We start from the raw sequence: 51,350 nt of genomic DNA, 5'->3' as shown, positions 1-51,350 counted from the left end.
TCTCCCGCTACCTCTGCCCCACCGACCGGCGCGGCATCTACACCGACGTCACCGACGCCGGACTCCGCCTCCTCGACCAGGCCCGCCCCACCCACGACAAAGCCCTCCGCGAAGCACTCGACGACGCCGCCCGCAACCCCGAACTCGCCCCCCTCGTCCGCGTGGTGGAGTCGCTTCCGCCCCCCGCATAGGGTGCGGGCATGGGAGATCTTGAGATACGCCCCGCGGTCGCCGACGACGTCCCGGCCATCGTCGGCATGCTCGCCGACGATCCGCTGGGCGCTCAGCGCGAGTCACCGGACGATCTGACCCCCTATCTGGCTGCCCTGGAGCGCCTCCAGGGCGATCCTCACCAGCATGTGGTCGTCGCCGTGCGCGAAGGCCGCGTCGTCGGCACACTCCAGCTCACGATCGTTCCGGGACTGTCGCGTCGCGGTGCGACGAGGTCGATCATCGAGGGTGTCCGCATCCACGCCGACGAACGCGGGAGCGGTCTCGGAAGCCGGCTCATCGAGTGGGCGGTGGACGAGTCCCGGTGTCAGGACTGCCAACTGGTGCAACTGACGTCCGACAAGACCCGAACGGACGCACACCGCTTCTATGAGCGTCTGGGTTTCACCCCTTCGCACACAGGCTTCAAGCTCCCGCTCTGACGGCTCGTACTCGTATCCGTGCGGTGGACCGCACAGCGAAAAGCGCCTGTTTCACGTGAAACAGGCGCTTCGCTCGTCCGTCAGACGGTCCCGATCCCCCGCCAGCCCTCGGGGTCCACACCACCCGGCACGGCCGCCCCCTCCTCGTACGGCTGCCGCGTGAAGACGAAGGACCCGAGGTCCAGGTGGTCCACGGTGCCGTCCGGTCGCCGTACGGCCTTCAGGCGCTCGCCCGCGTAGTAACCCTCCAGCCCCATCCAGGTGCCGTCCCCCTTGGACCGGAACCGCGAGCCGCGCCCCTTCCCCGACAGCGGCTCCAGCACCACCATCCCGTCCGAGATGAGACGCAGGGCGAAGGCATGGGTTCCCCAGTACCAGGGCCCCGCCAGCTCCAGCACCGCCGGATCGACATCGGGCATCGGGCGCCAGGGCTCGGGAATGCGCGGCTCGGCCTCGGCGACGATACGGACGAGGTCGGCGGCGACCGTGAACGGCAGCGGGCCGGACGTGCAGTTGGCGAGGACCACCGCCGCCACATCGTCGTCCACGCTCATGGTGAGACAGGCGAGAAAGCCCGGCAGGGACCCCGTGTGCCCGACGAGCGTCCTGCCGTCCTGGTACCGGGTCTCCAGGCCGAGGCAATACGCGTAACCGCTCGCCACGTCCGCCGTCTCCTGCGGGGCCGCGGGTGTTCTCATCTCCCGGAGAGTGTCGGCGCTGAGCACCCGTTCGTCCTCGCGGGCCAGGAAGACGGCGAACCGTGCCAGATCGGCGGTCGTCGACCACAGCTGACCTGCGGGAGCCATACTGCCCAAATCCTCCACCGGTTCGGGCAGCATCACATCGGCCCAGGGGTGCACGGCCCAGCCGCCGGCGTGCGGGGCCTGTGGCCGGGTGGTGGTGCGCGAGAGGCCCAGGGGTTCGAGCACTTCCCTGCGGAGCACGTCCTCCCAGGGTGCCCCGCGCAGCCTCTCGACCAGCGCCCCCAGGAGGGTGTAGCCGGGGTTCGAGTAATGGAACCGGCGACCCGACGGATGCAGGAACGGCTGCTCACCCAGGACGTCCGCGAGCTCGGGCCGCAGCGCCCCGGAGGTCCGCTCCCACCAGGGCCCGGGCGACTCGGCCGCCAGCCCGCTGCTGTGCGCGAGCAGTTGGGCGATCGTGGCCTCCCCCGCGCCGGTACCCGGCAGATGCTTCTCCAGCGGGTCACTCAGGTCGAGCAGGCCCTCGTCCCGCAGGCGCAGCACGAGCACCGCCGTGAACGTCTTGGTGATCGAGCCGATCCGGTACTGCACGTTCTCGTCCGGGCCGTGGCCGTCGACGGAGGTGCGCGAGCCGTGCCACACCGCCCGGCCACCCCGGACGACCGCCGCGACCAACGAGGGCGCCCGCCCTTCGGCCTGGCCCACGGCAATCCGGTGCAACAGCGCACGCCGCGTGGCGGGCAGGAGCTCTTCCTGGGATGTCGTCATGCCCCCAGTCCACCCCGCCGCCTGGGCGCAGGTCGAGCGCATTCGCTCCGCCCGGTCCTCCACCGCCCCTTCTGCCGGCGTCGGAGGCCACGGCGGGCGTCCCGTCAGGTCTGTGCCATGTCCACGAAGCGTGAGTAGTGGCCCTGGAACGCCACGGTGATCGTCGCCGTCGGGCCGTTACGGTGCTTGCCCACGATGATGTCGGCCTCGCCGGCGCGGGGCGACTCCTTCTCGTAGGCGTCCTCGCGGTGCAGCAGGATGACCATGTCGGCGTCCTGCTCGATGGAGCCGGACTCACGCAGGTCGGACACCATCGGCTTCTTGTCGGTGCGCTGCTCGGGACCACGGTTGAGCTGCGAGAGGGCGATGACCGGGACCTCGAGCTCCTTGGCGAGCAGCTTGAGGTTACGGGACATGTCCGAGACCTCCTGCTGACGGCTCTCGGAGCGCTTGGAGCCGCCGGACTGCATGAGCTGGAGGTAGTCGATGATCACGAGCTTGATGTCGTTGCGCTGTTTCAGGCGACGGCACTTCGCGCGGATCTCCATCATCGAGAGGTTCGGGGAGTCGTCGATGTAGAGCGGGGCCGCCGAGACCTCGGGCATCCGGCGGGCCAGCCGCGTCCAGTCCTCGTCCGTCATCGTGCCGGAGCGCATGTGGTGCAGGGCCACGCGAGCCTCGGCCGAGAGCAGACGCATCGCGATCTCGTTGCGCCCCATCTCCAGGGAGAAGATGACGCTCGCCAGGTTGTGCTTGATCGACGCCGCACGGGCGAAGTCGAGCGCGAGCGTGGACTTGCCCATGGCGGGGCGGGCCGCGATGACGACCATCTGACCTGGGTGGAGTCCGTTGGTGAGCGAGTCGAGGTCGGTGAATCCCGTCGGGACGCCGGTCATCTCACCGGTGCGGGAGCCGATCGCCTCGATCTCGTCGAGGGCGCCCTCCATGATGTCGCCGAGCGGCAGGTAGTCCTCGCTGGTGCGCTGCTCGGTGACCGCGTAGATCTCCGCCTGGGCGCGGTTGACGATCTCATCGACGTCGTCGTCGGCCGCGTATCCCATCTGCGTGATGCGGGTCCCGGCCTCGACCAGGCGGCGCAGGACGGCCCGCTCGTGGACGATCTCCGCGTAGTACTCGGCGTTCGCCGCCGTCGGCACCGTCTGCACGAGGGTGTGCAGATAGGCCGCACCGCCGACCTTGTTGATCTCGCCGCGCTTGGTGAGCTCCGCGGCGATGGTGATCGGGTCGGCCGGCTCGCCCTTCGCATAGACGTCGAGGATCGCCTGGAAGATCGTCTCGTGTGCGGGCTTGTAGAAGTCGTGACCCTTGATGACCTCGACGACGTCGGCGATGGCGTCCTTCGACAGCAGCATGCCGCCGAGAACGGACTGCTCGGCGTCGAGATCCTGGGGCGGGACACGCTCGAAGGTGGCTCCTCCGCCGTCCCACTCCCCGCTGTCTCTGCCTCGGTCATGCTGCTCGTCACGGCCGCGGATGCTGTCACCGCGGCGCCGGGAGGCGGGAAGACGATCACTGGGACCGCTGTCGGCCCACGGGTCGTCCAAGGGCTCGGAAATACTCACCGAGCCACCTCCTCCCGTCCGCCGAGCGGACCTCGCATGCCCTCAGTTCTACGGCACGCCTCTGACAATCGAGAGCCCCACCTCCGGTTGTGTCACGTCGGGATTGCGGCGGTTTTCCAGCCGTCGGACGGAGTGGGCGCCGGACCACGGTAGAGGTGCGGAGGGCGTCAGCCAATCTGGTTATCCACAGGCCATGTGGACGACGGCCCAGATGCTGTGGAGAACTCCGCGAAACCTGTGCACGACACGGTGGACAGCCCTGTGAACAAGCCTGCGACCTTGCCCACACCACGGCGCTGACCTGGTCATTTGCCGTCCACCGGCTGTGCAGAAGAAAAAGTTTGCCGGTCTGGCCAAGTTCCCTTCGAACGGTGCGCGACGACTCACAGCACCAGACGGTCAGTAAGGGTCGCAACGAGATTGCATCACTTACCTGTGGACGATTACATTGATGGCCATGACACAGGCCCCCGCGTCTCCCAAGGCTGCCCGTCGACAGCACGATCGAGAGATCGTCGCCCTGGCCGTCCCAGCCTTCGGCGCACTGGTCGCCGAGCCCCTCTTCGTCATGGCCGACAGTGCGATCGTCGGCCATCTCGGCACCGCGCAGCTCGCCGGACTCGGTGTCGCGTCAGCCCTCCTGGTGACAGCCGTCAGCGTGTTCGTCTTCCTCGCCTATGCCACCACGGCGGCCGTCGCCCGACGCGTCGGCGCCGGTGATCTGCCGTCGGCCATCCGCCAGGGCATGGACGGCATCTGGCTGGCACTTCTTCTGGGCGCCGCCGTCGTGACGGTCGTCCTGCCCACGGCACCGTTCCTCATCGAACTCTTCGGTGCCTCCGACACAGCCACCCCGTACGCGACCACCTATCTGCGCATCTCGGCGCTCGGCATCCCCGCGATGCTGGTCGTCCTCGCTGCCACCGGAGTGCTGCGCGGGCTTCAGAACACTCGCACCCCCCTCTATGTGGCCGTCGGTGGCTTCATCGCCAACGCTCTGCTCAACGTCGGCCTGGTCTACGGCGCCGACCTCGGCATCGCCGGTTCGGCCTGGGGAACCGTCCTGGCGCAGTGCGGGATGGCAGCCGTCTACCTCCTGGTCGTCATCCGCGGAGCCCGCGCACACGGGGCCTCCCTGCGCCCGGACGCGGCAGGCATACGTGCCTCCGCCCACGCCGGTGTGCCGCTCCTCGTCCGCACGCTGTCACTACGGGCCATCCTGATGATCGCCACGGCCGTCGCCGCCCGGCTGGGAGACGCCGATGTCGCGGCCCACCAGATCATCCTGTCGCTGTGGAGCCTGCTCGCCTTCGCGCTCGACGCCATCGCCATTGCGGGACAGGCGATCATCGGGCGGTATCTGGGCGCCGGTGACGGTGAAGGAGCCCGGGCCGTATGCCGCCGCATGGTCGAGTGGGGCATCGCCTCCGGCATCGGCCTCGGACTGCTCGTGGTGGCCGCCCGCCCGCTGTTCCTGCCCCTGTTCACCAGTGACGGCGCCGTCCAGGACACCGCGCTACCCGCACTGCTCGTGGTGGCGCTCTCCCAGCCGATCTGCGGCGTGGTCTTCGTCCTGGACGGTGTCCTGATGGGGGCCGGCGATGGCCCCTATCTCGCCTGGGCGATGGTGGCCACGCTGGCCGTGTTCGCCCCCGTGGCTCTGCTGATCCCCGTCATCGGCGGCGGCCTGACCGGGATCTGGGCAGCCATGACGCTGATGATGACGGTCCGCATGCTGACGCTCTGGCTCCGGGCGCGCTCCGGCCGCTGGATCGTCACGGGAGCGACCCGCTGACGGTTTCACGTGGAACAGCGTGTTTCACGTGAAACGAACCCGCGGCATATGAGCTGCGCTCGCGATGCCGGCCCACGAAGAAGGGGGCCGCACCCGTCCGGGTGCGGCCCCCTTCTTTCAGCTCATCAAGCCGAGTGCGGTGATCAGGCCGCGACGACCTCGATGTTGACCTTGGCGGCCACCTCGGGGTGCAGACGCACGGACGTCTCGTGGGCGCCCAGGGTCTTGATCGGCGTGCCAAGCTCGATGCGGCGCTTGTCGACCTCGGGGCCACCGGCAGCCTTGATCGCCGAAGCGACGTCGGCCGGGGTGACGGAGCCGAAGAGCCGACCGGCGTCGCCGGAGCGGACGGCCAGGCGGACCTTGACACCCTCGAGCTGGGCCTTCACAGCGTTGGCCTGCTCGATGGTCTGGATCTCGTGGATCTTGCGAGCGCGACGGATCTGCTCGACGTCCTTCTCGCCACCCTTGGTCCAGCGGATAGCGAGCTTCCGCGGGATCAGGTAGTTGCGAGCGTAACCGTCCTTGACGTCGACGACGTCGCCCGCGGCACCGAGGCCGGAGACCTCGTGGGTGAGGATGATCTTCATGTGTCGGTCACCCTTCCCTTATCGCGCGGTGGACGTGTAGGGCAGCAGCGCCATCTCACGGCTGTTCTTCACGGCCGTGGCGACGTCACGCTGGTGCTGCGTGCAGTTGCCGGTCACGCGGCGGGCACGGATCTTGCCGCGGTCGGAAATGAACTTCCGCAGCATGTTCGTGTCCTTGTAGTCCACGTACGTGACCTTGTCCTTGCAGAAAGCGCAGACCTTCTTCTTCGGCTTGCGCACAGGCGGCTTCGCCATGGTGTATCTCCTGTGTGATCAAGAAGTGTGGGGTACGGCCCACCCCTGGACCCGAAGGTCTAGAAGGGGGGCTCGTCCGAGTAGCCGCCGCCACCGCCGCCGCCGGAGTTTCCACCCCAGCCGCCGCCGCCCTGGTTGCCACCAGCGGGAGCGCCGGTCGCCCACGGGTCGTCGGCGGGAGCGCCGCCGCCCTGCTGACCGCCGCCGGAGCCACCGCCCCAGCCGCCGCCGGCCTGGCCGCCGCCACCGCCGCCGCCGTAACCGCCCTGGCCACCGCGAGCGCCACCGGAGGTCTTGGTGACCTTGGCCGTGGCGTTGCGCAGGCTGGCGCCGACTTCCTCGACGTCCAGCTCGTAGACCGTGCGCTTGACACCCTCACGGTCCTCATAGGACCGCTGCTTCAGCCGGCCCTGCACGATGACGCGCATGCCTCGCTGGAGCGACTCGGCGACGTTCTCCGCCGCCTGACGCCAGACCGAGCAGGTGAGGAAGAGGCTCTCGCCGTCCTTCCACTCGTTCGTCTGACGGTCGAAGGTGCGGGGAGTGGACGCGACACGGAACTTCGCGACCGCCGCACCGGACGGGGTGAAGCGCAGCTCGGGGTCGTCGACAAGATTGCCGACCACCGTGATGACGGTCTCGCCTGCCATGGGGGAACCTCTCGGCGGGTTTGCTCTGGCTGCTTGCTACTCGAATCCCGAAATCAGCTGAGCGGAGCTCAGTGAGTCTCGGGACGGAGGACCTTGGTCCGGAGGACCGACTCGTTCAGGTTCATCTGGCGGTCGAGCTCCTTGACGACCGCAGGCTCGGCCTGCAGGTCGATGACCGAGTAGATGCCCTCGGGCTTCTTCTTGATCTCGTACGAGAGACGACGACGGCCCCAGGTGTCGACCTTCTCGACCTTGCCGTTGCCCTCACGGACGACGGAGAGGAAGTTCTCGATCAGGGGGGCGACAGCGCGCTCCTCCAGATCGGGGTCGAGGATGACCATCACCTCGTAGTGACGCATGTGGAACCCACCTCCTTTGGACTCAGCGGCCACGGTCGTTCCGTGGCAGGAGGGTCGTGATGCGTACGCAACGGTATCGGCCGCCACTGACAATCGGGGGTGACCTTGCGGTTCTCCCGAAGCCGGGCAGACACCGGTGCAGACGGTACACAGTACCTGCACACCGGCTTCCGGTTGAAATCCGGCCGCCGTCGGCCACAATCTGTACACATCGGGTGTGTATGGCGCTACGATGCGCCGCTTTTCGCAGGAGGTGCCCTATGGCACAGGCATTGCGACCCAACACCGCCGGAGGCCTCTTCGCCACGGACGGAAAGGCCCATCCCCTCCAGGACACCCTGCTCGTGGTGACCCTGGTGCTCGGCATCACGTCCTTCATCACGGCCCAGTTCCACAGCCTGCACCTGCTCAGCTCCTGGACCGGTCTGATCGGCATCGCCACCGGTGCCTACGGCCACTGGATCTCGGTGACGACCCGTGAGCGCTTCGGCCTGATCGTGGGCCTCGGCGCATCGGGAGTCGGCTTCTTCCTCGGCATGGCACACGGCGGGCTCTTCGGCGGCATCTGACACGCCCACGACAGCCCTCCTCGAACCGGTGGCCGGGAGGCCGGCCACCGGACATCGCCACAACACCGCATAGAACACCCACGAACGCCCCGGAGGCGCCCGGCGCCGGGGCGGAGCTTTCGTACGCCCGGTCGAGGCGCTCCCCGGGCGCAGTAGGCTTCGGCGCTAGAGCCGGAGCCCCTGTTCCCATGGGGACACACCAGCCCGAGGAGCGCCCCGAATGAGCCTGACCCTGAGGACGATCAGTCGCGAGCAGCATCTGGCGTACATCCAGAGCCTGCCGTCGGCGAGCCACATGCAGGTCCCGGCCTGGGCTGACGTCAAGGCGGAGTGGCGCTCGGAGAGCCTCGGCTGGTTCGACGGCAGCGGCCAGTTGGTCGGCGCGGGTCTCGTCCTCTACCGCCAGCTGCCCAAGATCAAGCGCTACCTCGCCTATCTGCCCGAGGGCCCGGTCATCAACTGGTTCTCCCCGAACCTGACCGAGTGGCTGGAGCCGATGCTCGCGCACCTGAAGCAGCAGGGCGCCTTCTCCGTGAAGATGGGCCCGCCGGTGATCATCCGACGCTGGGACGCGGGCTCCATCAAGCAGGGCATCCAGAACCCGGACGTGAAGCGGCTGCGCGACATCGAGGCCGACTTCATCGAGCCGCGCGCCTTCGAGGTCGCCGACAAGCTGCGCCGTATGGGCTGGCAGCAGGGCGAGGACGGCGGGGCCGGCTTCGGCGACGTACAGCCCCGCTATGTCTTCCAGGTGCCGCTGGCCAACCGCTCGCTGGAAGAGGTCCACAAGAACTTCAACCAGCTGTGGCGCCGCAACATCAAGAAGGCCGAGAAGGCCGGCGTCGAGGTCGTCCAGGGCGGTTACCAGGACCTGGAGGAGTGGCAGCGTCTGTACGAGATCACGGCCGTGCGCGACCACTTCCGGCCGCGCCCCCTGTCGTACTTCCAGCGCATGTGGACGGCCCTCAACACTGAGGACCCCAACCGCATGCGGCTGTACTTCGCGCGGCACAACGGTGTGAACCTGTCGGCGGCGACGATGCTCATCGTCGGCGGCCACGTCTGGTACTCCTACGGCGCCTCCGACAACATCGGCCGCGAGGTCCGGCCCTCGAACGCGATGCAGTGGCGGATGCTGCGCGACGCCTACGCGCTCGGCGCCACGGTCTACGACCTGCGCGGCATCTCCGACTCGCTGGACGAGACCGACCACCTCTTCGGTCTGATCCAGTTCAAGGTCGGCACCGGCGGTCAGGCCGCCGAGTACCTCGGCGAGTGGGACTTCCCGCTGAACAAGCTGCTGCACAAGGCACTCGACATCTACATGTCGCGTCGCTGACCCCGCGCGCCCTGCTTCGATACCGTCAATAGCTGCACCGTCGATAGCTTCCACACCTCTGATACACCGCAGCCACGAGAAAGGTTCCAGGTCCGGCCATGGCGCTCACGCTCTACGTCGACACCGCGCGCTGGCGGGCGCACCACAAGCACGTGCAGGAGCAGTTCCCGGGCCTCGTACCGGTCTGCAAGGGCAACGGCTACGGGTTCGGGCACGAGCGGCTGGCGGAGGAGGCCACCCGGCTGGGCTCCGACGTCCTCGCGGTCGGCACGACGTACGAGGCCGCGCGCATCAAGGACTGGTTCGGCGGCGACCTGCTGGTGCTGACCCCGTACCGCCGCGGTGAGGAGCCGGTTCCGCTGCCGGACCGGGTCATCCGCTCGGTGTCGTCGGTGGACGGCGTGTACGGCCTCGTGGGTGCCCGCGTCGTCATCGAGGTGATGTCCTCGATGAAGCGGCACGGAGTGGGCGAGCACGAGCTGTCCCAGTTGCACGCCGCCATAGAGAACGTCCGGCTGGAGGGCTTCGCCATCCACCTGCCGCTCGACCGCACGGACGGCTCGGACGCCGTCGAGGAGGTCATCGGCTGGATGGACCGGCTGCGGGCGGCCCGGCTGCCGTTGCACACCATGTTCGTGAGCCACCTCAAGGCCGAGGAACTGGCGCGCCTGCAGCAGCAGTTCCCGCAGACCCGCTTCCGCGCCCGGATCGGGACGCGGCTGTGGCTGGGGGACCACGACGCCACCGAGTACCGCGGCGCGGTCCTCGACGTCACGCGCGTGTCCAAGGGCGACCGTTTCGGTTACCGCCAGCAGAAGACGGCCTCCGACGGCTTCCTGGTGGTCGTGGCGGGCGGCACGTCGCACGGTGTGGGCCTGGAGGCGCCGAAGGCGCTGCACGGCGTCATGCCGCGCGCCAAGGGAGTCGCCCGCGCCGGCCTCGCCACGGTGAACCGGAACCTCTCGCCCTTCGTGTGGGGCGGTAAACAGCGCTGGTTCGCGGAGCCCCCGCACATGCAGGTGTCGATCCTCTTCGTGCCGGCGGACGCGCCCGAGCCGAAGGTCGGTGACGAGCTGGTCGCCCATCTGCGGCACACCACCACGCAGTTCGACCGCATCGTGGACCGCTGAGCCGAGCCGTTCAGCGCGGAAGCTGCGGAAGCTGCGGAAGCTGCGGAAGCTGCGTAAGGCCGTACATGGAATCCACCGTGTACGGCCTTCTGCATACCGCTCTCCGGCCTCTGTTCGCTCAGAGCGAACCGTCGACGGCCTCCCGGTCGCCCCAAGCCACCTGCCGGCCTTCCTCGTCATGGGCGGCATGACGCGGTGGGTGGGCTGCCGCTCCGTACACGTACACGTCCTCCGCCCCGTCGAGGACACCGCCCGAGGGGTCGTCCTCGCCGCCCTGGCGCACCGGGTCGCGCTCCGGCATCAGGATGTCCCGCACGACGACGGCGACCAGGTACAGCGTGCCCAGCAGATGCAGGCCGATGGCCCAGTGGTAGCCGTCGGGCGGCAGGCCCTTGTGGGCGTCTCCGCTGGTCGTGTAGGCGAGGTACATCCAGATGCCGAGGAAGTACGCCACCTCGCAGGCCTGCCAGATGAGGATGTCCCGCCACCTGGGCCGGGCCAGCGCGGCCAGGGGCACCAGCCACAGGACGTACTGCGGCGAGTAGACCTTGTTGGTGAGGATGAACGCCGCGACGATCAGGAAGGCCAGCTGGGCGAAGCGAGGCCGACGCGGCGCGGTGAGCGTCAGCACCGCGATCCCGGCGCAGCACAGCAGCATCAGCAGCGTGGCGAAGGTGTTGACGGTCTCGGTGCTCAGCGGGTCCGTGGAGTTCTGGACCAGGATCAGCCAGAAGGAGCCGAAGTCGACGCCCCTCTCCTGACTGAACCGGTAGAACTGCGACCACCCGTCCCACGCGAGCAGCATGACCGGGAGATTGACCACCGCCCAGGCGAGCGCGGTCCCGCCCAGCGCCCGCCCGAAGTCCCGCCATCGGGCCGCGCGCCAGCACAGCACGAACAGCGCCCCGAGCAGGAAGACGGGGTACAGCTTGGCGGCCGTGGCCAGGCCCAGCAGGATCCCGAAGGCGAGCGACCGGCCACGTGACCACATCAGCATCGCCGCGGCCGTCAGGGCCACGGCCAGCAGATCCCAGTTGATGGTCGCGGTCAGCGCGAAGGCGGGGGCCAGAGCGACGAGCAGGCCGTCCCAGGGACGCCGGCGGTGGGTCCGGGTCACGCAGACGGCGATGACCGCGGCGCAGACCATCAGCATCCCGGCGTTGACCATCCAGTACCACTGCTCCTGGTCCTGGATGCTGCCGCTGTCCGAAGTGAGCCAGGACGCGACCTCCATGAAGACGCCGGTCAGCACCGGGTACTCGAGGTACTGCATGTCGCCGGGCAGCTTGTCGAAGTACGGCACCAAGCCGTCGGCGAAGCCCCGCCCCTGGTACAGGTGCGGGATGTCCGAGTAGCAGGCGTGCGTGTACTGGGAGCTGGCACCGAAGAACCAGGCCCCGTTGTAGCAGGGCGCCTTCTGGACCAGGCCGAGAGCGAACATGCCGATGGCCACTAGCGCGATGATCCGTACCGGCGTCCACCAGGACGTCCCGAGCAGGGCGCGCCGCCCGATCGGGCCACCGATCAGCTCACTGCCACGCGCGGCGACCTTGTCCTCCCTGGTCGGCCGCACCTGATCCGGCTCATGCGCGCTCATGGGCGTCGTCTCTGCACTGGGCATGGGGCACATCCTGCCGCACGTATCGGAGAGCAGCGTCGGGAAGCCATACCGCGGCCAGTGACTGTTTCACGTGAAACCCGACGTTTCACGTGAAACAGGGATCGCAGAAGGCTGCTCAGACTCGATGCGGCAGCACGGCGCACCCGCCTGGGTTCCAGGACCTGTCCCTGCGGCCTCTGTACGGACGCCAGAGGGCCAAAAGCCGGTGGCCGGCACCCCAACCTCGGGTGCCGGCCACCGGCCTTCTCGTCGCGGTAGAGCCCTTCGGCTCTCGGTCAGCCGGATGGTCGACCGAAAATGCCTCCGGCGCCGTTGCCGCCGCCGTTGTTGTTGCCCCCGCCGCTGTCATCGGTCGCGGTCGCGGTGGCTGTCGGCGAGGAGGTCGGACCCCCGTTGGCACCACCGTTCTGTCCACCGTTGTCGTTCTCACACCGCAAGTCGAACGGGTCGCACGTATCCGTCGGGGTCGGCGTCAGCGTGGGCGTCTCGGACGGGGTCGGCGTCTCGGAGGGAGTCGCCTCCTCCGTCTCCGTGGGGGTGGGCACCACGGACGGCGTGGGCGTGTCGTTGATGATCTCGCCGATGGGCTCGGGCTCGGGGAAGGGCTCCGGCGTGCCGTAGCTCTTCATGGCCTCGGCCATGTAGTCCCTCCAGACCTGCGCGGGGATGTCACCACCGTGGATGGAGGAGACGCCACCGGTGCCGTTCATGGAGAGCAGCTTGCCCTTGTCCGGATCCGTACGGAACAGCGTCACGGCCGTCGACAGCTCGCGGGTGTAGCCGACGAACCACGCCGACTTGTTCTCGTCGGTCGTACCGGTCTTGCCGGCCACCGGGAACCCGATGTCCGCGACCTTCTTACCGGTGCCGTTCTGGACCACGTTCTCGAGGACGTCCGTCACGTTGTTCGCGACGTTGGCGTCCATGGCCGTTTCCTTCTCCGGGGGTGCGAAGCCCGGGAGCGGCTCGCCGTCCTTGATCACCTTGGTGACGGAGTACGGCTCGTAGTGCGCCCCGGAGTTGGCGAAGCTTCCGTACGCGTCCGCCATCCGGATCGCGCTCGGGGTCGAGGTACCGAGCGAGAACGACACGTTCTTGATGTTCGCCTTGTCGAAGAAGGCCGACGAGATGCCCATGTCCTGGGCGAGCTCCTGCGTATTGGCCAGACCGACATCGATGCCCAGCTGGGCGAACGGGCTGTTGATCGACTGCTCCATGGCCTTGCGGAGCGTGACCATGCCCCAGGCCTTGGTGCCCTCGTTCTTCTGACGGAACGGCTTTCCGTTGTCACCCATGATCGGGTCGCCGTTCCTGTCCTTGATGACGAGGAGGTCGTCGCCGTTGTACCGGGCCATCGGAGAGAGCGGCTCGCCGTCGGTCTCGTAGGTCCCGTACTTCATCGCGGCCGCCAGCACGATGGGCTTCCAGGTCGATCCGACCGGCACGCCCAGAGTGTTGGCGTTGTTGGAGTAGTGACCCTTGTTGTAGCCGGCGCCGCCGTAGATCGCGACGATCGCACCCGTCTTGGGGTCGACCGACGCGCCACCGAACTGGACGTGCTTGTCCTTCTCGCGCCTCTTGGGGTCGAGGAAGCTCTTCTCCGTCTTCCCGACGGCCGCCGCCAGCTCGTTGACCTTGTCCTTGTCGAAGGTCGTGTAGATGCGGTAGCCGCCCTTCTCCAGATCCTCGGGGGACAGATTCGCCTTCTTGGCCACGTACTCCTTGGCGATGTCGATCAGGTAACCCGTCTGACCGGAGAGGTTGGAGGTCTGCTTCTTCAGCTTCGGGAACTCACCGACCTTGGCCCGCTCGGCCTGGGTCATGCGCCCCACCTCGACCATGCGGCCCTGGATCCACGACCAGCGTTCCTTGACGCGCGCGGTGTTCAGCTCCTTCGTGGCGTTGGCGCCCACACCGCCGTCGGGGTTGTAGAAGTTCGGGCCCTTCAGCACCGAGGCAAGGAAGATGCACTGCGACGGCGTGAGCTTCCTCGCGTCGACCCCGAAGTACGCCTGGGCCGCCGCCTGAATGCCGTAAGCGTTGCGGCCGTAGTAGGCGGTGTTGAGGTAACCAGCGAGGATCTCGTCCTTCGACATCTTCTGGTTGACCTTGATGGAGATGAACAGCTCCTTGAACTTCCGGGAGAGTGTCTGCTCCTGGCTCAGGTAGGTGTTCTTCACGTACTGCTGGGTGATGGTCGAACCACCCTGCGTCTCCCCGCCCCTGGCCATGTTGAAGAGCGCGCGGCCGATACCGGCCGGGTCGATGCCCTTGTCGTCGTAGAAAGACGCGTTCTCGGCGGAGACCACCGCGTTCTTGATCTCCGGTGGGATCTCCGCGTCGCTCACCAGCTGGCGGTTCGTCTGGCCACCGGTAGCAGCCATCTGCTTGCCGTTGGACCAGTAGAAGACGTTGTTCTGGGCCATGGCCGTGTCCTGGGCCTTCGGGATGCCCACCATGGCGTATCCGATGCCCGCGGCCGCGATCAGGCCTCCCATGAAGGTGAGGAAGAGTCCCGTCACGAGCTTCCAGGACGGCAGCCAGCGCGCAGCGCCGTACTTGCCGGCGCGCGGATAGTCGATGAACCGCTTCTCCGCGGGCGGTGCCGAACGTCCTCTGCCTGGAGCCGCGCGGCGGCCCCCCCTCGTCGGTTCGGGCGCCCTGCGGCGGCTGCCACTGCTTCTTTGTGCCGCGCGTCGCGCCTCGGCGCGGCCGCCGTACAGTCGGTCCTCGCCTCCTGATCCGGTGGCACCCGACCCGTACGGGTCGGAAGGAGATCCGGTGGCGCCTCGCGGTGCCGCACGGCGGCCGGTGGACGAGCCGGACTGGCCGCGTCGGGCCGCGGCACGTCCGCCTCCCTGCGGCGGCGGCGGTTTGCGACGGTGCTCGCTCATCGAACGACTACTCCTCGGACAGGCGCACCCCTGGGCGCCTGGCAACGGCGGCTGTTTTCCGGTCCCCCCGACATACGGATGTGAGCGGTTTCGCATTCACCCGTACTGCACCAAGGACGACGACGTCCTCTGGCGTCACTTGGTTCCCGGTGCTGTGCATGGCGCACAGACTACGCACCGTCAAAGTACTCGCGACCCCGAACTTCACCCCAAATCAGGCAAGTCAGTCGACACGAGACGGTGATGTGATCCCGTTCACTCTCTTCCCACTTGTCGCTTCCGGGAGGCCGTTCTATCGTGCTGATGTATCGAGTCGATACATCAGCGAGAGATAAGGCGAGGAGGCGAGCGGATGAGCCGGCGTTCCGGGATCCTCGAGTTCGCCGTTCTCGGACTGCTCCGTGAGTCCCCTATGCACGGCTATGAGCTGCGCAAACGACTCAATACGTCACTGGGTGTGTTCCGTGCCTTCAGTTACGGCACGCTCTACCCCTGCCTCAAGACGCTGGTCACCAACGGCTGGTTGATCGAGGAACCGGGGAACACCACCGAGGACGCCCTTGCCGCACCCCTCGCGGGGCGTCGCGCCAAAATCGTCTACCGGTTGACGGCAGAAGGTAAGGAGCACTTCGAGGAACTGCTCTCGCAGACCGGCCCCGACGCGTACGAGGACGAGCATTTCGCTGCCCGATTCGCCTTCTTCGGACGCACCCCGCAGGACGTACGCATGCGCGTACTGGAGGGCCGCCGCAGCCGGCTGGAGGAGCGTCTGGAGAAGATGCGCGCCTCCTTGGCACGCACCCGGGAGCGCCTCGACGACTACACGCTTGAGCTGCAGCGCCACGGGATGGAGTCCGTGGAGCGCGAAGTGCGCTGGCTGAACGAGCTCATCGAGAGCGAGCGGGCCGGGCGGGACCTGAAGGGTCCCGCTTCCGGGGAGCCCGACTCGCCGGACACCACTCATGGAACGCCGGGCGGCCTGCCCCGGGCGGGAGACACCTCCCGACCGGATACGCCCGACGACACCGCCACGTGAGATCCACTCAGGACCTCACTCGTACACACAGGGAGCAACCGGAATGGGTTCGGTTCGCGTAGCCGTCGTCGGCGTGGGCAACTGCGCCGCGTCGCTGGTTCAGGGAGTCGAGTACTACAAGGACGCCGACCCGGCGTCCAGGGTCCCCGGCCTGATGCACGTGCAGTTCGGCGACTACCACGTGAGCGACATCGAGTTCGTCGCCGCGTTCGACGTCGACGCGAAGAAGGTCGGACTCGACCTCGCGGACGCCATCGGCGCCAGCGAGAACAACACGATCAAGATCTGCGACGTGCCGCGCTCCGGTGTGACCGTCCAGCGCGGCCACACCCTCGACGGCCTGGGCAAGTACTACCGCGAGACCATCGAGGAGTCCGCCGAGGCCCCGGTCGACATCGTCCAGGTCCTCAAGGACAAGCAGGTCGACGTCCTGGTCTGCTACCTGCCCGTGGGTTCCGAGGACGCGGCGAAGTTCTACGCCCAGTGCGCCATCGACGCCAAGGTCGCCTTCGTCAACGCCCTCCCGGTCTTCATCGCCGGCACCAAGGAGTGGGCGGACAAGTTCACCGAGGCGGGCGTCCCGATCGTCGGTGACGACATCAAGTCCCAGGTCGGCGCCACCATCACGCACCGCGTCATGGCGAAGCTGTTCGAGGACCGCGGTGTCGTCCTGGACCGCACGATGCAGCTGAACGTCGGCGGCAACATGGACTTCAAGAACATGCTCGAGCGTGACCGCCTCGAGTCGAAGAAGATCTCGAAGACCCAGGCCGTCACCTCGCAGATCCCCGACCGCGATCTCGGCGAGAAGAACGTCCACATCGGCCCGTCCGACTACGTGGCCTGGCTCGACGACCGCAAGTGGGCCTACGTCCGCCTCGAGGGCCGTGCCTTCGGTGACGTCCCGCTGAACCTGGAGTACAAGCTCGAGGTCTGGGACTCCCCGAACTCCGCCGGTGTCATCATCGACGCCCTGCGCGCCGCGAAGATCGCCAAGGACCGCGGTATCGGCGGCCCGATCCTGTCGGCGTCGAGCTACTTCATGAAGTCCCCGCCGGTCCAGTACTTCGACGACCAGGCCCGGGAGAACGTCGAGAAGTTCATCAAGGGCGAGGTCGAGCGCTAAGCACGACGGCACCCCCGTCCTCCGGCCCGGACAGCGGTCCGTGCGTCGGTGAGACATCGCGGCACCGCGCCCCGAGCGCGCGGTGCCGCACCAGAACGCTCCTGCCAGAGCTGCCGAGGGTCCCTGGGTCGTCCCGGGGGCCCTCGCCGTATGTGAGGCTGTGCCCCATGTCCGTCGTACGTGACCTGCGGGTCCTGTGGCACTTCCGGGACTTCCGGCGCCTGCTCGCCGTGCGCCTGTTCTCGCAGGGCGCCGACGGCGTCTACCAGACCGCCCTCGCCACGTACGTCGTCTTCTCGCCGGAGAAGCAGAGCTCCGCCGGCGCGATCGCCGCCGCCATGGCGGTGCTGCTGCTGCCGTACTCCCTGGTGGGCCCCTTCTCCGGTGTGCTGCTCGACCGTTGGCGCCGCCGCCAGGTCCTGCTGTACGGCAGCGTGCTGCGCACCGTGCTGGCGTCGGCCACGGCCGTGCTCATCGTCGCCGACGTGCCCGACTGGCTCTTCTACGTCTCCGCCCTGTGCGTCACCGCGGTCAACCGCTTCGTGCTGTCCGGGCTGTCCGCCGCGCTGCCCCGGGTGGTGGACGGCGATCGGCTCGTCATCGCCAACTCCCTTTCCCCGACCGCCGGGACGCTCGCCGCGACCATGGGCGCCGGTCTCGCCTTCCTCGTCCGGCTGGCGGTGTGGGACTCGGACGCCGCCGTGGTGCTCTGCGGGGCCGCCCTGTACCTGTGCGCGGGTCTGGCCTCCTTGCGGATGGCGCCGCAACTGCTGGGTCCCGATACCGAATTGGTGCGGCTCCGCCTCGCGGCGGCGCTGTCCGGCACCGCGCGGGACCTGGCGGCGGCCGTACGCCATCTCGCCGCCCCGCCGCGCCGGGAGGCCGCCTGGGCGCTGCTGGCGATGACTCTGATGCGCTTCTGCTACGGCGCCCTGCTGGTCATGCTGCTGATGCTGTGCCGGTACGCCTTCACCTCGGACACGGAGGACGGACTCGCCCTGCTCGGTATGGCGTTGGGCCTGTCCGGCGCCGGCTTCTTCACCGCGGCCGTGGTGACGCCGGCTGCCGCGGGACGTCTCGGACCGGGGCGTTGGATCGCCGTCTGCGCGGGCGTCGCCGCCGTCCTGGTGCCCGCACTCGGTCTGCCCTTCGCCACCGTTCCCATGCTGGTGGCGGCCTTCGTCCTGGGCGTGACGACGCAGGGAGCGAAGATCGCCACGGACACCGTGGTGCAGTCCTCCGTCGACGACGGCTTCCGTGGCCGGACCTTCTCCGTCTACGACGTGCTGTTCAACGTCGCCTTCGTCGGAGCCGCGGCCGTGGCCGCCCTGATACTGCCTCCGGACGGCCGCTCGGCTGCGCTCATTGTCACGATCGCCGTTATCTACACGGCGGTTGCGGTTGCTATCGCCCGGTTTGAGAGGCGGCCCGTGTCACGGCAATGACACAGAGCCACTCCCGGGTGGGGAATTGTCAGCGCGGACCGATAACTTACGTGCGTCTTACATCGCGCATAGCTCGCGATCAGCACCCATGTTCTAGGGGGACCCCCAAGTGTCGACTCCGCCGCCCCAGGGCAATCCATTCGCCCAGGGCCAGAATCCGTACGCCCAGGCTCCGCAGGGCCAGGCTCCGTACCCTCAGCAGCCGGGCGCACCGGGTGTCCCCCCGCAGGGCGCCGCACCCTTCGCCCCCATCCCGCCGGAGCAGCCCCGTCGCAAGGTCAGCTTCAAGACGGTCAAGAACATCCTGGTGGGCGTCGGCATCGTCACTGCCATCGTCGTCGGCTACATAACCAGCCTGGACGACGCGAACCAGGCGAAGGTGGGCGACTGCCTGAAGTCCGCCTCCTCCTCCAGTGACGAGATGGAGGTCGTCGACTGCACGTCCTCGGAGGCCGAGGCCAAGGTCCTGAAGAAGATCGACGGCACCTACACCTCGTTCACCGCCGAGACGGAGTGCCGCAAGGTCAGCGGTGCGACGAGCTTCTACGCCCAGACCGGCGACGGCGACAACTTCCTGCTGTGCCTGAAGGACGCCTGATCTGAGTTCGTGCTCCGAGTTCGTGCTCTGGGCTTCCGCACCGAGGGGCGATGTTTCACGTGAAACATCGCCCCTCGGTGCGTCCGCAGCTGTGTTTCACGTGAAACACAGTCTCCCCGCAGACTTCAGTCCTGTGTGGCCCACCACTCCTTGAGTGCCGCCACCGCCGCGTCATGCTCCATCGGTCCATGCTCCAGCCGGAGCTCCAGCAGGTGCTGATACGCCTTCCCGATGACCGGGCCTGGTCCGACGCCGAGGATCTCCATGATCTGGTTGCCGTCGAGGTCCGGGCGGATGGCGTCGAGCTCCTCCTGCTCCTGGAGCTGGGCGATGCGCTCCTCCAGGCCGTCGTAGGCGCGGGACAGCGCCGCCGCCTTGCGCTTGTTGCGCGTCGTGCAGTCCGAGCGGGTCAGCTTGTGAAGGCGCTCGAGGAGCGGGCCGGCGTCACGGACGTAACGGCGCACCGCCGAGTCCGTCCACTCCCCGGTGCCGTAGCCGTGGAAGCGCAGGTGGAGCTCGACGAGGCGTGAGACGTCCTTCACGAGCTCGTTGGAGTACTTCAGCGCCGTCATGCGCTTCTTGGTCATCTTCGCGCCGACCACCTCGTGGTGGTGGAACGAGACCCGGCCGTCCTTCTCGAAGCGGCGCGTCCGCGGCTTGCCGATGTCGTGCAGCAGCGCCGACAGCCGCAGCGTCAGGTCGGGGCCGTTCTCCTCGAGGGCCATCGCCTGCTCCAGCACGATCAGCGTGTGCTCGTACACGTCTTTGTGCCGGTGATGCTCGTCGCTCTCCAGCCGCAGGGCCGGGAGTTCGGGCAGAACGTGGTCGGCGAGCCCGGTGTCGACCAGCAGCGTCAGGCCCTTGCGGGGGTGGTCGGAGAGGATCAGCTTGTTCAGCTCGTCCCGTACCCGCTCCGCGGAGACGATCTCGATGCGCCCGGCCATGTCCGTCATGGCCGTCACGACCTCTGGCGCCACCTCGAAGTCCAGCTGGGCCGCGAAACGCGCAGCGCGCATCATGCGCAGCGGATCGTCCGAGAACGACTCCTCGGGTGTACCGGGCGTCCGCAGGACCCGCTCGGCGAGATCCTCGAGTCCTCCGTGCGGGTCGACGAACTCCTTCTCGGGGAGGGCGACGGCCATCGCGTTCACGGTGAAGTCACGTCGGACGAGATCCTGCTCGATGGAGTCGCCGTACGACACCTCGGGCTTGCGCGAGGTCCGGTCGTACGCCTCCGAGCGGTACGTCGTCACCTCGATCTGGTAGCCGTCCTTCTGCGCCCCGACCGTGCCGAACGCGATCCCGACCTCCCACACCGCGTCCGCCCACGGGCGCACGATCTTCAGCACGTCCTCGGGACGGGCGTCGGTCGTGAAGTCGAGGTCGTTGCCGAGCCGGCCGAGCAGCGCGTCCCGTACCGATCCGCCGACCAGGGCGAGGGAGAACCCGGCCTCCTGGAAACGGCGGGCGAGATCGTCGGCGACGGGCGCGACCCGCAGCAGTTCACTGACCGCACGGTGCTGCGCCTCGCTCAGGGCGCTGGGCTTGTCTTCGTTGGCGTTCGGCACAACAGAAGAGGGTACGTGGCCCGGGCGACCGCCCGCTCCCTATGGGGCGGCTCTCTGCGGCGCGGACACCCCCATCGATACAGGCACAAGGCCTGCTCTTGCCCCGTACGGAAGCCCTCTCCTTTATAGGGGCATATAAAGGACGGGATGGGCGCAGGACTCGATCTTGCTGAGGGAGACCGCGGCACTTCCCCTCGGCGCGCATCGTTACCATGCCTGGACGCACATTCCGACGACCACTGACGACGACTAGGACGGACGAGCGCGTGGCCGAGGCGGCAGACTTCCAGGGGACCAGTCCCTCACCTGCCCGCCGGTGGCTGCGGCGCACCGGGGCACTGCTCGCCGGCGCGCCCCTGCTGGCCGGTCTGCTCCAGCTGTCCGCCGCCCCGTTCGCGCAAGCGGCCGTGCAGGACTCCCTGAGCACCGAATCGGGCCCCGGCTCGGTCGATGTGGCTGTGGATTCCCTCACCCCCAGCGTCCCCGTGGAGGGCGACACCGTCACGGTCACCGGCACGGTGACCAACAAGGGGAAGCGGACGGTCACCGACGCTCAGGTGGATCTGGTCCTGGGCCGGCCGGTGAAAACCCGCTCGGCCATCGACACGATCTCCCGCCGCACCACGTACCGGCCCGCCCTCGACGGCGCCCCGGTGGGCGGGAAGTACGTCGAGGAGTTCGCCAAGCTGGCCCCGGGCATCTCCCAGCGCTTCAGCATCGCGGTGCCGGTCGACAAGCTGAACCTCGACGAGGCGGGCGTGTACCAGTTCTCCGTCTCCCTGTCCGGGGAGACGGCTGCGCGGCCCTGGTCGCAGGTGCTCGGCATCCAGCGCACCTTCCTGCCGTGGCAGCCCGGCGGGGCCGAGACCAAGACGCGGACGACTGTCCTGTGGCCGCTGATCTCGACCTCGCACATGACGGCCGAGACCGGCTCGGACGAGTCACAGACGCCCGTCTTCCGCGACGACGACCTCGCCAAGGAGATCGCCCCCGGCGGCCGTCTCCAGCAGATGGTCGCGCTGGGCAAGGAACTCGACGTCACCTGGGTGATCGACCCCGACCTGCTCGCCTCCGTGGACGCGATGACGGAGCGCTACAGCATCCAGGGCGAGGGCGACACGACGACGCCGGGCACTCACCAGGGCGTCGCCAAGCAGTGGCTCTCCGACCTGCAGGAGGCGGTACACGACGAGGAGGTCGTGGCGCTGCCCTTCGGCGACCCCGACCTGGCCTCCCTGGCGCACAACGGCACGAGCGTCACCGGCTCCCTGAACCACTTCAAGGAGGCGACCGACGTGGCCGGGGACACCGTCGAGTCGATCCTCCACGTGGAACCGGCCACCGACTTCGCCTGGCCGGTCGAGGGCGCCGTGGACCCGTCGATCGTCAAGGTCGCCACCTCCGCCGGCGCGGACAAGGTGATCGCCCGCAGCGACAGCCTGGCGGAGGACAGCAGCCTCCCGTACACCCCCTCCGCCGCCCGCCCGATCGGCGGCGGCACCAGCGCCGTCGTCGCCGACGCCCGTCTGTCGACGCTGTTCCAGGGCAATCTGAGCCGGGCGTCGACCTCGACGCTCGCCGTGCAGCGGTTCCTCGCGCAGAGCCTGACCCTGAACCTCCAGACGAGCAAGCAGCGCAACATCGTCGTCGCTCCGCAGCGCACGCCGACCGCGAGCCAGGCCCAGACCGTGGCCGAGGCCGTACGGGCGCTGCAGGGCGGCTCCTGGTCGCAGGCGCAGGACCTCACGGCAGCCGCCTCGGCCAAGCCCGACTCGGCCGCCACCACGCGCGTCCCGCCGGCCTCCCGGTATCCCTCCGCCCTGCGCAAGCAGGAGCTGGCCCGGGGCGCCTTCGCGCAGATCGCCACCATCCAGGACAAGCTCGACCGGTTCAAGATCATCCTCACCAACCAGTCACGGGTCGTGACCCCCTTCGGGCGGGCGATGAACCGGACGATGTCGACGTCGTGGCGCGGCCGTGCCGGCACGGCGGCGGACTTCCGCAACGGTGTGGAGGCGTATGTCGACTCCCTCGCCGGCCAGGTCACGCTGATCGACAAGTCGGAGACCAAGCTGTCCGGCCGCAGCGCCACGATCCCGGTGACGGTGACGAACAACCTGGTGCAGGGGGTCGACCACCTGGTCCTGCGGCTCACGTCGACCGCCCCGAGGCGCCTCGAGATCGACGGCGAGTCGTACACCGAGCAGCAGGTCGCGGTCTCCGGCGGGCACAGCCAGACGGTGAAGTTCACGGCGTCCGCCCAGGCCAACGGCAAGGCGACCGTGATCGCCCAGCTGTACACGGAGGACGGCCGGAAGTACGGCGACCCCGTCAAGTTCGACGTGAGGGTCACCGAGTTCACGGCCACGGTGATGCTGGTCATCGGCGGCGGCTTCCTGCTGCTCGTCCTCGCCGGATTCCGCATGTACACGCAGCGCAAGCGCGCGGCGGCGCGGGCGGCCGCGGAGGACGGGCCCAGGCAGACGAACGAGTCCGCGGACGATCCGGAGAACCCGGAAAGCCCTGCGGGACGTCCCACGGACGAGGAACTCGCCGACGAGCAGTCGGGCGCCGGAGCCCGAGGAGGCGCCTCCGAGCAGCCGAGTGACCCGATCCCGGACACCGCAGCGGAAAACGCCGACCCGTCCGGCACGGGTGAGAGAGTGGACCGTTGAGCGAAGTCGTGGCCGGTGGGCCCGGGACGATGAGGTGGGGTAGCCATGAACGCGCCGTACGACGGTGACCGCGGCCAGGCCGCGGGCAGCTCGGGGCACCCCGAGGGCCCGCCGCCCGAGGGCCAGGTACCGCCGCAGCACCCGGCGGACATGTACCTCCAGGACGCCTACGACCAGGACCCCTACCAGGGGCAGGACATCACCGCCCAGGACCCGGTCGCCGAGGCGCTGTACGACCGTGCCTCGCACCCGCCACCCCCGCCGGGCACCTACCAGCCCCAGCAGCCGCTCTACTCCCAGCCGCCGCAGTCGCCGTACGCCCCCGACCCGAACGTGTGGGCGCAGACACCGGCGCCCGAGCCGGAGGGCCCGACCCAGTACCTGCCGTACGGGGACGACCCTCGGACGACCCAGTACGTGGGCGTCGACGACCTCGTCTCGCACTCGTCGGAGGAGCGCCCGGAGCACGACGCGTTCGCGCACCTCTTCCGGGACCAGCAGCAGGGCGGCGGCCAGCAGCAGTACCAGCAGGCGACGGTCCCCGGTCCGTCCCCCGCGCCCGCTCCGGGCCCGCGGCAGGCAGCCGCACCGGTCGCGGCCGCCGAGAACGACGAGCCGGCGCCCGCCCCGGCCCCCGCGCCCGTCGCGAAGAAGGGCGGCGGCCGGGTCGGCGGTCTGCTGAAGTCCAGCGCCGTCATGGCGGCCGGCACGATGGTGTCCCGCCTCACCGGGTTCGTCCGGTCGATGCTGATCGTCTCGGCACTCGGCCTCGGTCTGCTCGGCGACTCCTTCCAGGTCGCCTACCAGCTGCCGACGATGATCTACATCCTGACCGTCGGCGGTGGCCTCAACTCCGTCTTCGTGCCGCAGCTCGTGCGCGCCATGAAGGACGACGAGGACAGGGGCGAGGCCTACGCGAACCGTCTGCTGACGGTCGTCATGGTCGCGCTCGCCGCCCTCACGGCACTGGCGATGTTCGCGGCGCCGCTCCTGGTCAGCGCTCTGTCGGCCAAGGTCGCCGGCGACCCCGCCGCCAACGAGGTGGCGGTCACCTTCACGCGCTACTTCCTGCCCTCGATCTTCTTCATGGGCGTCCACGTCGTGATGGGCCAGATCCTCAACGCCCGCGGCCGCTTCGGCGCCATGATGTGGACCCCGGTCCTGAACAACGTCGTCATCATCGTGACGCTCGGCATGTTCATCTGGGTATACGGCACCTCGGAGCGCTCCGGGATGTCGGTCACGAGCATCCCGCCGGAGGGGCAGCGGCTCCTCGGCATCGGCATCCTGCTCGGCCTGGTGGTCCAGTCCCTCGCCATGATCCCGTACCTGCGGGAGACCGGGTTCCGGCTGCGGCTGCGCTTCGACTGGCGGGGTCACGGCCTCGGCAAGGCCGCCATGCTCGCCAAATGGACGATCCTGTTCGTCCTGGCCAACCAGGCCGGCGCCCTCGTCGTCACCCAGCTGTCCACCGCGGCCGGTATCGCGTCGGACGATGAGGGCACCGGCTTCGCCGCCTACGCCAACGCCCAGCTGATCTGGGGTCTGCCGCAGGCCATCATCACCGTCTCCCTGATGGCCGCCCTGCTGCCCCGTATCTCCCGCTCGGCCGCCGAGAACGACGCCGGCGCGGTCCGCGACGACATCTCGCAGGGCCTGCGCACCACCGCCGTGGCGATCGTGCCGCTCGCCTTCGGATTCGTGGCGCTCGGCATCCCGATGTGCACCCTGATGTTCGGCTCGTCCGGCACCAGCCAGGCCACCAACATGGGCTACATGCTGATGGCCTTCGGCCTCGGCCTGATCCCCTATTCCGTGCAGTACGTCGTCCTGCGCGCCTTCTACGCATACGAGGACACCCGCACCCCCTTCTACAACACGGTCATCGTGGCGGCCGGCAACGCCGCGGCCTCCGGGCTGTGCTACCTCGTCCTGCCCGCCCGCTGGGCCGTGGTGGGCATGGCGGCCTCCTACGGCCTGGCGTACGCGATCGGCGTCGGGGTGGCCTGGCGACGGCTGCGGGTGAAGCTGGGCGGTGATCTGGACGGCGCCCGCGTGACGCGGACCTATGCGCGGCTCTGCATCGCGTCGGTCCCGGCCGCGCTGGTCAGCGGGGCGGCCTGCTACGGCGTCAGCCGGGTCCTCGGCCAGGGCGTCGCCGGCTCGTTCGCCGCCCTCCTGGCCGGTGGGGCCGTCCTGCTCGGCGTCTTCTTCGTGGCCGCCCGCCGGATGCGCATCGAGGAACTGAACTCGCTCGTGGGCATGGTCCGCGGGCGGCTGGGGCGGTGAGGTGGGGGTAGGCGCACAACCATCGTCCGTCATCGTGTGTCGTGCATAGCGGCGGACTGTGGGCACAATTGGTTCGGCGTCGGACGGCGCGCACGAGGTGTGGCGGCGCGCATTGAATGGGGAGGCAGGAACGACGGTGGCGGAACGGAGCACGGCTGCCGTCGACGTGGCAGACAACAGCGGTGACGAGCCGCTGACCGCTCAGGCGGACGAGTCGTCCACGGCCGACGGGGTGGCCACGAATCGGGAGCGGGGCACGGACATCGACGAGGCACAGGGGAGTGGCGGGCCGGAGGGCCCCGGGAAGGCCTCGGCGCCCGAGCTGCACAGCGGTCACAAGCTCGCCAGACGCTACCGCCTGGAGGAGTGCGTCACCCGTCTGGACGGTTTCAGCAGCTGGCGTGCCGTCGACGAGAAACTGCGTCGCGCCGTCGGCGTCCACATCCTGCCCGCGGACCATGCGCGGGCCCGTGCCGTGCTGGCCGCGGCCCGCTCCTCCGCGCTGCTCGGCGACCCCCGCTTCGTCCAGGTCCTCGACGCCGTCGAGGAGGACGACGTCGTCTACGTCGTCCACGAATGGCTCCCCGACGCCACCGAGCTGACGACCCTCCTCGCCGCGGGCCCGCTGGAGGTGTACGACGCCTACCAGATGGTCACGCAGGTGTCCGCCGCCATGGCCGCCGCGCACCGTGAGGGCCTGGCCCATCTGCGCCTCAACCCGAACGCCGTGCTGCGTACGTCCACCGGGCAGTGGCGCATCCGCGGCCTCGCGGTGAACGCCGCCCTGCGGGGAATCAGCTCCGACACCCCGCAGCGCGCGGACACCGAGGCCATCGGCGCCCTGCTGTACGCCTCGCTCACCCAGCGCTGGCCCTACGAGAGCGACGCCTACGGCCTGTCCGGGCTCCCGAAGGACGTCGGGCTGATCGCCCCGGACCAGGTGCGGGCCGGTGTCCACCGCGGGCTGTCCGAGCTCGCCATGCGCGCGCTCGCCAACGACGGCGCGACCGCCTCCCGCCACGAGGCCGCCTGCACCACTCCGGAGGAGCTGGTGAAGGCCATCGGCGAGATGCCCCGCATCCGCCCGCCGGAGCCCGCGTTCACCGCCCCACCGGACTACCAGCGCACGACCTACCAGCAGGGCACCTACGGCCGTCCGTCGCCCATTCCGGGTGCCACGCAGTCGATGCCCACCCCGCCGCCCCCGTTGCAGAGCCGCACCGGCAAGGCCCTGAAGTGGGCCGTCTCGGCCCTCCTGATCGCCGCCCTGGGCCTGGGCAGCTGGCAGCTCGCCGACGCCCTCATGGACCGGGGCAAGCAGTCCGACGACCCCAACCAGACACAGACGAACGACGGCGGCGAGAAGAACGGCGGCAAGAACAAGCCGTCCAAGCCGCTCAAGATCACGGGCTCCCAGGAGTACGTGGCCGGGGGCGACGCCCAGCACCCCAACGACGTCGACCTGACGTACGACAACAACGCGTCGACGGGATGGCGGACCAACAGCTACAAGGACGGTCCGAAGATAGTGATCAAGCCCGGCGTCGGCATCGTCTACGACCTCGGCTCCGCGCAGGAGGTGTCGGCCGCCACGCTGTCCCTCCGGTACGGCGGCGATCACACCACCGTCCAGTTCTTCGCCACCAACACACTCGACTCGTCCACGCCGCTGAGCTCGATGAAGGAGCTGGGCCGAGCGACGACGAGCGGCATCTCCGCCAAGGTGACCGTCGACAAGCCGGTGAAGACCCGCTACGTGCTGGTGTGGCTGACCGCGATGCCGTACTCCGGCGCCGACTCCACCAACTACAGTCAGCCTGGATACAAGCAGGCCATCACCGAAGTGAAGTTCGCCGGCTGACTGCGTCCCAGGGGAGGGGTCCGCGTGACAGATCGCACCGCTCACGGCGACGCGAGCGATCAGGACCTCCTCGCCCTGCACGTGGCGGGCGACCCCGACGCCTTCGGCGAGATCGTGCGACGCCACCGCGACCGTCTCTGGGCGGTGGCACTGCGCACGCTCGGGGACCGCGAGGAGGCCGCCGACGCCGTCCAGGACGCCCTCGTCTCCGCCTACCGGGCCGCCCACACCTTCCGTGCCCAGTCGGCCGTCACCACATGGCTGCACCGGATCACGGTGAACGCCTGCCTGGACCGCGCCCGCAAGGCCGCCTCCCGGAAGACCTCGCCGATCGACGACACCGAACGGCTCGAGCAGCTCCTGGAGCCGCACGAGTCGGCCTCGGCGCCCGCCGAGCGCAACGATCTGCACCGCCAGCTCCTCGAGGCGCTCGGCACACTGCCACCCGACCAGCAGGCGGCTCTCGTCCTGGTGGACATGCAGGGCTACCCGGTCGCGGAGGCGGCCCAGGTCCTGGACGTCCCCACCGGCACCGTGAAGAGCCGCTGCGCGCGGGGCAGAGCCCGGCTGCTGCCTCTGCTCACCCATCTACGGCCCGAGCGCCCGGGCCAGGATTCCGGCGAGAGGCGGAACCGGGCGCAGGGGACATCCGTCCCATCGGCAGCGGGTCCACGTGCCACCACGGATCAGGACACGGAGCCACGCGACAACGGTCCGAGTGATTCAGCCGCAGTGAAGGGCGGAGGTGGGCGAGCGTGACATCCACGACGGGCAAGGCCGGGCACCCGGACGTCACCGAGATCTCCGACCTCACCGAGGGCCTGCTCTCTCCGTCCCGGGCCGCCGACATAGAGCGGCACCTGGAGGACTGCGAGCTGTGTGCGGACGTCCATGACTCGCTGGAGGAGATCCGGGGACTGCTCGGCTCGGTGCCGGTCCCCTCGGGGATGCCCGATGGTGTCGCCGAACGTATCGATGCCGCCTTGGCGGCAGAGTCTTTGGCTCGTTCCGCGGCGCCGGGTGATTCCTCCGCGGCGATTGTGAGCGAGGACGGCGAGGACGGGCCCGCTTCCGCAGGCTCCCATGTTTCACGTGAAACATCGCCCGCAGCCGACCGGCCCGCGGGACGCGCACGCCCGTCGACCACGGGCCCCGGCCGCAAGGACCGAAAGAGGGCGGGGAACCGCAGGGTGGCCCTGGGGGCCGCTTTCACGGCCGTCGGACTGGGTCTCGGGTCGGTGCTGCTGGTCTTCGCGGTGAACGGCGGCGGGTCCAGCCCCACGGCCGAAGGGGATCAGACGGCTTCCGACACGTTCTCCGCAGCGAAGCTGGAGAGCAAGGTCGCCGGCCTCCTCGATGAAACGGCGCCGGCCGCACCGTCCTCGCGGGGCCCCAACCGCAGCATGGGTGTGGAAGGCGGCGTCGACACCAAGAGCCCGAAGATCCTGCGCGAGGTCAACGTCCCGGACTGCGTCCAGAAGGGCATCGACCGCGACGAGAATGCGCTCGCTGCCGAGGAAGGCGTCTACCAGGGCAAGGACGCCCTGCTCGTCGTCCTGCCGGATGCATCCGATGTCACCCGGGTCACCGCCTATCTGATGGATGCGACCTGCGTGAAGCACCCGACGGCGGGCGCGGCCGAGATCCTTCTGACGGACTCCTACGCGCGTTCCTGAACACCCGGCGATTGGTCGTCCTCCGGCGTGGCAACCCGTAGAGGGGGCATCACCGTGTGCCCTGACACAGCGGGAATGCGCGCCCCTTAGGATCCGTTGGGTGGGGTGAGAGCTCTGAAGGGAGCTCCCACCGGTTCGACGACGTATTCCAGAGACGAGGAATCAGCCGTGAGCGACGTCCGAAACGTGATCATCATCGGCTCCGGGCCTGCCGGCTACACGGCGGCGCTCTACACTGCGCGCGCGTCGCTGAAGCCGCTGGTGTTCGAGGGCGCCGTCACCGCCGGTGGTGCGCTGATGAACACCACCGAGGTGGAGAACTTCCCCGGCTTCCCGGACGGCATCATGGGCCCCGAGCTCATGGACAACATGCGCGCCCAGGCGGAGCGCTTCGGCGCCGAGCTGGTCCCGGACGACATCGTCAACGTCGACCTGACCGGTGAGATCAAGACCGTCACGGACACCGCCGGCACCGTCCACCGCGCTAAGGCCGTCATCGTCACCACCGGCTCGCAGCACCGCAAGCTCGGTCTGCCGAACGAGGACGCCCTGTCGGGCCGCGGCGTCTCCTGGTGTGCCACCTGTGACGGCTTCTTCTTCAAGGACCAGGACATCGCCGTCATCGGTGGTGGTGACACCGCCATGGAAGAGGCGACCTTCCTCTCGCGCTTCGCCAAGTCCGTGACGATCGTGCACCGCCGTGACACGCTGCGTGCCTCCAAGGCCATGCAGGACCGCGCCTTCGCCGACCCGAAGATCAAGTTTGTCTGGGACAGCGAAGTGGCCGAGGTCCAGGGTGAGCAGAAGCTCTCCGGCCTGAAGCTGCGCAACGTCAAAACCGGCGAGCTCTCGGACCTTGCGGTCACCGGTCTGTTCATCGCGATCGGCCACGACCCGCGCACGGAGCTGTTCAAGGGTCAGCTGGAGCTCGACGAGGAGGGCTACCTCAAGGTGGAAGCCCCCTCCACGCGCACCAACGTCACCGGCGTCTTCGGCGCTGGTGACGTGGTGGACCACACCTACCGCCAGGCCATCACCGCCGCCGGCACCGGCTGTTCCGCCGCTCTGGACGCTGAGCGCTTCCTCGCCGCCCTGGCGGACGAGGAGAAGGCCGAGCCCGAGAAGACCGCAGTCTGAACCCCACCCGCCCCACGCATCACTAGTTAAGGAGCCCTCAGTGGCCGGCACCCTGAAGAACGTGACCGACGACTCCTTCGAGCAGGACGTCCTCAAGAGCGACAAGCCCGTCCTGGTGGACTTCTGGGCCGCCTGGTGCGGTCCCTGCCGCCAGATCGCTCCGTCCCTCGAGGCGATCGCCGCCGAGCACGGGGACAAGATCGAGATCGTCAAGCTGAACATCGACGAAAACCCGGGTACGGCCGCCAAGTACGGCGTCATGTCCATCCCGACGCTGAACGTCTACCACAACGGCGAGGTCGCCAAGACCATCGTCGGCGCGAAGCCGAAGGCCGCGATCGTCCGCGACCTCGAGGACTTCATCGCTGAGTGATGTTTCACGTGAAACACGAATGGGCCAACCCTCTCGGGTTGGCCCATTTTCGTGTCCCGTGGCACCGCGGTACGGATCGAATAGCCTCGCGGCCCGGACGCCATCTACGAACGCCACCTAGAGGGGCCGCAACGCCGGTTCCTTCTGTACGGCCCCGAGGAGCCTGTCGAGCGCCATCTCGACGTCTTCCTTCCACGACAGGGTCGTCCTCAGCTCCAGCCGCAGACGGGGCGTCATGGGGTGCGGCCGGACCGTCTTGAAGCCCACAGCCAAGAGATGATCGGCAGGCAGCACACACGTGGGCTCTTTCCACCTCGCGTCCCCGAATGCCTCGATCGCCTTGAAGCCCCGTCGCAGCAGATCCTTCGCGACCGTCTGGACCATGACCCGGCCCAGTCCCTGCCCCTGATAGCCAGGCAGGATGAACGCGGTCATCAGCTGCACCGCGTCCGGGGACACCGGGCTCGTGGGGAACGCTGTCGAGCGCGGGACATACGCCGGAGGCGCGTACAACACGTACCCCACCGGAACTTCGTCGACGTAGACGACGCGGCCGCAGGAGCCCCAGTCCAGGAGAACGGCGGAGATCCAGGCTTCCTTCTCCAGAGCGGCGGTCCCCGCCTTTACCGCTGCCTCACCGCTGACCGGGTCGAGCTCCCAGAAGACGCACGAGCGGCAGCGCTTGGGAAGGTCTGGAAGGTTGTCCAGCGTGAGCGGTACGAGCCGACGCCCCATGAAGCCTGTTCCTCGCTTCCTTCGCCCGCGGCGTCGCGGGCGGCTGTCAAGGCGCTCCGCTCCTTGAGCAGGCTGCCGACGAAACCGCCGACCGCCCCCAGGCTCAGGGCCGCGCTCACCAATCCGGTGCGGCTCACCGTTCGCATGGACCCCGCCTCCCCTTAGAGGTCTTGCCCAGTGGATGCGCCATACCCGAACGCATCGTATCCACGATGCGATTCCCTCGATACCGCATAAAAGCAAAGTGCGGGTCGTGTCCGGTGCACACCGGACACGACCCGCACTCACGACCGAAGAACCCGATCAGCGACCTGATCATTGGCCTGATCAGAGTCGCTCTGGGCTCAGCTCTCGGCGTCGTCGCCGAGGAGGCTCTTCTGGAGTGCGAGCTTCTCCCCCGGAGCCAGCGTGCTGAGAATCCGCTCGAGGTCCTCGGGAGAGGCGAACTCGACGGTGATCTTGCCCTTCTTCTGACCCAGCTCGACCTTGACCCGTGTCTCGAAACGATCCGAGAGCCGGGTAGCGAGGTCGGACAGCGCCGGCGAGGGCACCGATCCCGCCCGCGGCCCCTTCGAGCGCGGCGCCTTCTGCGGGCGCGAGCCCATCAGCGTCACGATCTCCTCGACGGACCGGACGGAGAGCCCTTCGGCCACCACGCGGTAGGCGAGCCGCTCCTGCTCCTCCGGGTCATCGACCGAAAGCAGGGCCCGGGCGTGCCCGGCGGAGAGGACTCCGGCCGCCACCCGGTTCTGGACCTTGGGGGACAGCTTCAGCAGACGCAGGGTGTTGGAGACCTGGGGGCGGGACCGGCCGATGCGGTCCGCCAGCTGATCGTGCGTGCAGTTGAAGTCCTTCAGCAGCTGATCGTAAGCCGCTGCCTCTTCGATCGGGTTCAACTGTGCGCGGTGCAGGTTCTCCAGGAGGGCGTCCAGGAGAAGCTTCTCGTCGTCCGTGGCCCGCACGATCGCCGGGATCGCCTCGAGGCCGGCCTCGCGGCAGGCCCGCCAGCGCCGCTCTCCCATGATCAGCTCGTAGCGGGAGGGCCCGAGCTGACGTACGACGATCGGCTGGAGAAGGCCGACTTCCTGGATGGAGGTGACAAGCTCCTGCAGGGCGTCCTCATCGAAGATCTCACGCGGCTGGCGCGGGTTCGGCGTGATCTCGTCGAGAGGGATCTCAGCAAAGTGAGCACCCATGGGAGCGGAGTGTGTCTCGTCGGCGTTGTTCGCCGACGGCTCCTCTGTTTCACGTGAAACAGGCGGCAGTGTCGCTACCTTGGCCGCGGCCACTCCGCGGTCGCTCAGCACCGGAACAGCCACCGGCGACGTGCCGGCAGTGCCGCCCAGCGCCGGCGGGGGCACAGTCTTCTCGGTCGGTGCAGCAGGGATCAGCGCGCCGAGGCCACGACCCAACCCCCTCCGTCGCTCGCTCACTGGATCCCCTCCACCATGTTCGTGTTGCTCTGGGCTCCGATATGAGCCTGCGTCGGGTCGTAGTTCACACCGACGCCCCTCAGAGCGATTTCTCGTGCCGCCTCAAGATAAGACAGGGCACCGCTCGATCCTGGATCGTAGGTCAGGACCGTCTGCCCGTAGCTCGGCGCCTCGGAGATACGGACCGAGCGGGGAATGCTTGTCCGCAGCACCTCCTCGCCGAAGTGGCTACGCACCTCGTCCGCGACCTGCGATGCCAGCCGTGTCCGGCCGTCGTACATGGTGAGCAGGATCGTCGAGACATGCAGGGCGGGGTTGAGGTGCCCCCGCACCAGATCGACGTTACGCAGGAGCTGTCCCAAGCCCTCGAGCGCGTAGTACTCGCACTGGATCGGGATGAGGACCTCCTGGCCAGCCACCAGTGCGTTGACCGTCAGCAGGCCGAGTGAGGGCGGGCAGTCGATGAGGATGTAGTCCAGGGGCTGCTCATACGCCTGGATGGCCCGCTCCAGTCGGCTCTCCCGCGCCACCAGCGAGACCAGCTCGATCTCCGCACCGGCGAGATCGATCGTGGCCGGGGCACAAAAAAGCCCCTCGACGTCGGGGACCGGCTGGACGACTTCGGCCAGCGGCTTGCTCTCCACCAACACGTCGTAGATCGAGGGAACTTCGGCGTGATGGTCGATTCCCAGGGCCGTGGATGCGTTGCCCTGCGGGTCGAGGTCGATGACCAGCACACGGGCGCCATGCAGAGCCAGGGACGCGGCAAGGTTGACCGTGGTGGTCGTCTTGCCTACGCCGCCCTTCTGGTTGGCGACCACCATGACGCGGGTCTGCTCGGGCCGTGGCAGGCCCTCGCCGGCGCGGCCCAGAGCTTCCACCGCCAATTGGGCAGCACGACCGATGGGAGTGTCGTCCATCGGGGGCGGTGTTTCACGTGAAACATCCTCCCCCATCGACTCGGTACGGGGACCGGGGACCGGATCGGTCATCGGTCCCGCGATGTTGGCGTCGGACCGCAAGGATTCACTCTCCTCGACTTCAGGCTCGCAATGAACAGAGCCTCCCATGTCTTCGGGGTCGTGAACCAGTGAGGCCTGGTGTTCTGTGGAGAAATCCACCTCTGTGGACAACTCCGTGCCCCTCACGGGGGACGAAATGTTGTCAGGAACACCCTCTCCGAGAGAACCGAGAGGCTTCCGATCTCGAGGTTCGGCAGCAGCGCGGCCGCGGCTGATGATGCCGTGCAACAGTGAGCGACGTTTCACGTGAAACACGATGCACAGCGACCGAGGCCGAACTGTCGCGACACTCCGGCATGGGTAGCTTTGCCAGCTTGGGTGGAGTACGTCTGGTCGTCAGGACGGATCAGCGGCGTCGGCGGGTGCGCCCCGTCCTGGCTGCCTTGGCGCGCTTCGCCGCGAAACGCACACCGCCCGGGCTCTCCCCGACCTCGACCCGGACGACCGTGGACGGCGGATCCACCACGCCCTCACCCGCATGGAGGATGGACGTGCTCACGGCACCGAGCTTGCTCAGCGCGGTGGCCGCGCTCTTCAGCTCCTCCTCCGCGGTGTCTCCCTTGAGGGCCAGCATCTCGCCGTAGGGCCGCAGCAGAGGGATACCCCAGGTCGCCAGCCGGTCCAGCGGGGCCACGGCACGCGCGGTGACGACATGGACCGGCTGCAGCTTCCCCATGACCTCTTCGGCACGACCCCGCACGACGGTCACATGGTCCAGCCCGAGCAGCTCCACGACTTCCGTCAGAAAGGTCGTACGCCGCAGCAGCGGCTCCAGCAGGGTGATCTTCAGGTCCTCCCGGACCAGGGCCAGGGGGATACCAGGGAGGCCGGCACCCGAGCCCACATCGCACACCGTCACGTTCTCGGGTACGACCTCGGAGAGCACCGCGCAGTTCAGGAGATGCCGCTCCCACAGACGAGGCACCTCCCGTGGCCCGATCAGGCCACGCTGCACACCCGCCTCGGCGAGCAGTTCGGCGTAGCGGACCGCATCCGCAAAGCGATCGCCGAACACCTCACGTGCCTGCTCGGGCGCGGGGGGAAGCTCCGCTGCCTCCGTCACGGGGACCGTCCTTCCGTACGGCGCGGCGCACTAGGCGCCGGCACCAGAACCACGAGAACTATCGCTGACAAAGTTCGGCCCCGCCTGCGGGCAGACGGGGCCGGGAGAACGTAGGCCGATCAGGCGGGCAGAACGACGACGAACCGCTGCGGCTCCTCGCCCTCGGACTCGCTGCGCAACCCCGCCGACTTGACCGCGTCGTGCACGACCTTGCGCTCGAACGGCGTCATCGGGTCCAGCTTGACCGGCTCGCCGCTGCTCTTGACCTCGGCGGCGGCCTTGGCGCCCAGCTCGGAGAGCTCGGCACGCTTCTTGGCGCGGTAGCCCCCGATGTCCAGCATCAGCCGGCTGCGGTCCCCGGTCTCCCGGTGCACGGCGAGACGCGTGAGCTCCTGCAGCGCCTCCAGCACCTCGCCGTCACGCCCGACCAGCTTCTGCAGGTCGCGGCCGCCGGCGTCGCTGATGATCGAGACAGCGGCGCGGTCGGCCTCGACGTCCATGTCGATGTCGCCGTCGAGATCGGCGATGTCCAGCAGACCCTCGAGATAGTCCGCCGCGATCTCGCCCTCCTGCTCCAGGCGGGTCAGGGTGTCTGCACCCTCGGCGGCGGCGGAGGTGGTGCCTTCCGTCACGGGATGGGCTCCTTCTTACTTCTTGGACGGGGACTTGGGGCGCTGCGGACCGCCCTTGCGCTGCCCGGACTGGGCCTTGCTGCGACCCTGACCGGCGGACTTCGGCGCGGGTTTCTTGGCCGCGGCGGACTTGGCGTCCTCAGGCGCATCGGACTTCTGCAGGGACGTCGGCTCGTCGGACTTCTGCAGGGATGTCGGCTCGTCGGAGTGCTTCTGGGCGCCCGACTGGCGCCGCGACTTGCTCTGACGCTTCGGCTGCTGGCGCCGGGGAGCACCACCGGCCGGGGTGCCGTCCTCGGTCACGGTGGCGACGGCGCCCTCGCTCTTGATCACGGTGCCGTCGGGCTGCGCCGCCAGGTTCGCCTTGGAGAGACCGTTGATGAACTTGCGCTCGTGCTCGTTGCGGTCACGGCCCTTGGCGACGATCGCCTTGACGATGGCCTTCTCACCGCGCCCGCGCACCTTGCCGTGCTGCGTGACGCGCTTGGTCAGGCGGTCCAGGTAGGCGGCCTGGGCCTTGGAGCCCGGGGTCGGGTTGTTGTGGATGACGTACATCTGCTGGCCCATGGTCCACACGTTGGTGGTCAGCCAGTAGACGAGGACACCGACCGGGAAGTTGATGCCGAAGACGGCGAACATGACCGGGAAGATGTACATGAGCATCTTCTGCTGCTGCATGAACGGCGTCTTCACCGTGGTGTCGACGTTCTTGGTCATCAGCTGGCGCTGCGTGTAGAACTGCGACGCCGACATGAGGACGATCATGACCGCGGTGACGACCCGGACGTCCATCAGCGTGGCGCCGAGCTGGGAGACCTTGTCTGCGCTGTCCGTGAACTTCGCGGCGAGCGGAGCACCGAAGATGTGCGCCTTACGGGCGCTGGCGAGCAGATCGTCGTTGATGACGCCGATCGTCTTGCCCGTCGCGATGGCGTTGAGCACGTGGTACAGGGCGAAGAAGAACGGCGACTGCGCCAGGATGGGAAGGCACGAGGAGAGCGGGTTGGTGCCCGTCTCCTTGTACAGCTTCATCATCTCTTCGGACTGACGCTGCTTGTCGTTCTTGTAGCGCTCCTGGATCTTCTTCATCTCGGGCTGGAGCGTCTGCATGGCCCGGGTGGCCTTGATCTGCTTCACGAAGAGCGGGATCAGGCAGATACGGATCAGGATCACCAGGGACACGATGGACAGGCCCCAGGCCCACCCGGTGTCCTCGCCGAAGATGGCGCCGTACACCGAGTGGAACTGGACGATGACCCATGAGACGGGTGTCGTGATGAAGCTGAAGAGGCTGGCAATCGTGTCCACTAATCATGCTCCTTGGGCATGGGGCGAGGTCTCTGCGGCCGGGCTCGAAGGAACATTCTCTTCAATGGCCGTTTCGGCGGCGGAGGGCCCGCCCTTGCGTGCGCGCCATGCGTTGCGCAGCAGCTCGTGCCACCGCGGACGCTTGCGCGGCGGGACATGGTCCACACCGCCCAGTGACCACGGGTTGCATCGCAGGATGCGCCAGGCGGTGAGCGCCGTGCCCTTGATCGCACCGTGCCGGTCGATGGCCGTGTAGCCGTAGTGGGAACACGACGGGTAGTACTTGCACACCGGTCCCAGCAGCGGACTGATCGTCCACTGGTACAGCTTGATCAGAGCCAGCAGTGGGTACTTCATCGCGCGCCCCCTCCCAGGAGCCGCTGCAGAGCGGCGTCCAGGTCTCGGGCCAGCTGTGCATGCTCGGCGTCACCCGAACCGGGTAGCGCTCGTACGACTACCAGGCTACCGGGGGGCAGCTGGTCGACTCGATCGCGCATGAGATGGCGAAGCCTGCGCTTCACCTTGTTCCGCACGACTGCACCACCCACGGCTTTGCTCACGACGAAACCCGCACGCGCCGGGGGAGCGCTCTCCCCAGGCGCATGCGGGTCCGTGGCACCGCTACGAAGATGGACGACGAGGTGCGGGCGTCCTGCCCGGCGCCCTCGTCGTACCGCGGTCGCGAAGTCCTCGCGCCGCCTCAGCCGGTTCTCGGTGGGCAGCACGACGGCATGACCTGACCGGGATCAGGCGGACAGACGGGCGCGACCCTTGCTACGGCGGGACGCGAGGATCGCGCGGCCGGCACGGGTGCGCATACGCAGCCGGAAGCCGTGGGTCTTCGCGCGACGACGGTTGTTCGGCTGGAAGGTGCGCTTGCTCACTCGGGGGCTCCAGTAATAAATCGGTGGTGGCGGGTGCCGTCCTGGCTGTCACCGTGCGCCCACGAGTAGCTCGCAGTTACGCCCGAGTGCACCGCTATCCGATCACCTGACGTGACCTGTGCCCATCGGAGGCAGGCGGCAGCAGCCATCGACAACTCGACCTGGTTACGGTACGCGCGGCTACGCCATCCGGTCAAACCAGCCGCGACTGGGGGACACTATCCACAGGCTGGGGACAACGACTTGAACCGTACCCGTCGCGCTGACTACCGTGACGGAACTCCGATTCGTTCCCTTGTCCCCCTGATTCTGACTCCACCCGATTGAATCCCGACCCGTCCCACAATCACACGTTCGTGGGACCCGTGAGAGAGCGTGCCCTGTGGCTGACGTACCTGCCGATCTTGCCGCAGTGTGGCCACGAGTACTCGAGCAGCTCCTCGGTGAGGGCCGGGTGCAGGGTGTGGAGGCGAAGGACGAGCACTGGATCCGGCGCTGCCAGCCCCTCGCCCTGGTCGCCGACACCGCACTGCTCGCCGTGCCGAACGAATTCGCGAAGGGCGTACTGGAGGGCCGGCTGGCCCCGGTCGTCAGCGAGACCCTGACCCGTGAGTGCGGCCGCCCGATCCGCATCGCGATCACCGTCGACGACTCGGCGGGCGAGCCCCCGGCCCCGCCCTCGTCGCCCCAGCCCCGCTACGAGGAGCCGGAGCTCCCGTCGTACGAGGGCTACGGCCGGCACCGCGCCGACGACCACACGTCCGACCCGCTGCCGACCGCGCGCCCGGCCTACCCCGGCGAGTACCAGCGCTCGGAGCCCGCGCCGGGCGGCTGGCCGCGCCCGTCCCAGAACGAGTACGGCTGGCAGCAGCAGCGCCTCGGCTTCCCCGAGCGGGACCCGTACGCCTCGCCGCAGGAGTCGTACGGCCAGGACTCCTACGGCCAGGACTCCTACGGCTCCCCGTCCCAGGACTACCGCCCGCAGCCGGTGGACCGGTCGTCGTACGACGGGAACCGCCCCGACCGCGACCAGCGCCGCTCCGACTACGAGCAGCAGCGGCCGGACTACGACCAGCCGCGGCCCGAGTACGAGCAGCAGCGCCCGGACTACGACCAGCCGCGTTCGGACTACGACCGCGGTCCGCGCCGCGAGCTGCCCGATCCGCCGCCGGGCTCCGGTCATGTGCACCGCGGCGGGCCGGTCGGTTCGAACCTTCCGGCCTCCGGCGCCCCCGGTCCGCTCGCCGCGCAGCCCGCGCCGGCGTCCGGCCCGGGTGAGCCCACCGCGCGGCTGAACCCGAAGTACCTCTTCGACACCTTCGTCATCGGCGCGTCCAACCGCTTCGCGCACGCGGCCGCGGTGGCCGTCGCCGAGGCGCCCGCGAAGGCGTACAACCCCCTCTTCATCTACGGGGAGTCGGGGCTCGGCAAGACGCACCTGCTGCACGCGATCGGGCACTACGCGCGCAGTCTCTACCCCGGCACGCGCGTGCGGTACGTGAGCTCGGAGGAGTTCACCAACGAGTTCATCAACTCGATCCGCGACGGCAAGGGCGACAGCTTCCGCAAGCGCTACCGCGAGATGGACATCCTGCTCGTCGACGACATCCAGTTCCTCGCGGACAAGGAGTCGACGCAGGAGGAGTTCTTCCACACCTTCAACACGCTCCACAACGCGAACAAGCAGATCGTGCTCTCCAGCGACCGGCCGCCCAAGCAGCTGGTCACCCTGGAGGACCGGCTGCGCAACCGCTTCGAGTGGGGTCTGATCACCGACGTCCAGCCGCCCGAGCTGGAGACGCGCATCGCGATCCTGCGCAAGAAGGCGGTCCAGGAGCAGCTCAACGCCCCGCCGGAGGTACTGGAGTTCATCGCCTCCCGCATCTCGCGCAACATCCGTGAGCTGGAGGGCGCGCTGATCCGGGTGACGGCGTTCGCGTCGCTCAACCGGCAGCCGGTCGACCTGGGCCTGACGGAGATCGTCCTCAAGGACCTGATTCCCGGCGGCGAGGACTCGGCTCCGGAGATCACCTCCACGGCGATCATGGGTGCCACCGCCGACTACTTCGGCCTCACCGTCGAGGACCTGTGCGGCACCTCGCGCGGGCGGGCGCTCGTCACGGCCCGCCAGATCGCCATGTACCTGTGCCGCGAGCTGACGGACCTGTCGCTGCCGAAGATCGGCGCGCTGTTCGGCGGCCGCGACCACACCACGGTGATGCACGCCGATCGCAAGATCCGGAATCTGATGGCCGAGCGGCGCTCGATCTACAACCAGGTCACCGAGCTCACCAACCGCATCAAGAACGGCTGACGGCCCGCCGCCGGCACGCAAGGCGACAGCCGCACAGCGTCGAGGGCGCCTCCGGAGCGATCCGGAGGCGTCCTTCGTCATGTCCGGCGCTCTCTCCCGCACGGTGTCCTTCGACGACGGCTGTTCGATTAACTGCCGGGTTACGGTCTTCCTCCACAGATTCGGCGACTTTCTCGCGTCCACACCCTGGGGACCGGAAAGTTGTCCAGACTGCGTCCACAGGCCGACCTGTTGAAGGACCATCAGACCAGGTCAACGGGTTGTGGATTCGTGGACGAACGATCTCCACAGACTGTGGACGACGAAGAGATCCACAGCCTGTGCACGAACTTGTCCACGGGCAACCCACAGCCTGGAGCCGGTTGTCCCCAGTGATCCCCAGCTTCTCCACACCGCTGTCCACTGTTCGGCAACGCGACGCGGCTCCTCACCGGGGCGAGTGAAAGGCGTCACACGAAGGTGCCGGGTTGCCCTGTGGGAAAGGCGGGTAAAGCTGGGGACGGCGCTGGGGAGAAGTCGCCCTGTCCTGTGCACGGGGTGTGCAGAACTTTCCGTTCTCCACAGAAGCGGCCGGTTGTCCACGGCCTCCACCCACAGCCCCGGTGGACAAAATCTCGGCCCTGAGCTGGGCAAACGAGGTTATCCACGGTATCCACAGGCCCTACTACTACTCCCAACTAGAGAGAGCTGGGAATTCGTTTCGAAGAGGGCCCTGTGCACAACTCGCTGTCCGGTCCCCGGCTGCCCCACGTCACGACTTGACCCCGAGAGGCACCTACTGTCAGTGGGGTGCGTCAGACTGTTCCCGGTGTCCTTCCCCTCACTGGGGCCGACGACACCGAGACAGACGACGAAGCCAGGCAGGCCGAGAAGCGCCGGCAACAGCAGGAGGCGGCAACAGTGAAGATCCGGGTGGAACGCGACGTACTCGCGGAGGCCGTGGCCTGGGCGGCGCGCAGCCTCCCGGCCCGTCCGCCGGCGCCTGTCCTCGCCGGCCTCCTCCTGAAGGCCGAGGACGGTCAGCTGAGCCTGTCCAGCTTCGACTACGAGGTCTCCGCCCGGGTGGGCGTGGAGGCCGAGGTCGAGGAGGAGGGCACCGTCCTGGTGTCCGGCCGTCTCCTCGCCGACATCTGCCGCGCCCTCCCCAACCGGCCGGTGGAGATCTCCACAGACGGTGTACGGGCGACCGTGGTCTGCGGCTCCTCGCGCTTCACCCTCCACACCCTGCCGGTGGAGGAGTACCCGGCGCTGCCGCAGATGCCCACCGCCACCGGCACCGTCCCCGGTGAGGTCTTCGCCTCCGCCGCGGCCCAGGTCGCCATCGCGGCCGGTCGCGACGACACGCTGCCCGTCCTCACCGGTGTGCGCATCGAGATCGAGGGCGACACCGTCACCCTGGCCTCCACCGACCGCTACCGCTTCGCGGTCCGCGAGTTCCTGTGGAAGCCGGAGAACCCGGAGGCCTCCGCGGTCGCCCTGGTGCCGGCCAAGACCCTCCTGGACACCGCCAAGGCGCTCACCAGCGGTGACAGCGTCACCCTGGCGCTCTCCGGCTCGGGCGCGGGCGAGGGCCTGATCGGTTTCGAGGGCGCCGGGCGCCGGACGACGACCCGTCTGCTGGAGGGCGACCTCCCGAAGTACCGCACGCTGTTCCCGACGGAGTTCAACTCGGTCGCCGTGATCGAGACGGCGCCGTTCGTCGAGGCCGTCAAGCGCGTGGCCCTGGTCGCCGAGCGGAACACCCCGGTGCGGCTCAGCTTCGAGCAGGGCGTGCTCATCCTGGAGGCCGGCTCCAGCGACGACGCACAGGCTGTGGAAAGGGTCGACGCCCAGCTGGAGGGCGACGACATCTCGATCGCCTTCAACCCGACCTTCCTGCTGGACGGCCTGAGCGCGATCGACTCCCCGGTGGCGCAGCTGTCGTTCACCACGTCCACCAAGCCCGCGCTGCTCAGCGGCAAGCCGGCCCTGGACACGGAGGCGGACGAGGCCTACAAGTACCTGATCATGCCGGTGCGCCTGAGCGGCTGACGGTCACCGCAGTTGTCCACAGGCCGGGGACGAAGGACGCCCGGCCTGTGGGGAAATCCCAGGTGAGTGTGTACGTATGAGCGCGTATGCCCACAGCTGTGCGCGGACGTCCGGGTTTAGGCTCGTACGCGGGTACGAAGGTGCCTCACACGCCACAGCAACCGAAGGAACACAACTGATGGAGCTCGGTCTCGTCGGCCTCGGCAAGATGGGCGGCAACATGCGCGAGCGGATCCGTCGCGCGGGCCACACCGTCGTCGGATACGACCGCAACGCTGACCTCGCGGACGTCCACAGCCTGGAAGAGCTTGTGGGCAAGCTCTCCGGTCCGCGCGTGGTCTGGGTGATGGTCCCGGCGGGTGCGCCGACCCAGTCGACCATCGACGAGCTGGCCGCGCTGCTGGAGCCCGGTGACGTCGTGGTGGACGGCGGCAACTCCCGCTGGACGGACGACGAGAAGCACGCCGAGCAGCTGGCGGCCAAGGGCATAGGTTTCGTCGACTGCGGTGTCTCCGGCGGCGTCTGGGGCCTGGAGAACGGCTACGCGCTGATGTACGGCGGCTCCGAGGAGGACGTCGCCAAGGTGCAGCCGATCTTCGACGCCCTCAAGCCCGAGGGCGACTTCGGCTCGGTGCACGCCGGCAAGGCCGGCGCGGGCCACTTCGCGAAGATGGTCCACAACGGCATCGAGTACGCCATGATGCAGGCCTATGCCGAGGGCTGGGAGCTGCTGGAGAAGGTCGACTCCGTGACCGACGTCCGGGAGGTCTTCCGCTCCTGGCAGGAGGGCACGGTCATCCGCTCCTGGCTGCTGGACCTCGCGGTGAACGCCCTCGACGAGGACGAGCACCTGGAGGGACTCCGGGGTTACGCACAGGACTCCGGTGAGGGACGCTGGACTGTGGAAGCCGCGATCGACCACGCCGTTCCGCTGCCCGCGATCACGGCCTCGCTGTTCGCGCGCTTCGCCTCGCGGCAGGACGACTCGCCGCAGATGAAGATGATCGCGGCCCTGCGGAACCAGTTCGGCGGGCACGCGGTGGAGAAGAAGTAACCCGCACTCCGCCTGCGGCCGCGGCCGCAGGCGGTCCACCGTCCGGGGAAGCCGATCTGGCACCCTGGACAACCCGGTTGTCCACAGCTGGGGACGGTTGAACCACACGTTGGGGGAGGTCGGCGAACGACCATGCACGTCACGCATCTTTCGCTGGCCGACTTCCGCTCGTACGCCCGGGTCGAGGTCCCGCTCGACCCGGGCGTCACCGCGTTCGTCGGCCCCAACGGGCAGGGCAAGACGAACCTCGTCGAGGCCGTCGGCTACCTCGCCACCCTCGGCAGCCACCGCGTCGCCTCCGACGCGCCGCTGGTGCGCATGGGCGCCGAGCGCGCGATCGTCCGCGCCCAGGTACGGCAGGGCGAGCGCACCCAGCTGGTCGAGCTGGAGCTGAACCCGGGCAAGGCCAACCGCGCCCGCATCAATAGATCGTCGCAGGTCACACCACGTGACGTGCTCGGCATCGTCCGGACCGTGCTGTTCGCCCCGGAGGACCTGGCGCTGATCAAGGGCGACCCCGGCGAGCGCCGGCGGTTCCTCGACGAGCTGATCACCGCCCGCTCCCCGCGCATGGCGGGCGTGCGCTCCGACTACGAGCGCGTGCTCAAGCAGCGCAACACCCTGCTGAAGTCCGCCGCGCTGGCCCGCCGGCACGGGGGCCGGTCCATGGACCTGTCCACCCTCGACGTCTGGGACCAGCACCTCGCCCGCGCGGGCGCGGAGCTGCTCGCCCAGCGCCTCGACCTGATCGCCGCGCTCCAGCCGCTGGCCGACAAGGCGTACGAGCAGCTGGCCCCCGGCGGCGGTCCCGTCGCCCTGGACTACAAGCCGTCCGCGCCCGGCGAGGCACACACGCGTGAGGACCTGTTCGAGCAGCTGATGGCGGCGCTCGCCGAGGCGCGCAAGCAGGAGATCGAACGCGGTGTCACCCTCGTCGGCCCGCACCGCGACGACCTGCTGCTCAAGCTGGGCCAGCTGCCCGCCAAGGGGTACGCCTCGCACGGCGAGTCCTGGTCGTACGCGCTGGCTCTGCGTCTGGCCTCCTACGACCTGCTGCGCGCCGAGGGCAACGAGCCGGTGCTGGTCCTCGACGACGTCTTCGCCGAGCTGGACAGCCGGCGTCGCGAGCGCCTGGCCGAGCTGGTCGCGCCCGGCGAGCAGGTCCTGGTGACCGCCGCGGTCGACGACGACGTACCGCAGGTCCTGACCGGGGCGCGGTACGCCGTGTCCGAGGGGGCGGTGGAGCGCGTATGAGCGACCAGCCGTCCGAGAACCCTCCGGCCTCCCCTGGAACACCCGGGGAGGCCGCCAGGACGCCCGAGCCCTCCGGGGTCGACCTCGCGCGCGTGGCGCTGCGGGCGGCCAAGGAGCAGGCACGCGCGCGTGGGGACGCGGCACACCAGAAGAAGCAGGCCCGGCGCGGCGGCGGCCTGCGCTCCGGCGCGCGGGCCGACGGACGCGACCCCCTGGCGCTCGGCGCGGCCATCAACCGCCTGATCACCGAACGCGGTTGGGAGACCCCGGCGGCCGTGGGCGGCGTGATGGGCCGCTGGCCGGAGATCGTCGGCGAGGACGTGGCCAAGCACTGCGAACCGGAGCGGTACGACGAGGACGAGCGGGTCCTGGTCGTGCGCTGCGACTCCACGGCCTGGGCGACGAACCTGCGGCTGCTCGCGCCGACGCTGGTCGCCAGGCTCAACGAGGACCTGGGTCACGGGTCCGTCCGGCAGATCAAGGTGCAGGGCCCCGGCGGTCCCGCCCGCCGCTACGGCCCGCTGCGCGCGCCCGGCAGCACGGGCCCGGGCGACACTTACGGCTGAGCCCGTTCGGCACCGGTCCTGGGCGCTGTCTCCCCAGCCCCGCCCCGGCCGAAAAGCGCCCGAAACAGCCGGCGCAGGCGTCTCCGAGGCCCCACCAGGCGCAGGTGACAGAGATCACATCGGGGGCTCTCTCCGGCCCCGGATCGACATCCGCGAGGCGTTCGTCATACAACCGCACGCGGTTGCGAATCGTGAGGGGACTCCGAAGTAGCCAAGGGTTGACGGCTCGAAGCGCTGAGTGCCGCTGTGAGCCTCTTGGAGCCCCCTTCCCTATATCGGGAGTCCTCCGAGCCGGGTTCAGGGCGGCACATGCGGACTCAGGTACCGGCAAACCCCCATCACTGTCAGCGCTACCGGTAGACTGGAAGACAATCCCGCCCCAGTCGTGGGGACCGTCCGGGACACGCTGAGCAACGCTGATCAAGGCTTACCAACGCAACATGCCGCAGCCGCTCCGGCAACCCGCCGACGAGCTTGGCTCGTGCTGTGCCAGAAAGGGCGCTTCGTGGCCGATTCCGGCAACCCCAACGAGAACATTCCGTCCACCGACGCCGGCGCCGACGGCGCGGGCGCTTCGTCGAGCGCCGAGGTCACCTCCTCGTACGACGCCAGCGCCATCACCGTCCTCGAGGGCCTGGACGCCGTTCGCAAGCGACCCGGTATGTACATCGGTTCGACCGGCGAGCGCGGACTGCACCACCTCGTGCAGGAGGTCGTCGACAACTCCGTCGACGAGGCCCTGGCCGGTTACGCGGACACGATCGACGTGACGATCCTCCCCGACGGCGGCGTCCGCGTCGTCGACAACGGCCGCGGCATCCCGGTGGGCATCGTCCCGTCCGAGGGCAAGCCGGCCGTCGAGGTCGTCCTGACCGTGCTGCACGCGGGCGGCAAGTTCGGCGGCGGTGGCTACGCGGTCTCCGGCGGTCTGCACGGCGTCGGCGTGTCCGTGGTGAACGCCCTGTCCACCAAGGTCGCCGTCGAGGTCAAGACGGACGGCTACCGCTGGACGCAGGACTACAAGCTCGGTGTCCCGACCGCCCCGCTCGCCAGGCACGAGGCGACGGAGGAGCACGGCACCTCGGTCACCTTCTGGGCCGACCCGGACATCTTCGAGACCACCGAGTACTCCTTCGAGACGCTCTCGCGGCGCTTCCAGGAGATGGCGTTCCTCAACAAGGGCCTGCGGATCCGGCTCACCGACGAGCGTGAGTCGGCGAAGGCGACCTCCGGCGCGGACGAGGCGGGCGCCGACGAGAAGGCCGAGGTCAAGTCGGTCGACTACCACTACGAGGGCGGCATCGTCGACTTCGTGAAGTACCTCAACTCCCGCAAGGGGGACGTGGTGCACCCCACCGTCATCGACCTGGAGGCCGAGGACAAGGACAAGCTCCTGTCCCTCGAGGTCGCGATGCAGTGGAACAGCAGCTACACCGAGGGCGTCTACTCCTTCGCCAACATCATCCACACGCACGAGGGCGGTACCCACGAAGAGGGCTTCCGCGCCGCGCTGACCTCGCTGATCAACAAGTACGCGCGCGACAAGAAGCTGCTGCGCGACAAGGACGACAACCTCACGGGCGACGACATCCGCGAGGGTCTGACGGCGATCATCTCGGTCAAGCTGAGTGAGCCTCAGTTCGAGGGCCAGACCAAGACGAAGCTGGGCAACACCGAGGTGAAGACCTTTGTCCAGAAGGTCGTCTACGAGCACCTGGCGGACTGGCTGGACCGCAACCCGAACGAGGCCGGGGACATCATCCGCAAGGGCATCCAGGCCGCCACCGCGCGCGTGGCCGCCCGCAAGGCGCGCGACCTGACCCGCCGCAAGGGCCTGCTGGAGACCGCGTCCCTGCCGGGCAAGCTCTCCGACTGCCAGTCGAACGACCCCATCAAGTGCGAGATCTTCATCGTCGAGGGTGACTCCGCCGGCGGCTCGGCCAAGTCCGGCCGCAACCCCGAGTACCAGGCGATCCTCCCGATCCGCGGCAAGATCCTCAACGTCGAGAAGGCGCGGATCGACAAGATCCTGCAGAACCAGGAGATCCAGGCGCTGATCTCGGCCTTCGGCACGGGTGTGCACGAGGACTTCGACATCGGGAAGCTGCGCTATCACAAGATCATCCTGATGGCGGACGCCGACGTCGACGGCCAGCACATCAACACCCTGCTGCTGACGTTCCTGTTCCGCTTCATGCGTCCGCTGGTCGAGGCCGGGCACGTCTTCCTGTCGCGTCCGCCGCTCTACAAGATCAAGTGGGGCCGGGACGAGGTGGAGTACGCCTACTCCGACCGCGAGCGCGACGCGCTGATCGAGATGGGCCGCCAGCGCGGCAAGCGCATCAGGGAGGACTCGATCCAGCGCTTCAAGGGTCTCGGCGAGATGAACGCCGAGGAGCTGCGCATCACGACCATGGACCAGGAGCACCGCGTCCTCGGCCAGGTCACCCTCGACGACGCCGCCCAGGCCGACGACCTGTTCTCGGTCCTGATGGGCGAGGACGTCGAGGCCCGCCGCCAGTTCATCCAGCGCAACGCCAAGGACGTCCGCTTCCTCGACATCTGAGTCGGTCTCAGCTGACCGCACCAGGAAGGATCTTCACCAGCAATGGCCGACGAGAACACTCCCGTCACCCCTGAAGAGGGCGGCGAACTCGCCATGCGTGTCGAGCCCGTCGGGCTCGAGACGGAGATGCAGCGCTCGTATCTCGACTACGCGATGTCCGTCATCGTCTCGCGTGCGCTGCCGGACGTCCGGGACGGCCTCAAGCCCGTCCACCGCCGCGTCCTGTACGCCATGTACGACGGCGGCTACCGCCCCGAGCGCGGCTTCTACAAGTGCGCGCGCGTGGTCGGCGACGTCATGGGCAACTACCACCCCCACGGCGACTCCTCGATCTACGACGCCCTGGTGCGCCTCGCCCAGCCGTGGTCGATGCGCATGCCGCTCGTCGACTCCAACGGCAACTTCGGCTCTCCGGGCAACGACCCGGCGGCGGCCATGCGCTACACCGAGTGCAAGATGGCGCCGCTGTCGATGGAGATGGTCCGTGACATCGACGAGGAGACCGTCGACTTCACGGACAACTACGACGGCCGCTCCCAGGAGCCGACGGTCCTGCCGGCCCGCTTCCCGAACCTGCTGATCAACGGCTCGGCCGGTATCGCGGTCGGCATGGCGACCAACATCCCGCCGCACAACCTCCGCGAGGTCGCCGCCGGCGCCCAGTGGTACCTGGAGAACCCCGAGGCCTCGCACGAGGAGCTGCTGGACGCGCTGATCGAGCGCATCAAGGGCCCCGACTTCCCGACCGGCGCCCTCGTCGTCGGCCGCAAGGGCATCGAGGAGGCGTACCGCACCGGCCGCGGCTCGATCACCATGCGCGCGGTCGTCGAGGTCGAGGAGATCCAGAACCGCCAGTGCCTGGTGGTCACGGAACTGCCGTACCAGACCAACCCCGACAACCTCGCGCAGAAGATCGCCGACCTGGTGAAGGACGGCAAGATCGGCGGCATCGCGGACGTCCGCGACGAGACGTCGTCGCGTACAGGCCAGCGGCTCGTGATCGTTCTCAAGCGGGACGCGGTCGCCAAGGTCGTCCTGAACAACCTCTACAAGCACACGGACCTGCAGACGAACTTCGGCGCCAACATGCTGGCGCTCGTCGACGGCGTCCCGCGCACCCTCTCCCTGGACGCGTTCATCCGCCACTGGGTGACGCACCAGATCGAGGTCATCGTCCGCCGTACGCGCTTCCGGCTGCGCAAGGCCGAGGAGCGGGCACACATCCTGCGCGGCCTGCTGAAGGCCCTGGACGCCATCGACGAGGTCATCGCGCTGATCCGGCGCAGCGACACCGTCGACATCGCGCGCGGCGGCCTGATGGAGCTCCTGGAGATCGACGAGATCCAGGCCAACGCCATCCTCGAGATGCAGCTGCGCCGACTGGCCGCCCTGGAGCGCCAGAAGATCGTCCAGGAGCACGACGAGCTCCAGACGAAGATCACCGAGTACAACGAGATCCTGTCCTCCCCGGTCCGCCAGCGCGGCATCGTGAGCGAGGAACTCGCCGCGATCGTCGAGAAGTACGGCGACGACCGCAAGACCATGCTGGTGCCCTACGACGGCGACATGTCCATCGAGGACCTCATCGCCGAAGAGGACATCGTGGTCACCGTCAGCCGGGGCGGCTACGTCAAGCGCACCAAGACGGACGACTACCGGGCGCAGAAGCGCGGCGGCAAGGGCGTACGCGGCACGAAGCTGAAGGAAGACGACATCGTCGACCACTTCTTCGTCTCGACCACGCACCACTGGCTGCTCTTCTTCACCAACAAGGGCCGTGTCTACCGGGCCAAGGCGTACGAGCTCCCGGACGCCGGCCGGGACGCGCGCGGGCAGCATGTGGCCAACCTGCTGGCCTTCCAGCCGGACGAGGCCATCGCCGAGATCCTCGCGATCCGCGACTACGAGGCGGCGCCGTACCTCGTGCTCGCCACCAAGGCGGGCCTGGTCAAGAAGACGCCTCTGAAGGATTACGATTCGCCCCGCTCCGGTGGTGTCATCGCGATCAACCTCCGTGCGATGGAGGACGGTTCCGACGACGAACTGATCGGTGCCGAACTGGTCTCGTCCGACGATGATCTGCTTCTGATCAGCAAGAAGGCCCAGTCGATCAGGTTCACCGCCACGGACGACGCGCTGCGCCCCATGGGCCGCGCCACCTCGGGTGTCAAGGGCATGAGTTTCCGCGAGGGGGACGAGCTCCTCTCGATGAATGTTGTTCGACCCGGTACGTTCGTGTTCACTGCCACCGACGGCGGTTACGCGAAGCGGACCGCGGTCGACGAGTACCGCGTTCAGGGTCGCGGCGGCCTGGGCATCAAGGCCGCCAAGATCGTCGAGGACCGCGGTTCGCTCGTCGGGGCGCTGGTGGTCGAGGAGACCGACGAGATCCTCGCCATCACGCTCGGCGGCGGTGTGATTCGTACGCGAGTCAACGAGATCAGGGAGACGGGCCGTGACACCATGGGCGTCCAACTGATCAACCTCGGCAAGCGCGATGCCGTCGTAGGTATCGCACGCAACGCCGAGGCTGGACGCGAGGCGGAGGAGGTCGACGGCGACGTGGCCGTCGACGAGACCGCCGAGGGGGTCGCGACCACCGGCACGGACGAGGGTGACGCGCCCTCTGCCGAGTAGCACGAGGAGTGAGTCATCGTGAGCGGAGCCACGGGCACCGGATCGTCCGGTATCCCGGCCGGTTCTCCGGCTGGTTCGGAGACGGGCGGCGGCGGTCGTGGCTCCGCCGCGCAGGCGGCGGACACCCACACCACGCAGCTGAAGGCGATCAAGCCGTCGCCCGCGAAGGGCGCGTCCACGCCCGACGCACCCGGATCGCAGGGGGGAACCGTGACGGACCCCTACGCGGCCGGTGGGGGCCCGGCCGCACCGGGGGGCGCCCAGCAGCAGGCGTCGCCCCTGCCGGGTGAACGCCACCCTCAGCAGGCCGGCGGTCCGTACCACCCGCCGCAGGCCTATCAGACGGCCGGCGGCGGCGCTCCGGCCGGCGCGGTCCGCAAGCCGCGCACCGGGGCGCGTACGACCCCGCGCACCCGCAAGGCGCGGCTGCGGGTCGCCAAGGCGGACCCGTGGTCGGTGATGAAGGTCAGCTTCCTGCTGTCCATCGCGCTGGGCATCTGCACGATCGTCGCGGCCGCGGTGCTGTGGATGGTCATGGACGCCATGGGCGTCTTCTCCACGGTCGGCGGCACGATCTCCGAGGCCACCGGTTCGAACGAGTCGAACGGCTTCGACCTGCAGTCCTTCCTGTCGCTGCCGAACGTCCTGCTGTTCACGTCGATCATCGCGGTCATCGACGTCGTCCTCGCGACGGCGCTGGCGACCCTCGGGGCGTTCATCTACAACCTCTCCGCGGGCTTCGTGGGCGGCGTCGAGCTGACCCTCGCGGAGGACGAGTGAGACAGGGCCCAGGCCCTGCCGTACGCCCCTCCGAGAACCGATTTTGGGACTCCCCGTGTCGTGCGCTAATGTTCAGGAGTCAGCGCGCGGGAGACACACCGCAGAGCGCGGCGGGGCTATAGCTCAGTTGGTTAGAGCGCATCCCTGATAAGGATGAGGCCACAGGTTCAAATCCTGTTAGCCCCACCAGCGAGAAGACCCCCAACCGATCATGGTTGGGGGTCTTCGACATTTACGGGTCACATCAGCCGCGCTCTGCCGGATCGTTGCCTTTCTACCGATCCAACGTCGTGGCCTCATGAGCGGCGAGTTCTTCAGGGGTGCCCACGAAGGCGGGACCGCAGTCAGGCGGCAGGCGGTCGACCACCAGAGCGATG

Annotated in this window: 43 protein-coding genes, 1 tRNA gene and 1 pseudogene (1 of these 45 cut by a window edge); 26 read left to right on the top strand and 19 right to left on the bottom strand. The window is 68.6% G+C overall.

From position 1 onward, the window contains the following. Positions 1–191: pseudogene (locus ABZ899_RS29390) on the top strand (MarR family transcriptional regulator); the annotation flags it as partial. 9 nt (positions 192–200) lie between these two features. Continuing rightward, the gene (locus ABZ899_RS29385) at positions 201–653 is read left to right on the top strand and encodes a GNAT family N-acetyltransferase (RefSeq protein ID WP_361351613.1); all 453 of its coding nucleotides are present in this window, start codon (positions 201–203) and stop codon (positions 651–653) included. Between the two features lie 80 nt (positions 654–733). Here the strand turns inward: ABZ899_RS29385 and ABZ899_RS29380 are convergent, their stop codons facing one another. After that, a complete protein-coding gene (locus ABZ899_RS29380; protein WP_361351610.1) occupies positions 734–2,125 on the bottom strand; it encodes a serine hydrolase domain-containing protein in 1,392 nt (463 codons plus the stop codon). A gap of 104 nt (positions 2,126–2,229) precedes the next feature. Then, positions 2,230–3,708: a replicative DNA helicase gene (dnaB, locus tag ABZ899_RS29375; RefSeq protein WP_062665891.1), complete on the bottom strand. Its 1,479-nt coding sequence runs from the start codon at positions 3,706–3,708 to the stop codon at positions 2,230–2,232. A gap of 457 nt (positions 3,709–4,165) precedes the next feature. Here dnaB and ABZ899_RS29370 point away from each other — a divergent pair, with 457 nt between their 5' ends. Further along, positions 4,166–5,503: an MATE family efflux transporter gene (locus tag ABZ899_RS29370; RefSeq protein WP_361351607.1), complete on the top strand. Its 1,338-nt coding sequence runs from the start codon at positions 4,166–4,168 to the stop codon at positions 5,501–5,503. A gap of 143 nt (positions 5,504–5,646) precedes the next feature. Here ABZ899_RS29370 and rplI read toward each other — a convergent pair whose 3' ends face one another. From rplI to rpsF, 4 genes are all read right to left on the bottom strand, one after another. Beyond that, a complete protein-coding gene (rplI, locus tag ABZ899_RS29365) occupies positions 5,647–6,093 on the bottom strand; it encodes a 50S ribosomal protein L9 (protein ID WP_361351605.1) in 447 nt (148 codons plus the stop codon). An 18-nt stretch (positions 6,094–6,111) separates the two neighbouring features. Continuing rightward, a complete protein-coding gene (gene rpsR / locus ABZ899_RS29360; RefSeq protein ID WP_003949403.1) occupies positions 6,112–6,348 on the bottom strand; it encodes a 30S ribosomal protein S18 in 237 nt (78 codons plus the stop codon). Positions 6,349–6,407: 59 nt separating this feature from the next. Then, positions 6,408–6,998, bottom strand: a complete 591-nt coding sequence (locus ABZ899_RS29355; RefSeq protein WP_283287827.1) for a single-stranded DNA-binding protein — start codon at positions 6,996–6,998, stop codon at positions 6,408–6,410. A gap of 68 nt (positions 6,999–7,066) precedes the next feature. Continuing rightward, positions 7,067–7,357: a 30S ribosomal protein S6 gene (gene rpsF / locus ABZ899_RS29350; protein WP_005482942.1), complete on the bottom strand. Its 291-nt coding sequence runs from the start codon at positions 7,355–7,357 to the stop codon at positions 7,067–7,069. A 260-nt stretch (positions 7,358–7,617) separates the two neighbouring features. On the opposite strand from rpsF, the gene ABZ899_RS29345 reads away from it, so the two are divergent. The 3 genes from ABZ899_RS29345 (at position 7,618) to ABZ899_RS29335 (ending at position 10,395) form a co-directional block, all read left to right on the top strand. Continuing rightward, positions 7,618–7,926 (top strand): hypothetical protein, encoded by a 309-nt coding sequence (locus ABZ899_RS29345; protein ID WP_361351602.1) that lies wholly within the window; start codon positions 7,618–7,620, stop codon positions 7,924–7,926. A gap of 220 nt (positions 7,927–8,146) precedes the next feature. Next, positions 8,147–9,265, top strand: a complete 1,119-nt coding sequence (gene femX, locus ABZ899_RS29340; RefSeq protein ID WP_108707771.1) for a peptidoglycan bridge formation glycyltransferase FemX — start codon at positions 8,147–8,149, stop codon at positions 9,263–9,265. A gap of 98 nt (positions 9,266–9,363) precedes the next feature. Further along, positions 9,364–10,395: an alanine racemase gene (locus tag ABZ899_RS29335; RefSeq protein ID WP_361351599.1), complete on the top strand. Its 1,032-nt coding sequence runs from the start codon at positions 9,364–9,366 to the stop codon at positions 10,393–10,395. A gap of 118 nt (positions 10,396–10,513) precedes the next feature. Here the strand turns inward: ABZ899_RS29335 and ABZ899_RS29330 are convergent, their stop codons facing one another. Both ABZ899_RS29330 and ABZ899_RS29325 read right to left on the bottom strand, forming a co-directional pair. Then, complete coding sequence (locus tag ABZ899_RS29330) at positions 10,514–12,016, bottom strand: glycosyltransferase 87 family protein (RefSeq protein ID WP_361351597.1); 1,503 nt, start codon at positions 12,014–12,016, stop codon at positions 10,514–10,516. A 275-nt stretch (positions 12,017–12,291) separates the two neighbouring features. After that, positions 12,292–14,538 carry a transglycosylase domain-containing protein gene (locus tag ABZ899_RS29325; protein ID WP_361351595.1) on the bottom strand — a complete coding sequence of 749 codons (2,247 nt, stop codon included), beginning with the start codon at positions 14,536–14,538 and terminating at the stop codon, positions 12,292–12,294. Between the two features lie 724 nt (positions 14,539–15,262). Between ABZ899_RS29325 and ABZ899_RS29320 the strand changes: the two genes are divergently transcribed. The 4 genes from ABZ899_RS29320 (at position 15,263) to ABZ899_RS29305 (ending at position 19,115) form a co-directional block, all read left to right on the top strand. Then, positions 15,263–15,946 carry a helix-turn-helix transcriptional regulator gene (locus ABZ899_RS29320; RefSeq protein WP_361351592.1) on the top strand — a complete coding sequence of 228 codons (684 nt, stop codon included), beginning with the start codon at positions 15,263–15,265 and terminating at the stop codon, positions 15,944–15,946. A 43-nt stretch (positions 15,947–15,989) separates the two neighbouring features. Next, positions 15,990–17,072, top strand: a complete 1,083-nt coding sequence (locus ABZ899_RS29315) for an inositol-3-phosphate synthase (RefSeq protein ID WP_361351589.1) — start codon at positions 15,990–15,992, stop codon at positions 17,070–17,072. A gap of 167 nt (positions 17,073–17,239) precedes the next feature. Beyond that, entirely contained in the window at positions 17,240–18,517 is a 1,278-nt protein-coding gene (locus ABZ899_RS29310) for an MFS transporter (protein WP_361351586.1), read from the top strand. A 109-nt stretch (positions 18,518–18,626) separates the two neighbouring features. Then, a complete protein-coding gene (locus ABZ899_RS29305; RefSeq protein ID WP_361351583.1) occupies positions 18,627–19,115 on the top strand; it encodes a hypothetical protein in 489 nt (162 codons plus the stop codon). Between the two features lie 125 nt (positions 19,116–19,240). On the opposite strand, the gene ABZ899_RS29300 is transcribed toward ABZ899_RS29305, so the two are convergent. Then, entirely contained in the window at positions 19,241–20,683 is a 1,443-nt protein-coding gene (locus ABZ899_RS29300; protein WP_361351581.1) for a CCA tRNA nucleotidyltransferase, read from the bottom strand. A gap of 266 nt (positions 20,684–20,949) precedes the next feature. Here ABZ899_RS29300 and ABZ899_RS29295 point away from each other — a divergent pair, with 266 nt between their 5' ends. The 7 genes from ABZ899_RS29295 (at position 20,950) to trxA (ending at position 30,694) form a co-directional block, all read left to right on the top strand. Then, complete coding sequence (locus tag ABZ899_RS29295) at positions 20,950–23,358, top strand: DUF6049 family protein (protein WP_361351578.1); 2,409 nt, start codon at positions 20,950–20,952, stop codon at positions 23,356–23,358. Positions 23,359–23,403: 45 nt separating this feature from the next. Continuing rightward, positions 23,404–25,647 (top strand): murein biosynthesis integral membrane protein MurJ, encoded by a 2,244-nt coding sequence (gene murJ, locus ABZ899_RS29290; RefSeq protein WP_361351575.1) that lies wholly within the window; start codon positions 23,404–23,406, stop codon positions 25,645–25,647. A 136-nt stretch (positions 25,648–25,783) separates the two neighbouring features. Continuing rightward, complete coding sequence (locus ABZ899_RS29285) at positions 25,784–27,508, top strand: protein kinase family protein (protein WP_361351572.1); 1,725 nt, start codon at positions 25,784–25,786, stop codon at positions 27,506–27,508. A gap of 24 nt (positions 27,509–27,532) precedes the next feature. Next, the gene (gene sigM, locus ABZ899_RS29280) at positions 27,533–28,267 is read left to right on the top strand and encodes an RNA polymerase sigma factor SigM (RefSeq protein WP_361351569.1); all 735 of its coding nucleotides are present in this window, start codon (positions 27,533–27,535) and stop codon (positions 28,265–28,267) included. Beyond that, the gene (locus ABZ899_RS29275) at positions 28,264–29,184 is read left to right on the top strand and encodes a zf-HC2 domain-containing protein (protein ID WP_361351567.1); all 921 of its coding nucleotides are present in this window, start codon (positions 28,264–28,266) and stop codon (positions 29,182–29,184) included. The genes sigM and ABZ899_RS29275 overlap by 4 nt, the downstream gene beginning before the upstream one ends. Before the next feature lie 168 nt (positions 29,185–29,352). Beyond that, the gene (gene trxB / locus ABZ899_RS29270) at positions 29,353–30,321 is read left to right on the top strand and encodes a thioredoxin-disulfide reductase (protein ID WP_361351564.1); all 969 of its coding nucleotides are present in this window, start codon (positions 29,353–29,355) and stop codon (positions 30,319–30,321) included. 40 nt (positions 30,322–30,361) lie between these two features. Then, a complete protein-coding gene (trxA, locus tag ABZ899_RS29265; protein WP_361351561.1) occupies positions 30,362–30,694 on the top strand; it encodes a thioredoxin in 333 nt (110 codons plus the stop codon). Between the two features lie 117 nt (positions 30,695–30,811). On the opposite strand, the gene ABZ899_RS29260 is transcribed toward trxA, so the two are convergent. From ABZ899_RS29260 to rpmH, 9 genes are all read right to left on the bottom strand, one after another. Continuing rightward, entirely contained in the window at positions 30,812–31,429 is a 618-nt protein-coding gene (locus ABZ899_RS29260; RefSeq protein WP_361351558.1) for a GNAT family N-acetyltransferase, read from the bottom strand. Between the two features lie 344 nt (positions 31,430–31,773). After that, complete coding sequence (locus ABZ899_RS29255) at positions 31,774–32,862, bottom strand: ParB/RepB/Spo0J family partition protein (protein WP_361351556.1); 1,089 nt, start codon at positions 32,860–32,862, stop codon at positions 31,774–31,776. Continuing rightward, positions 32,859–33,932 carry a ParA family protein gene (locus ABZ899_RS29250; protein ID WP_361351628.1) on the bottom strand — a complete coding sequence of 358 codons (1,074 nt, stop codon included), beginning with the start codon at positions 33,930–33,932 and terminating at the stop codon, positions 32,859–32,861. The genes ABZ899_RS29255 and ABZ899_RS29250 overlap by 4 nt, the downstream gene beginning before the upstream one ends. 298 nt (positions 33,933–34,230) lie before the next feature. Further along, complete coding sequence (gene rsmG / locus ABZ899_RS29245) at positions 34,231–34,947, bottom strand: 16S rRNA (guanine(527)-N(7))-methyltransferase RsmG (protein ID WP_361351554.1); 717 nt, start codon at positions 34,945–34,947, stop codon at positions 34,231–34,233. A gap of 119 nt (positions 34,948–35,066) precedes the next feature. Then, complete coding sequence (locus ABZ899_RS29240; RefSeq protein ID WP_361351551.1) at positions 35,067–35,579, bottom strand: R3H domain-containing nucleic acid-binding protein; 513 nt, start codon at positions 35,577–35,579, stop codon at positions 35,067–35,069. Between the two features lie 15 nt (positions 35,580–35,594). Next, positions 35,595–36,887: a membrane protein insertase YidC gene (gene yidC, locus ABZ899_RS29235; RefSeq protein ID WP_361351548.1), complete on the bottom strand. Its 1,293-nt coding sequence runs from the start codon at positions 36,885–36,887 to the stop codon at positions 35,595–35,597. A gap of 3 nt (positions 36,888–36,890) precedes the next feature. After that, positions 36,891–37,244, bottom strand: coding sequence for a membrane protein insertion efficiency factor YidD (gene yidD, locus ABZ899_RS29230; RefSeq protein ID WP_055621059.1), 354 nt, complete (start codon positions 37,242–37,244; stop codon positions 36,891–36,893). Then, positions 37,241–37,612: a ribonuclease P protein component gene (rnpA, locus tag ABZ899_RS29225; protein ID WP_361351545.1), complete on the bottom strand. Its 372-nt coding sequence runs from the start codon at positions 37,610–37,612 to the stop codon at positions 37,241–37,243. The genes yidD and rnpA overlap by 4 nt, the downstream gene beginning before the upstream one ends. 21 nt (positions 37,613–37,633) lie before the next feature. Next, on the bottom strand, positions 37,634–37,771 hold the full coding sequence (rpmH, locus tag ABZ899_RS29220) for a 50S ribosomal protein L34 (protein ID WP_003956500.1): 138 nt from the start codon (positions 37,769–37,771) through the stop codon (positions 37,634–37,636). Between the two features lie 382 nt (positions 37,772–38,153). On the opposite strand from rpmH, the gene dnaA reads away from it, so the two are divergent. The 9 genes from dnaA (at position 38,154) to ABZ899_RS29175 (ending at position 51,162) form a co-directional block, all read left to right on the top strand. After that, positions 38,154–40,085: a chromosomal replication initiator protein DnaA gene (gene dnaA, locus ABZ899_RS29215; protein ID WP_361351542.1), complete on the top strand. Its 1,932-nt coding sequence runs from the start codon at positions 38,154–38,156 to the stop codon at positions 40,083–40,085. Positions 40,086–40,985: 900 nt separating this feature from the next. Continuing rightward, the gene (gene dnaN / locus ABZ899_RS29210) at positions 40,986–42,116 is read left to right on the top strand and encodes a DNA polymerase III subunit beta (RefSeq protein ID WP_361351625.1); all 1,131 of its coding nucleotides are present in this window, start codon (positions 40,986–40,988) and stop codon (positions 42,114–42,116) included. Positions 42,117–42,294: 178 nt separating this feature from the next. Beyond that, on the top strand, positions 42,295–43,170 hold the full coding sequence (gnd, locus tag ABZ899_RS29205) for a phosphogluconate dehydrogenase (NAD(+)-dependent, decarboxylating) (protein WP_361351539.1): 876 nt from the start codon (positions 42,295–42,297) through the stop codon (positions 43,168–43,170). 132 nt (positions 43,171–43,302) lie between these two features. Then, entirely contained in the window at positions 43,303–44,424 is a 1,122-nt protein-coding gene (gene recF / locus ABZ899_RS29200) for a DNA replication/repair protein RecF (RefSeq protein ID WP_361351536.1), read from the top strand. Next, a complete protein-coding gene (locus ABZ899_RS29195; protein ID WP_361351534.1) occupies positions 44,421–44,990 on the top strand; it encodes a DciA family protein in 570 nt (189 codons plus the stop codon). Before recF ends, ABZ899_RS29195 begins: the two co-directional genes overlap by 4 nt. Before the next feature lie 505 nt (positions 44,991–45,495). Continuing rightward, entirely contained in the window at positions 45,496–47,556 is a 2,061-nt protein-coding gene (gene gyrB, locus ABZ899_RS29190; protein ID WP_361351531.1) for a DNA topoisomerase (ATP-hydrolyzing) subunit B, read from the top strand. Between the two features lie 42 nt (positions 47,557–47,598). Beyond that, complete coding sequence (gene gyrA / locus ABZ899_RS29185) at positions 47,599–50,193, top strand: DNA gyrase subunit A (RefSeq protein WP_361351528.1); 2,595 nt, start codon at positions 47,599–47,601, stop codon at positions 50,191–50,193. 18 nt (positions 50,194–50,211) lie between these two features. Beyond that, positions 50,212–50,973, top strand: coding sequence for a DUF3566 domain-containing protein (locus ABZ899_RS29180; RefSeq protein ID WP_361351525.1), 762 nt, complete (start codon positions 50,212–50,214; stop codon positions 50,971–50,973). A gap of 112 nt (positions 50,974–51,085) precedes the next feature. Continuing rightward, a tRNA-Ile gene (locus ABZ899_RS29175) sits at positions 51,086–51,162 on the top strand. Between the two features lie 85 nt (positions 51,163–51,247). Here ABZ899_RS29175 and ABZ899_RS29170 read toward each other — a convergent pair. Further along, positions 51,248–51,350 carry the 3' end of a DUF6193 family natural product biosynthesis protein gene (locus ABZ899_RS29170; protein ID WP_361351522.1) on the bottom strand. Its footprint extends 281 nt past the window's final position, so 103 of the gene's 384 nt are visible here — the last part of the coding sequence; the start codon falls outside the window, past its right edge; the stop codon is at positions 51,248–51,250.

The sequence above is a fragment of the Streptomyces sp. NPDC046859 genome (genome assembly GCF_040645135.1).
Lineage (GTDB): Bacteria > Actinomycetota > Actinomycetes > Streptomycetales > Streptomycetaceae > Streptomyces.
This window is presented reverse-complemented; position numbering and strand designations above follow the sequence as displayed.

Coding starts and splice junctions, on each gene's coding strand:
- ABZ899_RS29385 (WP_361351613.1), top strand. CDS start 201: ATGGGAGATCTTGAGATACGCCCCGCGGTCGCCGACGACGTCCCGGCC.
- ABZ899_RS29380 (WP_361351610.1), bottom strand. CDS start 2,125: ATGACGACATCCCAGGAAGAGCTCCTGCCCGCCACGCGGCGTGCGCTG.
- ABZ899_RS29370 (WP_361351607.1), top strand. CDS start 4,166: ATGACACAGGCCCCCGCGTCTCCCAAGGCTGCCCGTCGACAGCACGAT.
- rplI (WP_361351605.1), bottom strand. CDS start 6,093: ATGAAGATCATCCTCACCCACGAGGTCTCCGGCCTCGGTGCCGCGGGC.
- rpsR (WP_003949403.1), bottom strand. CDS start 6,348: ATGGCGAAGCCGCCTGTGCGCAAGCCGAAGAAGAAGGTCTGCGCTTTC.
- ABZ899_RS29355 (WP_283287827.1), bottom strand. CDS start 6,998: ATGGCAGGCGAGACCGTCATCACGGTGGTCGGCAATCTTGTCGACGAC.
- rpsF (WP_005482942.1), bottom strand. CDS start 7,357: ATGCGTCACTACGAGGTGATGGTCATCCTCGACCCCGATCTGGAGGAG.
- ABZ899_RS29345 (WP_361351602.1), top strand. CDS start 7,618: ATGGCACAGGCATTGCGACCCAACACCGCCGGAGGCCTCTTCGCCACG.
- femX (WP_108707771.1), top strand. CDS start 8,147: ATGAGCCTGACCCTGAGGACGATCAGTCGCGAGCAGCATCTGGCGTAC.
- ABZ899_RS29335 (WP_361351599.1), top strand. CDS start 9,364: ATGGCGCTCACGCTCTACGTCGACACCGCGCGCTGGCGGGCGCACCAC.
- ABZ899_RS29330 (WP_361351597.1), bottom strand. CDS start 12,016: ATGCCCAGTGCAGAGACGACGCCCATGAGCGCGCATGAGCCGGATCAG.
- ABZ899_RS29320 (WP_361351592.1), top strand. CDS start 15,263: ATGAGCCGGCGTTCCGGGATCCTCGAGTTCGCCGTTCTCGGACTGCTC.
- ABZ899_RS29315 (WP_361351589.1), top strand. CDS start 15,990: ATGGGTTCGGTTCGCGTAGCCGTCGTCGGCGTGGGCAACTGCGCCGCG.
- ABZ899_RS29310 (WP_361351586.1), top strand. CDS start 17,240: ATGTCCGTCGTACGTGACCTGCGGGTCCTGTGGCACTTCCGGGACTTC.
- murJ (WP_361351575.1), top strand. CDS start 23,404: ATGAACGCGCCGTACGACGGTGACCGCGGCCAGGCCGCGGGCAGCTCG.
- ABZ899_RS29260 (WP_361351558.1), bottom strand. CDS start 31,429: ATGGGGCGTCGGCTCGTACCGCTCACGCTGGACAACCTTCCAGACCTT.
- ABZ899_RS29250 (WP_361351628.1), bottom strand. CDS start 33,932: ATGGGAGGCTCTGTTCATTGCGAGCCTGAAGTCGAGGAGAGTGAATCC.
- yidD (WP_055621059.1), bottom strand. CDS start 37,244: ATGAAGTACCCACTGCTGGCTCTGATCAAGCTGTACCAGTGGACGATC.
- gnd (WP_361351539.1), top strand. CDS start 42,295: ATGGAGCTCGGTCTCGTCGGCCTCGGCAAGATGGGCGGCAACATGCGC.
- recF (WP_361351536.1), top strand. CDS start 43,303: ATGCACGTCACGCATCTTTCGCTGGCCGACTTCCGCTCGTACGCCCGG.
- ABZ899_RS29195 (WP_361351534.1), top strand. CDS start 44,421: ATGAGCGACCAGCCGTCCGAGAACCCTCCGGCCTCCCCTGGAACACCC.
- gyrA (WP_361351528.1), top strand. CDS start 47,599: ATGGCCGACGAGAACACTCCCGTCACCCCTGAAGAGGGCGGCGAACTC.